Consider the following 54,640-nt stretch of genomic DNA (forward strand, 5'->3'; position numbering starts at 1 on the left):
CCGCCGCGAAGCCGCTGTTCGCGCCGCAATACGGCGCGTCGAGACTGCCCGCGAAAATGCGTACTTCCTCGCCGACGTGACGCGCGAAGTCGGCCTGGCGATACGCTTCATCGACATCCCACATGCGCAGCGCGGCGTGCGGCACGTCGAAGACTTCGCACAGCCCTTTGCTGATCGTCGGCGGCAGCGCGTAGGGGTCGCGCTGGCCGGTCACGCGCACGGTCCAGCGGTTGAATTTCGTGGCGATGCTGTCGTTTTCGTGACCGTAGCGCAGCAGTTCGGCGAGCCGCCGTTCGAGCTGCTTGTTCTTGTCGCGCAGCATTTCCATCTGGCGTTCCTGCAACGACACAGCCGACTTGCCGTGCGGATTGGATAGCCGGATGGTGCCGAGGAGTTCGGCGTGCTCGACGAAGAAATCGGGGTTGTCGAGCAGATAGTCGGCGACTTCGCGTGGATTCATGTTTGCCTGATACGTTTGAATGCGTGGCCCGAGTCAGCCAATGTCCGATAGCTCGATCTCGCCTTCGAAGACCGTGGCGGCGGGCCCGGCCATGAAGAGCGCGGCGGATTCGTCGCGCGTGCCGTCCCAGCTAATGGTGAGCGTGCCGCCGTGCGTCTCGACGCGCACGGGCGAATCCACCAAGCCGCGCCGGATGCCCGCGGCCACCGCCGCGCACGCGCCCGTGCCGCACGCGAGCGTTTCGCCCGCGCCTCGCTCGTAGACGCGCAGCTTGATCGAATGACGGTCGACGATCTGCATGAAGCCCGCGTTGACGCGCTCCGGAAAGCGCGCATGGCGCTCGATGAGCGGCCCTTCGGCGAGCACCGGATGCGCCTCCACGTCGTCGACGACCTGCACCGCGTGCGGATTGCCCATCGACACGACGGACACCCAGCGCGCCGGCCCGCCGATATCGAGCGGCCAGATCGTGTCGTTGCCCTCGCGGCGGCCTTCCAGACCGCTGGCGTCGAACGGCACGCGCGGCGGATCGAACACGGGCGCGCCCATGTCGACGGTCACTTCGCCGTTGTCCTGCATCGTCAGCGTGATGACGCCTTTTTGCACCTGCACGCGCACCGTCGACGCAGCAGTCAGCCCGCGATCGCGCACGAACTTCACGAAACAGCGCGCGCCGTTGCCACAATGCTCGACTTCGCCGCCATCGCAATTGAAGATGCGATATTTGAAATCGACGCCATCGACGGTGGGCTTTTCGACCAGCAGCAGTTGATCCGCGCCCACGCCGAAATGACGGTCGGCGAGCGCGCGAACCTGCGCGGCGCTTAGGTTGAGCGCCTGCGTGTAGCCGTCGAGCACGACGAAGTCGTTGCCCGCGCCCTGCATCTTGGTGAACTTGAGTTTCATGGCCGCTATTGTATGTGAGCCTCGGTGCGGCGTTTCGCGCCGCTCGCGGCTCAATAAAAACCTGGCTCGCCCGGCGGCCGCGTCTTGAAGCGTTTGTGGACCCAGTAATACTGCTCGGGCATGCGCGGAATCTGCTCTTCGAGAAAGGCGTTCATGCGGCGGGCGTCGGCTTCGTCGTCGCCGGTCGGATAGTTCTGCCACGGCTCGAAAATCTTCAGCCGATAACCCTTGTAGTTCGGCAGCACTTCGCCGATGAATGGCACCACTTGCGCCTTGCCCGTCTTCGCCAGCCGGCCGACGGCGGTAAGCGTGCAAGTCGGAATGCCGAAAAACGGCACGAAGGTGGAGTTGCGCATACCGTAATCCATGTCAGCGCCGAGCATGACGGGTTTGCGGTCGCGCAGCCAGCGCAGCACGATGCGCGCGCTGTCCGCCCGGCTCGCCATGTCTGCGCCGAAACGGCCGCGCTGCGTCTTCGCGATTTCCTCGACTTGCGGATTCGAAAACGGTTGATACAGCGATCCGCATCGCCGGTGCAGCGAGTAGTTCAGGAAGATCGATCCCGCCTCGATGCCGACGAAGTGAAGGCCGAGAAAGAGCGTGGGCGGCAGATCGGGGTCGGTGAGATCGACGGCGCTGTCCACTTCGATCAGCTTTTCCAGCTTCTTCGCCGATCCGAACCACTGCACGCTTCGCTCCACATAACTGCGGATGGCGTGCCGGAAATGCCTCTGCGCGACTTCCTCGCGGCGCTCGGGCGGCCATTCGGGAAAGCAGAGCTTGAGATTCGTATGCACGATGCGCTTACGGCGGCTCGGAATCTGATAAAGCAGCCAGCCGAGGCCATCGCCGAAACGCGCGGTAATGCCGTAAGGAATAATCGCGAGAAACTTCAGAAAGCCGATGGCGAGCGTGACGCCGATGCGCCCTAACATGAGGTGCTCCCGCGAACATACGGGCGGCCGCTGCGAGCGGAAGATAAGCGCGGGACGAATGACAGCAAGCGTTCGACTCTGAAATAACACGGGAAACCGGTATAATAAGACCTTCGCCGAGTTAATGGACAACTTGCGGGGCGAAGCCGGCCTTAAGCCCGATGCGTGCATCACGTGCATCGGGGTTCTGGACGGAGAAAGGACATCCGCTAAAGCGTCGCCGCTTCAGACTCCAAACGAAGTCGGCTACGTGAATCTCAACCGTACTCAATTGGAGTCTGAAGCGTGTCGAACGACTACCTGTTTACCTCCGAATCCGTTTCCGAAGGCCACCCGGACAAGGTTGCCGACCAAATCTCCGACGCTATCCTCGACGCCATCCTGTCGCAGGACAAATACTCGCGCGTCGCAGCGGAAACCCTCTGCAATACCGGTCTCGTCGTCCTCGCGGGCGAAATCACGACCACCGCGAATGTCGATTACATCCAGATCGCGCGGGACACCATCAAGCGCATCGGTTACGACAACACGGACTACGGCATCGACTATCGCGGCTGCGCGGTGCTCGTCGCGTATGACAAGCAATCGCCGGATATCGCGCAAGGCGTGAACAAGGCGCACGACGACAATCTCGATCAAGGCGCGGGCGATCAGGGCCTCATGTTCGGTTACGCGTGCGACGAAACGCCCGAGTTGATGCCGCTGCCCATCCACCTGTCGCACCGTCTCGTCGAGCGTCAGGCGAACCTGCGCCGCGACGGCCGTCTGCCGTGGCTGCGTCCGGACGCGAAGTCGCAAGTCACCGTGCGCTACGTGGACGGCAAGCCGCACTCCATCGACACCGTCGTGCTTTCGACGCAGCACGCGCCGGACATCGACTTGCCGCAACTGCGCGAAGCCGTGATCGAAGAAGTCATCAAGCCGACGCTGCCGAAGGAACTCATCAAGGGCGACATCAAGTTCCTGGTGAACCCGACGGGCCGGTTCGTGATCGGCGGTCCGCAAGGCGATTGCGGTCTGACGGGCCGCAAGATCATCGTCGATACGTACGGCGGCGCGGCTCCGCACGGCGGCGGCGCGTTTTCGGGCAAGGATCCGTCGAAGGTGGACCGCTCGGCGGCGTACGCGGGCCGTTACGTCGCGAAGAACGTGGTCGCGGCCGGCCTGGCATCGCGCTGCCTGATTCAGGTGTCGTATGCCATCGGCGTCGCGCGCCCGACTTCCGTGATGGTGAACACGTTCGGCACGGGCCGTGTGTCGGATGCGGAAATCACGAACCTCGTGCTCGAACACTTCGATCTGCGTCCGAAGGGCATCATTCAGATGCTGGACCTGCTGCGCCCGATCTACGAAAAGTCGGCGGCGTACGGTCACTTCGGCCGTGAAGAGCCGGAATTCTCGTGGGAAGCTGCGGATAAGGCGCTGTTGCTCGCCGAAGCCGCTGGCACGGAACCGGTGGTGCGCGTCGCGTAAGCGTCGGCGCATCGCAAAAGAAAAACCGGCAGGCTTCGCGTCTGCCGGTTTTTTTTCGTCCGTTCGCGGCGATAACGCCTTTTTAGCGCACGGCGAACGCGTACCAGCCCGCGCTCGTCGCCGACGTGCGGCGCGGCCGGCGGCTCGTGAGCGCAGCCGCTCGCGGCTTCGGCGACGGCGCGCGCAGTTGCATCGGACGGCGCAGCAGTGTCCGCAGCGACAAGTCGCGCGAAGCCGCGCGCGCACGGAGATTCAGGAAGAATCCGCGAAACCAGGAGCGGATGCCATCGACGGGATGCGTGTCCGTGACGTGCGGCGCGAGCGCCTGCGTGCGGGCGGAATGGTGCCGCAGCGCGCGGATCATGCCGCGCCGTGCGGGCCGCGCGGCGCTGGATGCGACGCGTCGAAGGCCCTTAGCGATTCGGTGGTTCATGTCGGCGATAGGTTCGTCTGCTTGGTGCCAAACTCGACGATAGTCGTCTCGAAAATTGCGTTCAAGGCTTCGATTCAACCTCGACTGCGAAGTTGCACCGAGCGATGCGGCCAATGTACCGGACGTGCGTGACTGTCGTAAGTCGGCGTTTTCCCTGCCGGATCGTGAAGCAGGCGCTTCATACCGCGCCGCGCGGCATAGGCGGCAAGCGCCTTTGCGACACGCGCGACTTACAATGACCGTTTTCGCCCCAATTTCGGGTATTGCGCTGGCTGTATGAGGCGATATCGAGACCGCGCCGAGGCTGAACGAACATGTCTGAACAAACGTCGCTGAAATCGAAGAATGATCAGGTGCAGGAGCTGCGCCAAATGGGCTTCGTCATCGTGAAGGGGCTCGTGTCCGATGCGCGCTGCGACGCGTGGCGCGAAGTCGCCCAGCGGCAACTGGCCGAAGCCGCCGCGCCAGTCGAATACGAAGCGGACCTGAAGTATCCCGGCGCGCCGGAATCGAAGCACGCGCCCGGCGGACACACGGTGCGGCGGCTTCTGGATGCGTACGGGCGCCATCCGCTGTTCGCGGAGTTCGCGACATCGCCCGAAGTGCGCGGCTGGATGGAGCTGTATTTCGGCGAGACGCCGTATCTATCGCGCGCGCATCACAACTGCGTGATGACCAAGCACCCGGCGTACGGCAGCCTGACCGGGTGGCATCGCGATGTACGTTACTGGGCGTTCGAGCGCGACGATCTGGTTTCCGCGTGGGTGGCGCTCGGCGACGAAACCGTCGGGAACGGTGCGCTGTGGTTCGTGCCGCGATCGCACAAGCTGGCGTTCACGTCGGATCGGTTCGACGAAGCGAAGTTCTTCCGCGCCGATTTGCCGGAAAACACGGCGCTCATTCACACGGCGGTCTCGCCTGCGCTCACGAAAGGCGATGTCGTGTTCTTCCACTGCAACACGCTGCATTCCGCAGGCAAGAATCTCACGGATCAGGTGAAATTTTCGCTGGTCTACACGTATCGCGGCGCGAGCAACGCGGCGTTGCCGGGCACGCGTTCGGCGTCGAAGCCGGAAGTCGCGCTCGTCTAAGCCTTCAGCGTTTGGAAGGCAGCGCGAGCCCGATCAGTCCGGCAAGCGACGCGACGATACCGCCCGCGATCAGCCAGATCGTCTTGTTCGTCGGCGAGCCCGTGAAAAAGCGCGAGACGTCGTTGCTGAGCGAGTGAAACGACTGTCCGCCGAAGTACAAGAGCACGATGCCGCCGACGAGCAGGGCAAGGGAAACCGCTCGGGTCATGAAGTGTCCTCGCTGATTCTGAGATAGGGCGCGCCAGCTTACAAGGCACGCGGCGGGGCGTCCAGTCAGGCCGGATTCGCAGCGACGGGCACGCGCGTGAGCGGCTGAATCTGACGCAGCAAGTCGGCTTGCACGCCCGGATGGTCGCTCGCGCGCGTCCACACGCCCACGTTGAATTTCACGCCGGTATCGGTGTAATCGGTGACGGCGATCCACGGCGCCGACGCGCCGTCCTGAACGATGCGCGCATCGCCCGTGACGAGCTTGCGCAGTTCGCCGAGCACGCGCTCGACGTCCTGACCATGCTGCACGAGGAAGTTCAGCACCACGCGCCGCTGTTCGTTGGCGCTGAAATTCGTTACCGGATTCGCCCAGATGATGCTGTTCGGCACGTACATGACGACGCCGTCGGCCTTCGTGAGACGCGTCGTGAAGAGTCCGATCTCGTTGACCGTGCCCGCCGTCACGCCGATTCCCTCGATGTAATCGCCCACGCGAAACGGCCGCAGCAGCAGCAACATCAACCCGGCCGCGATGTTCTGAAGCGTGCCTTGCAGCGCCAGTCCGATGGCGAGGCCCGCCGCGCCCAGTACGGTGAGGATGCTCGCCGCCGCGATGCCGAACTTGCCGAGCGCGGCGACGATGGCGACCACGCGGATCGCCCACATCGCGAGACTGGCGAGCACCGGCGTCAGCGTGGCATCGACGTTGGTGCGGTTGAGCGCACGCCGCAGCGCGTTCGCGACGATGTTCGAAATCCACCAGCCGACGGCGAGAATCAGAATGGCCATCAGAATATTGACGCCGTACGTCAGCCCGAGCGTGAGCATGAAGTCGTAAGCGGGGCGCAATTTGTCGATTGAATTCATGGGCGTGCTCCTTTTGCGAAATGTGCGTTGACCAGGCGGCGCGCTCCGTGCTCCCGCATATCGGGACGCGCATGCACCGCGCTCGCGCCGTCGCCGATTGGCTTACCATTGTCGGCTTTGGTCGATTCGCGAGCTTAATGCAGCGGCGCGCATCCACCGGCTTCACGCTTGTCAAAGTTAGTCCAAAACCGCCACTCGCAAAGGAAAACCGTCATGGCTTACGAAGCAGCATCCGAGCGTTACTCCTCGCAGATGCAATACCGCACGTGCGGCAAGAGCGGGCTCAAACTGCCGGCGTTGTCGCTCGGCCTCTGGCATAACTTCGGCGATACGACGCCCATTTCGACGCAGCGCGACATTCTGCGCACCGCGTTCGATCTCGGCGTCACGCACTTCGATCTGGCGAACAACTACGGGCCGCCGTACGGCAGCGCGGAGACCAACTTCGGCCGTCTCTTCAAGGACGACTTCAAGCCGTATCGCGACGAACTGCTGATCTCGACGAAAGCCGGCTGGGACATGTGGCCGGGTCCGTACGGGCAGGGCGGCGGTTCGCGCAAGTACGTGCTGGCGAGCCTGGATCAGAGCCTGAAGCGGATGGGGCTGGATTACGTCGATATTTTCTACTCGCATCGCTTCGATGCCGATACGCCGCTCGAAGAGACCGCCGGCGCGCTCGCGACCGCCGTGCATTCGGGCAAGGCGCTGTATGTCGGCATCTCCTCGTATTCGGCGGCCAAGACGCGCGAAATGGCGAAGCTGCTCGCCGAGCACAAGGTGCCGCTCTTAATCCATCAGCCGTCGTACAACATGCTGAATCGCTGGATCGAAGAAGAACTGCTGGATACGCTCGACGACATCGGCGCGGGCAGCATTGCGTTCACGCCGCTCGCGCAAGGCTTGCTCACGAGCAAGTACCTGAACGGCGTGCCGCAGGATGCGCGCGTCAACAAGCCGGGCGGCGGATCGCTCAAGCAGGAGCACTTGAGCCAGGAGAATCTGGACCACGTGCGCAAGCTGAACGAACTGGCCCAGCGGCGCGGCCAGAGCCTCGCGCAGATGGCGCTGTCATGGGCGCTGCGCGGCGGGCGCGTGACTTCCGTGCTAATCGGCGCGAGCCGCGCGGAGCAAGTCACCGAAAACGTCGGCGCGTTGAGCAATCTGGAGTTCAGTGCCGACGAGCTCGCCGAAATCGACAAGTTCGCGCAGGAAGGCGGCATCAACCTGTGGGAGAAGCCGTCGACGGATCAGCGCATCTGAAGCGCCACGCGCGCGCTGCGCCGCCTTCCGGCAGAAGGGTAATTCGGAAGGCGCGCGGCTTCGGTTGCTATCATGCAGGCGCGCGGTTCATTCGCTGCTCACCGGCAGCGAACTCGATTTTGCGGCGCGTGGCGGATCGTCACGCGCTGCTGGCGATCCGGCCCGACGACGCCCGGCGGCTATCGAGTTAGAATAGCCGATTGCGCCCATGCAACGCCCGGCTCCATGAATGCCGACGCGGGACTGCCGCATACACGCCGCATCTGGCCGAAAACTCGGAAAAACGCAGTTCACCGATCCTTTCGCGCGGCGTCGAGCGGTCCGCGTTGCGGCGTCGAGCCCGTGAGCGTCACCGTTTTCGCATAGTCCAAGAAGCCATGAGCAACCTCAACTCTCAAACCGTTCTGAGCGTCCACCACTGGACCGACACGCTTTTCAGTTTCACCTGCACTCGCGACGCCTCGTTCCGCTTTGAGAACGGCCAGTTCACGATGGTGGGCCTCGAAGTCGACGGCAAGCCGCTCCTGCGCGCCTACAGCCTCGCGAGCGCGAACTACGAAGAGCATCTCGAATTCCTGAGCATCAAGGTGCCGGACGGCCCGCTCACCTCGCGCCTCCAGCATTTGAAAGTGGGCGATTCCGTGCTGATCGGCAAGAAGCCGACCGGCACGCTCGTCGCGGACAACCTGCTGCCGGGCAAGACGCTGTGGCTGCTCTCCACGGGCACGGGCCTCGCGCCGTTCATGTCGATCATCAAAGATCCGGACGTCTACGACCGCTACGAGAAGATCGTGCTGACGCACACGTGCCGTTTCGTCGATGAACTCGCGTACAAGGACTTCATCACCGAACATCTGCCGGCGCACGAGCACATCGGCGAAATCGTGTCGGAGAAGCTCGTCTATTACCCGACCGTCACGCGCGAAGAATTCGCAAACCGCGGCCGCATTACGGATCTGATCGAAACGAAGAAGCTGTTCGCGGACCTGTCCGTGGAGCCGTTTTCGATCGAAAACGACCGCGTGATGCTGTGCGGCAGCCCGCACATGCTGCGCGACACGCGTCAGTTGCTCGATTCCCTGGGGTTCCAGGAAGGCAGCAACAACCATCCGGGACATTACGTCGTGGAGAAGGCGTTCGTCGGCTGATTGTCGGCCACGCGTCGTCGCAAGAAAAGCCGGGGCATTCGCTCCGGTTTTTTTTCGCCTGCGCGCGGGCCGCTTGTTACATTCGGCGGAGGCGTTCTGCTTGCGCACTTGGCGCGCTACTGTTGTCAACCCACATGAAGTTCGCGCGCCGAAGCCTTGCCAGCCATGGATTTATCATATTTTTGAGATATGATGCGATCACCCCGAGGCGATGCGCGAAACGTGCATCGTCCGTCTTCGATGTTACAGAGTGTAAATTGAGTTACGCCGACTCGTGATGCCGTCGAGGACGTAGCTCGACTTGCGCTCAAAGCGAGGAAAGAATGAACCCGTCGGCTGTGATCGCGCTGGATGAGCGCGCACCGTCCCGCGCCACGCTGCGCGGCGTTTCGTCACCGACGCCGGACGCATCCGGCTCACCGTTCTCCGCTCTGATCGACGCGAAGCTGGAAGGCGACCGCGAAACTCACCGCCTGCGTGCCCGACTTCGCGATCTCGCCGCGCAAGTCTGCCAGGCCGATGAACGCGCCCGCCGCAGCCTCGCTGGCGATCTGCACGACGAAGCCGGCGCTATCCTTACTGCCGCCAACCTCACGATAGCACGCGCAGAATTCCTGCTTCCCGCCAATGCTTCCGCCGCCTGCGCCGACGCACTGCGTCAGGCGCGCGAGTGTCTGGCCGAAGTCGCCGAGACGAGTCACCGCATCGTGGAAGGGCTGCACGCGCCCGCCCTCGACGACGGATTGGCCGCCGCGCTCGCCGAATGGCTCGCGAGCTTCGGCGCACGCGCTGGGCTCGCCATCAATTTATCTTGTTCGGTTGAAATTTACGCGCAACGGCTGCCGCAGGGCATCGCGGTGGCGCTCTTTCGCATCGCGCAGGAATCGCTCGGCAACGTCGCGCGGCACGCGCACGCGACGCGCGCAAATGTGACACTGGCAGCGGACGACGATGCGCTGACGCTTGTCGTGGAAGACGATGGCATCGGCATCACGCCGGCTGCTCGCCGCAAAGCCGGGCGCTTCGGGCTCGCCAGCATGCGGTCGCGCTGCGAGGCGTTCGGCGGCACGTTGCGCGTGGCCGCGTCGAAAACGGGCGGCACCTGCGTGCGCGCCCGCCTGCCGTGGACAGCCGCGCCGCGCCCCGCGCTGCGCGCGGTCAACGCTTGAGCGCGTCATGACGCTCAAGATTCTTCTCGCCGACGATCACGCCATCGTGCGCCGTGGCGTCGCGCAATTGCTGCTGGAGCGCGGCGTCGCGTCGGAACTCAGCGAAGCGGACACGGGCGCGCAGGCTTTGGCGCTCGCCGGGCGAGCCGCATTCGACGCCGTGCTGCTCGATATCTCGCTACCGGACATCAACGGACTCGACGTGCTCAAGCGCCTGAAGCGCGACACGCCGCGTCTGCCGGTTCTGATGTTCTCGATGTATCGCGAGGATCAATACGCGGTGCGGGCGCTGAAGGCGGGCGCGTCGGGGTATCTGTCCAAAACGGCCGACCCGGCAGTGATGATCCGCGCGGTTCAGCAGGTCGCCGCCGGCCGCAAATACGTCAGCCCGGAAATGGCGGAGGCGCTCGCGACGTACGTCTCGCTGGACAGCGAACGCAAGCCGCACGAGAACCTGTCCGACCGCGAATTCCAGACGCTCTGCATGCTCGCGTCCGGCAAGCGGCTGACCGACATCGCCAATGCGCTGTCGTTGTCGGTCAAGACGGTCAGCGTGTATCGCACGCGCCTGCTCGACAAAATGAAGCTCGCCAACAACGCGGAACTGACGTTCTACGTCCTCAGCAACCGCCTCGTCGACATGAATCCGGCGATCGCGAGCTGACATGTATTTATCTCACACAAGATAAAATTTCGCCGATTGCCCAATCTGTGGGCATTCCCGAAGTCTCCGATACAATCGCGGGTTTTCCCGCAGCAGGGCGCGCGAGCGCCGCATGGAGACTTATCGCAATGTCGTTGTTCCGCAAGAAAAACATCGAGCACATGCTGGCCGGCGCGCACAGCACGTCGCTTAAGAAAACGCTTGGCGCGCTGGATCTGACGTTCCTCGGCATCGGCGCGATCATCGGCACGGGTATTTTCGTGCTGACCGGCACGGGCGCCGTGCAGGCCGGGCCGGCGCTCATGGTGGCGTTCATCGTCGCGGCCATCGCCTGCTGCTTCGCGGCGCTCGCCTACGCGGAGTTTTCATCGACGATTCCGGTCGCCGGTTCCATCTACACCTATTCGTACGCGACGCTCGGCGAGCTGGCCGCGTGGATCATCGGCTGGGATCTGATGCTCGAATACGGGCTCGCGACGTCCGCCGTTTCCGTCGGATGGTCGGGGTATCTGCAATCGCTGCTATCGGGCTTCGGCATCGGCCTGCCGACGGTGCTCACCGCCGCGCCCGGCGCACTGCCTGGCCACGTGACGTACTTCAACCTGCCCGCATTCCTCGTGATGATGGTCATCACGTGGCTGCTGTCGATCGGCGTGAAGGAATCCACGCGCATCAACAACGTCATGGTCGCGATCAAAGTCACGGTCGTGCTGCTGGTGATCGCGGTCGGCGTGTTCCACGTCAAGCCGGCGAACTGGCACCCGTTCATGCCGCAAGGCTGGTCCGGCGTGTTCGGCGCGGCGGCGGTGATGTTCTTCGCGTTCATCGGCTTCGATTCGGTGTCGTCGGCGGCCGAAGAAGTGAAGAATCCGAAGCGCGATCTGCCCATCGGGATCATTTCGTCGCTCGCGGTGTGCGCGGTGCTGTACGTGGCGGTGGCGGCGGTCGTGACGGGCATCGTGCCGGCGGCGCAGTTCGCGAACATCTCGCATCCGGTGTCGTATGCGCTGCAAGTGGCGGGTCAGAACTGGGTGGCCGGTTTCATCGACCTGGGCGCGGTGCTCGGCATGCTGACCGTGATTCTCGTCATGAGCTACGGCCAGACGCGCATCATCTACGCGATGTCGCGTGACGGACTGCTGCCCGCGAAGCTGTCGAGCGTGCATCCGCGTTACGCGACGCCGTTCTTCACGACGTGGCTCGTCGGCATTTTCTTCGGCCTGATCGGCGCGCTGGTGCCGCTCAACGTGCTGGCCGAACTGATCAACATCGGCACGCTCGCAGCGTTCTCGATGGTCTCCATCGCCGTGCTGATCCTGCGCCGCACGCATCCCGAACTGCCGCGCGCGTTCCGCTGCCCCGGCGTGCCGGTCGTGCCGATTCTCGCGGTGGCGTCGTGCCTCTTCCTGATGTTGAATCTGACGAAGACGACGTGGATCGCTTTCATCGTATGGCTCGTGATCGGGCTCGTGATTTACTTCGTCTACTCGCGCCGTCATTCCGCGCTGGGCCGCGTCGAGGCGCAGCCGGCGATCGCGAAGCCCGTCAAGCGCGAAACCGTGACGCACTGACCGTTCGTATGATCGTTCGGCGAAAGCGCCGTCCCTCGGGGCGGCGCTTTTTTTTTTCGCCCGGCGGCGCGCGCGGCACGGGCGTGCGCCTAATAGCGACGCCCGCTGATTTGTGCTTTACTCGCCGTACACATAACACGAATTCCCAGCCGGACGCGACGCGCGGGCAGGTAGAGACGTGGTGACATGCGTGGCCCGCGTGGTCGGAGTGACGTTAAGGCTGGTCCATCCCCTTGCAATCATGCAAGGACCGCGGTGAGGCGAGAAGCCCGCCCGCGGTCGACAAGGAGACAGTAATGACGCTCAGCATCAGCCTGACGGTCAACGGCAAACCCGTGACCGCGAAGGTCGAACCGCATGTCCTGCTCGTCCAGTTTCTCCGCGAAAACCTCGCGCTCACCGGCACGCACGTCGGCTGCGATACCGCGCAGTGCGGCGCGTGCACCGTTCATCTCGATGGCCGCGCGATCAAGTCGTGCAACATCCTCGCCGCGCAGGCCGACGGCATGAGCGTGACGACCATCGAAGGCGTGTCGAAAGACGGCCAGCTTCATCCGATGCAGGCGGCGTTCAAGGAATGCCACGGCCTGCAATGCGGCTTCTGCACGCCGGGCATGGTCATGAGCGCGAGCGCGCTCGCCGCCGAATCGCCCGATCTCACCGAAGAAGAAGTCCGCGATCAACTCGACGGCAATCTGTGCCGCTGCACGGGCTATCACAACATCGTGAAAGCGGTCCTCGAAGGCGCGCGGAACATGAAAGCGGACGCCTGACTTCCCATTTCCCTCTTCGACACCCCGAATCGCGCCTATCACGGAGACCGCGATGAATGCCCCTGAGCAACAGAAACTGATCGGCGCTGGCGTCAAGCGCAAAGAAGACTATCGCTTCCTGACGGGCGCGGGCCAGTACACCGACGACGTCGTGCTGCCGCGCCAGAGCTTCGGCGTGTTCCTGCGCTCGCCGCACGCCCACGCGCGGATTCGCAGCATCGATATCGGGCAGGCGCTGGCGTCGCCCGGCGTGATCGGCGTGTTCACCGGCAAGGATCTCGCGGGCGAAAACGTCGGCGGCTTGCCTTGCGGATGGCTGATCCACAGCACGGACGGCTCGCCGATGCACGAGCCGCCGCATCCCGTCATCGCGCACGAGAAGGTCTTGCATGTGGGCGATCAGGTGGCGCTCGTCGTCGCGGAATCGGTCAAGGAAGCAAAGGACGCGCTCGAACTGATCGAGGTCGATTACGAAGAACTGCCCGCTATCGTCGATACGGGCAGCGCGTCCGACGCCGGCCAGCCGCTCGTGCACGACAGCGTGCCGAACAACGTCTGCTACAACTGGGGCCACGGCGACAAGGCCCGCACCGACGCCGCGTTCGCGCAGGCCGCGCACGTGACGACGCTCGATATCGTGAACCAGCGGCTCGTGCCGAACGCCATCGAGCCGCGCGCCGTCAACGCGAGCTATTCGAAGCACGACGATAGCTACACGGTCTACGTCGCGAATCAGAATCCGCACGTCGAGCGCCTGCTGATGGCGGCGTTCGTGCTGTCGCTGCCGGAATCGAAGCTGCGCGTGATCGCTCCGGACGTGGGCGGCGGCTTCGGCTCGAAGATCTTTCTGTATGCGGAAGATGTCGCGCTGACGTGGGCGTCGAAGAAAGTCGGGCGTCCGATCAAATGGACCGCCGAGCGTTCCGAAGCCTTTCTCTCCGACGCCCACGGCCGCGACCACGTGACGAAAGCCGAACTCGCGCTCGATAACGACGGCAAGTTCCTCGCGATGCGCGTCCACACGACGGCGAACATGGGCGCGTATTTGTCGACGTTTGCCTCGTCGGTGCCGACCGTGCTCTACGCGACGCTGCTCGCCGGCCAGTACGCCACGCCCGCCATCTACGCCGAAGTGAAGGCGGTGTTCACGAACACCGTTCCGGTCGATGCCTATCGCGGCGCGGGCCGCCCGGAAGCCACGTACGTCGTGGAACGGCTCGTGGAGACGGCGGCGCGCGAACTGAACATCGATCCGGTCGAACTGCGCCGCCGCAACTTCATCCGCGAGTTTCCGTATGCGACGCCGGTCGGCCTCACCTACGACACCGGCGACTACGACGCGTGCCTGAACCGCGCGCTGGAACTCGCGGACGTCGCGGGATTCGCCGCGCGTCGCGTGCAGTCGGAGAAGGAAGGCAAGCTGCGCGGCATCGGCTATTCGTGCTACATCGAGGCGTGCGGGCTTGCGCCGTCGAACGTGGCGGGCGCGCTCGGCGCGCGGGCCGGGCTTTTCGAAGCGGGCGAAGTGCGCGTGCATCCGACCGGCTCCGTCACCGTGTTCACCGGCTCGCACAGCCACGGTCAGGGCCACGAGACGACCTTCGCGCAAGTGGTCGCGGACCGGCTCGGCGTCGCGATCGAAAACGTCGAGGTCATTCACGGCGACACCGGGCGCATTCCGTTCGGCATGGGCACGTATGGATCGCGTTCGATTTCGGTCGGCGGCTCCGCGATCATGAAGGCGCTGGACAAGATCGAAGCGAAGGCGAAGAAGATCGCCGCGCATCTGCTGGAAGCATCGGCCGAAGACATCGAGTTTTCGAACGGCGTGTTCCGCGTCGCGGGCACGGACCGCACGAAGGGCTTCGCGGAGGTCTCGCTCGCCGCCTACGTGCCGCACAACTTCCCGCTCGAGACCATGGAGCCGGGCCTAAACGAAAACGCGTTCTACGATCCGACGAACTTCACGTATCCGTCCGGCGCGTACGTGTGCGAGGTGGAAGTGGATCGCGATACCGGCGAAACGCGCATCCAGAAGTTCACCGCCGTCGACGATTTCGGCAACGTCATCAATCCGATGATCGTGGAAGGGCAAGTGCACGGCGGGCTGGGGCAGGGCATCGGCCAGGCCATGCTGGAACGCTGCGTGTACGACAAGGAGAGCGGCCAGTTGCTTTCCGGCTCGTTCATGGATTACGCGATGCCGCACGCCATCGACTTGCCGAGCTTCACCGTCGAGACCGCGAAGGGCACGCCGTGCACGCACAATCCGCTCGGCGTCAAGGGCTGCGGCGAGGCGGGCGCGATCGGCTCGCCGCCCGCCGTCATCAACGCGATTCTCGATGCCCTCGCGCCGCTCGGCGTCAAGGACTTGCAGATGCCCGCGACGCCGCATCGCGTCTGGACCGCGATGCACGACGCCCAAACCGCCTGACGGAGACCGACATGTACGCATTCGACTATCAACGGCCGGACGAGGCGCAAGCGGCGGTGGCGGCGCTTTCCGGGAACGGCGACGCCAAATATCTCGCAGGCGGGCAAAGCCTTCTGCCGACCATGCGTTTGCGGCTCGCGCAGCCGTCCGCGCTCGTGGATGTGACGCGCATCGCGTCGATGAAGACCATCACGCTCGACGCAGACAAGCTGACCATCGGCGGCGCGATGTGCCACGCGCATGTCGGCGCGAACGCCGACGTCAAGAAGGCGCTGCCGGGCCTGGCCGATCTCGCGAGCCGCATCGGCGACCGGCAGGTGCGCGAGCGCGGGACCATCGGCGGCTCGCTCGCCAACGACGATCCCGCCGCGTGCTATCCGTCCGCCGTGCTCGCGCTGAACGCGACCATCGTGACGGACCGCCGCCGCATCGCCGCCGACGACTTTTTCCTCGGCATGTACGAGACCGCGCTGGAACCCGACGAACTGATCACCGCAGTCGAGTTTCCGCTGGCCGAGCGCGCGGGCTACGAGAAGTTTCGCAATCCCGCGTCGCACTTCGCGCTCGTCGGCGTGTTCGTCGCGAAACATGCGGACGGCGTGCGCGTCGGCGTGACCGGCGCGGCGCCTTCCGCGTTCCGGCCGAAGGAACTGGAAGCGGCGCTGTCGAAGGACTTCTCGGTGGCGTCGGCGCGCAGCGTGACAATTCCCGCCGACGGACTCAACGACGACATGCACGCGAGCGCCGCCTATCGGGCGCATCTGATTCCGGTGCTCGCGGGCCGCGCGATCGAGCGCGCGCTGTCGTTTCCGGCGTGATGTTCGACGAACCGGCTTCCATCGACGAGACGCTCGCGCGGCTGCGCGAGCAGCAGTACTTCGCGAGCCGCGAACTTGCGACGGCGCTTTTCCTCTCGCTGAAGATGCAGCGCCCGCTCTTTCTGGAAGGCGAGCCGGGCGTCGGCAAGACGGAACTGGCGAAGGCGGCGGCTGGCTTGTGCGGCACGACGCTTCTGCGTCTGCAATGCTACGAAGGGCTCGATACGGCGAGCGCGCTTTACGAATGGGACTATCCGCGTCAGATCATGGCGCTGCGGCTCGCGGAGGCAGCGGGCGAAACGCCGTCGAACGATTCGCTGTATCGCGGCGAATTCCTGCTGAAGCGGCCGCTCTTGCAGGCGCTCATGCCCGATCCCGCGAACGCCGACGCGCGGCGCGTGCTGCTGATCGATGAAATCGACCGCGCCGACGAACCGTTCGAAGCGTTTCTGCTCGAGCTTCTGTCGGACTTTCAGGTGTCGATTCCCGAGTACGGCACGGTGCGCGCGGCGCGGCCGCCGCTCGTCGTGATGACGTCGAACCGCACGCGCGAAGTACATGATGCGTTGAAGCGCCGCTGTCTGTATCAGTGGATCGGCTATCCGGCGCGCGATGTCGAGCTGGACATCGTCGCGGCGCGTGCGCCGGAGGCGGGCAGCGCGTTGCAGGCGCGGGCCGTCGCGTTTGTTCATCAGCTGCGCACGATGGACCTGTTCAAGGCGCCGGGCGTCGCGGAAACGATCGACTGGTGCCGCGCGCTCGCGGCGCTCTCGGTGTCGGAACTCGATCCGCAATCCGTGCAGGACACGCTCGGCGTGCTGCTGAAATATCAGGACGATCTCGCGCGCATGGACGCCGCGACGCTCGCGCACTGTCTCTCGGCGGCGCGGGCATGACCCTGCCACCGTTCGCGCGCAACGTCGTCCACTTCGTGCGCTTGCTGCGCGGCGCGGGGCTCGGCATGTCGCCGGCGCAGGCGGTCGATGCGCTCGACGCGCTGCGCTTCATCGATCTCGGCCGCCGCGACGACGTGCGCGCCGCGCTCGCGTGCCTGCTCGTCCATGCGAGCGACGAGCGCGATATCTTCGATTCCGCGTTCGATCTCTTCTGGCGCGATCCCGACTGGGAAAGCAAGCTGCGCGCGCTTTTGCTGCCGAAAATCCAAAGCGCGGCGCCGCCGCCGAAGCGCAACAATCGTCTCGCCGATGCGCTCGCCACGCGCGCCGACGCACCCGAGACGCCGGCGCGCGAAACAGAGCCCGAAGAGACGCACGCGCGCCTGTCGTTCAGCGCGCAGGAACGCCTGAGTCAGCGGGATTTCGACACGCTCACCGCCGACGAATGGCGCGCGCTGCGGCATCAGATTCGCGCGCACCGCCTGCCGCTCGCCACCGAGCCGACGCGCCGGCTGAAGGCGGCGTCGCGCGGCACGCACGCGGACTTGCGCGCGAGCGCGCGGCAAGCGGTCCGCGCGGGCGGCGACTGGACCGTGTGGAAGTATCGCGCGGTGGTGGAGCGCAGGCCGCCGCTCGTCCTGCTGCTCGACATCTCCGGTTCGATGAGCGCGTATTCGCGCGCCGTGCTGTACTACTGCCACGCGCTTTTGCAATCGCGCGAACGCTTGCAGGTCTTTTTGTTCGGCACGCGCCTCACGAACGCGACGCGCGCGTTGCGCGAGCGCGATCCGGATATCGCCGTGAGCGCGCTCGGCGCGCAGGTGGCGGACTGGTCGGGCGGCACGCGCATCGGCGCGGCGCTCGCGGAATTCAACCGGCGCTGGGCGCGTCGCGTGCTGGCGGGCCGCGCGACCGTGTTGCTCGTCACCGACGGGCTGGATCACGAGGCCATCGACGTGCTCGATGCGGAAATGGCGCGGCTCAGGCGCTTCGCACATCGGCTGGTGTGGCTCAATCCGCTGCTGCGATTTGCCGGCTTCACGCCGCGTGCGCGAGGCGTGCGCGCGATCCTGCCGCACGTCGATGCGATGCTCGCGGCTCACAACCTCGACAGCCTGGCCGCTGTCGGACGGGAAATGGCCGCGCTTTCGGCGCGCGGCGTGCCCCGAATGCCAGGAGGACACACGCAATGGAACTGACCGAAACGCATACCTTGCCGGTGCCGCAGGCGCGCGCGTGGGAGGCGCTCAACGACACGGCCATCCTGAAAGCCTGCATTCCCGGCTGCGACAGCATCGAAGCGGACGGCGAAAATGCCTATGCCGTCGGGATGACTGCCGCCGTCGGCCCGGTCAAGGCACGCTTCAAGGGACGCATGGAACTGACGCAGATCGACGCGCCGCATACCTATACGATCGTCTTCGAAGGTCAGGGCGGCGCGGCGGGCTTCAGCAAGGGCAGCGCGAAGGTGAATCTCGAACCGGGCGAGGACGCGGACACCACGACGCTCACGTACAGCGCGCACGCGCAGGTGGGCGGCAAACTCGCGCAGATCGGCTCGCGGCTCGTGGACGGCGCAGCGCGTAAGATCGCGGGTGAGTTTTTCAAGCGATTCGGCGCGCAGTTGCAGGGCGCGGGCGAAGTCGAGCAAGCGCAGCAGGCGCAGGATGGCGCCGCGGACGGATCGGACGGATCGGACGGATCGGACGAACCCGACGACTCGGCCGGCGGCGAGAAGGAAGAGAAAGGAAAGAAATCATGGACAGCGTGGATCTCGAAGTCCTGAAGAACAGCGCGCGATGGCTCGAAGAAGGGCATCGGGCGTTGCTGGTCACGGTGGTCAAGACGTGGGGCTCGTCGCCCCGGCCCGAGGGCGCGATGCTCGCCGTGCGCGACGACGGCCACGTGGTCGGCTCGGTGTCGGGCGGCTGCATCGAAGACGATCTGATCGACCGTGTGCGGCAGCGGGGCATCGAGCAGACGAAGCCGGAAGCAGTGAAATACGGCATCAGCGCGGAGGAGGCGCATCGCTTCGGCCTGCCGTGCGGCGGCACCATCCAGCTCGTGCTGGAGCCGCTCACGCGCGAAAGCGGCATCGCGGAACTGTGCGCGGCGGTGGAGAGCGGGCAGCTCGTCGCGCGCACGCTCGACATGGCGACGGGCGCGGCGCGCCTCGAACCCGCGCAGGCCACCGACGGCGTGCTCTTCGATGACGCGAAGCTTCTGACCATCCACGGTCCGCGCTATCGGATGCTCGTGATCGGCGCGGGACAGTTGTCGCGCTATCTATGCAGCATCGCGGTCGGCCTCGATTATCAGGTGACTGTCTGCGATCCGCGCGAGGAATACACGGACGAGTGGGACGTGCCTGGCACCACCGTCGTGCGAACCATGCCCGACGACACCGTGATGGACATGAAGCTCGACGAGCGTTGCGCGGTGATCGCACTCACGCACGATCCGAAGCTCGACGATCTCGCGCTCATGGAGGCGCTGAAAACGCCAGCGTTCTATGTGGGCGCGCTCGGTTCGCGTCGCAATAACGCGGCGCGGCGCGAGCGTCTCAAAGAGTTCGATTTGAGCGATGCCGAGCTTGCGCGGTTGCATGGCCCGGTCGGCATCTATATCGGCAGCCGGACGCCGCCGGAGATTGCCGTATCGATCCTGGCGGAAGTGACGGCGGCGAAGAACGGCGTGTCGCTGCCCGAACTGCTGCAAGTGGAAGGCGCGAAGGCGGCGCGCGAAGTGGCCGGGAAGAGCGAAGTGTGCGGCGTGTGACGTCTGCGCCGCCGTTGCCGCTTACATCAGCCCGCACACGATCATCGCGACGAGCGACACCGTCACGATTGCCGCGCCGGCCGTGCGCCGCTTGTTCAGCTCGGTCCACAGCAGCACGCCCGTCAACGACAGCAGGATGAGGCTGCCGGCGAGCGTATCGATGAGCAGCACCCAGCCGACGCTCAAGCCGACGCCCTTGTGCAGGTTCGTCAGCATCGCGAGGAACGTGTTCTCGGTGCGCTTGACGGAGACGAAGTTGTTGCCGACCCAGTACTCCGCCATCACGCTGCTGCCCGGCGACGCGATCATGGTCGACCACTGTTCCGGCTGCATCGCGCGCTTGTCGCCCCAGCCGACCGGATGCGCCGGCTCGCGCCGCGTGCGGCCCAGCTTGCCGTCGAGTTTCAGTTCCTGTTTGAGCCACACGCCCATGTCGCGCGGCGATTTGAAACCGGCCGCAGGCAGCGGAAGTTGCATCTGCGAGACCTGCGGCTCGCCGGTCGAGACGCGCAGCGGCGGCGCGCGGTGATTCAGCAGAAAGCCCGTCACGCCGAACAGCAGCCCGAGCAGCGCGCCCCACAAGCCGACCCAGCCGTGCACCTTGCGTAGCCACTTGAGGAACGTCGAGCGGCGCGAGCGGTTCTTGCGCACGGCTTGCTCGGCGTCGTCCATCAGGCGTCCATGCGGACGGTATCGAGCGGCGTCGCTCGTCGGCTGGGGATTGAAAGTGTCAGGCGCGTTCAAGCGTCTCTCCGGGATCGGCAGGTTCGTCGGCAACGCCGCGCCCCAATTGACCTGTCGAGAGCCATCGGTTAAGGCGGGCAAATGAGAATCGTTATCATTGCACGCCGAAACGCCTGACACAATGCTTTCTGGCGGCGCGGTGACGCCGCTTCATCACGAAAAATTTCAGACCGCCCAGAGCGGCCCCTCCTGCATCGCGCCGATCTGTTCGCGCAATTCGAGAATGCGGTCTTCCCAATAACGCTGCGTGTTGAACCACGGGAACGCGGCGGGGAATGCCGGGTCGTCCCAGCGGCGCGCGAGCCACGCGGCGTAATGGATCAGCCGCAGCGTTCGGAGCGCCTCGATCAGATGCAGTTCGCGCTCGTCGAAGTCGCAGAAATCTTCGTAGCCCGAAAGCAGGTCGGCGAGCGCACGCGACGCTTCCGCGCGGCCGCCCGGAAGCAAGAGCCACAGATCCTGAATGGCCGGCCCCATGCGGCTGTCGTCGAAATCGACGAAATGCGGCCCCGCGTCCGTCCACAGCACGTTGCTCGGATGACAGTCGCCGTGCATGCGCAGATGCCGCACGTCGCCGGCGCGCTCGAAGCATTGTGCGACGCCGTCGAGCGCCATGGATACGGCGCGCTCGTAGGCTTCGCGCACGTCGTCGGGCACGAAGCGATGCGTCAGCAGAAACTCGCGTGGCTCGTAGCCGAACGTGTGGATGTCGAGCGTCGGGCGCTCACGATACGGCTCGATGCCGCCGACCGCATGAAGGCGCCCGATGAAGCGGCCAAGCCATTCGAGCGTCTCGCGGTTGTCGAGATCCGGCGCGCGGCCGCCGCGCCGCTCGAAGATGGCGAGGCGAAAGCCTTCGAATTCGTGGAGCGTCGCGCCTTCCAGCACGCGCGCGGGAACCGCCGGAATCTCGCGCGCGGCGAGGTTCGCGACGAACGCGTGCTCTTCGAGAATCGCTTCGTTGGACCAGCGCCCCGGCCGATAGAACTTCGCGATGACTGGCGGCCCGTCTTCGACGCCCACCTGATACACGCGGTTCTCGTAGCTGTTGAGCGACAGCAGGCGGCCGTCGGTGCGAGCGTCGGCGGACAACAGCACGCGGTCGACGGCGTCGAGCACGCGTTCGGGCGTGAGGCCCGCGAAAGGCGGCGCGGCGTCGGATGCCGGCACGCCGGCGGAGTCGGAATGATGTGAGTTCATTCCGGCATTGTGCGCCTTCGCGCGGCGGGCATCAGCGCGGCCTCAACTGGCCGCGCATCGTCGCGCATCGCCGCGTTCCCGAAACCGCTCAATGAACGACCGAATTCGCCGGACGCACGATATCGCCCGTATCGATCAGGTCTTCGAGAAAGAACGGCTCCGTGTTAAGCAGCTGGGTGACGCCGGGCTCGCCCGCGTACCACGCGACCATGGCCATGTCGCCGAGAATGCGCATGACGATGCCGCGCGCGCCCTGAGGCACGGCAATATGCACGGAGCGGACAATCGAACCGATTTGCATGATGAAACCCCGTTTCCATGCCGGCTCAATGGGACGCCGGTCATATGTTCCAACAGCACAGGCTTTTGACGGCGAGTGCACCAGACAATCGCCGCGTCATTGTTGCGCGAAGCGCGACCAGCGCGGCTTTCATGAACGATTGTGCGCTTACTTTAGCCTATGCCGACGCGCAAACGCGATGCCCAATGCAGCCATATGTTGCCCAACGCAGACGTTTGCCGCATGAGTGCTGTCTGCGGCACATGGAATGCACCGCTGCATCAGGCAAAACCCTGAGGAACGGCGTATCGTTACGCGTTTGTCGTATTAAGCGGAGACTTCATTCGTGAACGCATCACCCGCGCCGAAGGGCACCGAGCGTCCGGACGCCGCGCCCGCCGATACATATCTGGAGCGCGGTTCGCGTGCGTACTGGCGCGCGTCGCTCGCATTGCTGTTCGCGGGCTACGCGACGTTTTCCCTGCTGTACTGCGTGCAGCCGCTGCTTCCGGAGTTCACCAAAAGCTTCGGCGTGAGCCCGGCGGTGAGCGCGCTGGCGGTGTCCGTGAGCACGGCGGCGCTCGCCGTCGCCATTTTCGTCGCAGGACTCGTCTCCGAGAGCTGGAGCCGGCATCGGCTGATGACGCTTTCGCTGCTGGCGTCGTCCGTGCTGACGGTCATCGCGGCGCTGCTGCCGAACTGGCATGCGCTGCTCGTCGTGCGGGCGCTGGAGGGCTTCGCGCTCGGCGGCGTGCCGGCTGTCGCGATGGCGTATCTCGCGGAGGAAGTGCATCCCGAAGGACTCGGCCTCGCGATGGGTCTCTACGTCGGCGGAACGGCGATCGGCGGCATGGCCGGGCGCGTGATCAGCGGCGTGCTCGCGGACTTTTTCGGATGGCGCGTGGCGATTGGCGGAATCGGCGTGCTGGGACTGCTCGCGACGCTCGCGTTCCGGTCGCTGCTGCCGCCCTCGCGACGCTTCGAGCCGCGGCGCGGCGTCGGGTTCGCGCATCACCGGCGCTCGCTCGCCGGACATTTGCGGCATGGCGGATTGCCGTTCCTCTTTCTGATCGGCTTCGTGCTGATGGGCAGTTTCGTCACCGTGTACAACTACGTCGGCTATCGGCTGCTGGGTGCGCCGTTCGGGCTGAACCAGACGCAGATCGGCGCGATCTTCACCGTCTATCTGGCGGGCGTGGTCGCGTCGCCGTGGTCCGGCAAGATGGCGGACGCCTTCGGACGCGGCCGCGTGCTGATCGCGGCGTTTCTGCTGATGATGACCGGCATCGCGCTGACGCTTTCGATGTCGCTGCCGGTCATCATCGGCGGAATCGCTTGCCTCACGTTCGGCTTCTTCGCGGGGCATTCGGTGGCGAGCGGCTGGGTCGGGCGGCTCGCGACGCAGGCGAAAGGGCAGGCCGCCGCGCTCTATCTGCTGGCGTATTACCTGGGATCGAGCCTGATCGGTTCGTATGGCGGCCACTTCTGGACCGCGTTCGGCTGGCCGGGCGTGGTCGGCTTGATCGCCGGGCTGCTTCTGATCGGGGTCGCGGGCGCGGCGTATCTGAATAGCCGCGAACGGGCGCTCGTCCGTCCGTAGAAAGCGAAATGAAATCGGACGAAACTTAGGGTTTTACCGCGTTCGCTTAATAACGTGCGGCGCAAAGCCTTGTGTCCCAAGGCTTCGCGCACTGTCGACGCGCAGTGTTTCGCGACGACGGCGCAACACGCTCCTTCCCGCCGCCTATACTCGAATCGTCGATGCGCGGTTTCGCACCGGCACCATTCGAGCAAGAAAAGCAGGACGATGGGAGACGCACCATGACGTATTTCACGATCAGCGACTTCATTCTGATCATCCCGATGGCGCTTGCTGGCGCGCTGTTTCTCGGCGCTATTCCGTGCGCATCGCACTTCAGGAACAACGTGCTTCGAGCGTGCGGCGCACTCGTGGGCGTGCTCGTCGCGTTTCTGCTCGTGGAGGGCTTGCCCGCGCTGATATGACGGCGCGCGACATTCGCCGCGCGCCTTCCGCTACTTACAGGTGCTGGCCGAGGAACGTCAGCGTGCGGCCGTGCGCGAGCGCCGACGCCTTCGCGTTGTACGACGCGCGATCGCCGCAGTTGAAGCCGTGGTCCGCGGCCGGATAGACATATAGCTCCGAATCCGCGCGGCCCGCGAAACGCTGGCGCACCGCGTCGACGGCGTCGGCGGGAATGTGCGCGTCGAGTTCGCCGTAGTGGAACTGGATCGGCGCGTTCACCTGATCGGCCTTGTCCAGCTGATTCTGGATGCCGCCGCCGTAATACGCCACGGCCGCATCCACCGAACCTTGCGCAGCCGCGAGATACGCGAGCCGGCCGCCGAAGCAATAGCCGATCGCCGCGACCTTGCCGCTCACCTCCGGCAACGCGCGCAGGGCTTTTGCCGCTGCGCCGACATCCGCGACGGCGGCATCCACGTTGGTCTTTTGCAGCAGCTCCATCGCTTTTTCACGATCCGCGCCTTCGTAACCCAGTTCGACGCGCGGCTGCGTGCGCCAGAAGACGTCCGGCGCCAGCGCGACATAACCATCGGCGGCGTATTGATCGGCGACGCTGCGGATATGCGCGTTCACGCCGAAGATCTCCTGGAGGATGATGACGGCGGGGCCCGTCCCCGACTTGGGCAGCGCGAGATAGCCCTGGAAGCTGCCGCCGTCGGCGGGAATGTCGATCCATCGGGAAGTCACGGTTACGGTCACGTCGAAGCTCCTTGCTTGGTTGACTGATGAGAACGCAGGCGAGTGAGTGTGCCAGCTTTCCCTTTCAGTCGCCTGAGCGCGGTCCGTCGTTGCCGGTTTGCAGGCACGGCGATTGACGAGGCAGGCGATTTTTAGAGTCCACTGCCTAAAAACACGCGTTAAACGGCTTTTGAAACCGGCTAATGGCGAAGGAGGGCGCGGGATTATCGGCGGACTTGCGAAAGAACTAGAAGGCCGGCCAAAGCCGGGCTTCTCGGCGCGATCGCCACCACAAACGCGCGGCGTTCTCAACTGGCCGTTAATCGGTAGTCGCACCAGTATCTTAAAAAACTTCCCTAAATTAATTTGACAACTCTACACTTCTCGCGCGGTGCGGATGGCGGCTGCCACAAACAGCCGGCCGGAAGGACTTGCCAAGTGCAATACGATGCATCCGGCGTGGTCGTCCACGGGACTGAGCGATCGTGATGAAAGACGGGGCACAGGGCGATTACGTTGTTTTTGGGACCGAAACTGGAGACTTACATGAATACCAAGCTTCACAAAGTGTTGCCGATCAGCGCCGCAGCCGTGCTGTTCGCTACGTTGGCAACGTCCGCAGCAGCCGACCAGGTCGTGAAGATCGGTCACGTCGCTCCGCTGACCGGCGGGATCGCTCACTTGGGTAAGGACAACGAAAACGGCGCGCGGCTCGCAGTCGAAGAGATCAACGCCAAGGGTCTCACCATCGGCGGCCAGAAGATCACGCTGCAACTGGACCCGCAAGACGATGCAGCCGACCCGCGTACCGCCACGCAAGTTGCGCAGAAGCTCGTCGACGACAAGGTTGTCGCAGTCGTCGGCCACCTGAACTCCGGCACGTCCATCCCGGCATCGAAGATTTATAGCGACGCGGGCATCGTCCAGATCTCGCCGTCCGCGACCAACCCGACCTACACGCAGCAAGGCTTCAAGACGACGTACCGCGTCGTCGCGACCGACGCGCAGCAAGGCCCGGCGCTCGCGAACTACGCGGCCAAGAACCTGAAAGTGAAGAGCGTCGCAGTCGTCGACGATTCGACCGCCTACGGCCAGGGTCTCGCGAACGAGTTCGAGAAGACCGCGAAGTCGCTGGGTCTGAAGGTCGTTTCGCACGACGCGACCAACGACAAGGCTGTCGACTTCCGCGCGATTCTGACGAAGATCAAGGGCGAGAACCCCGACGCCGTGATGTACGGCGGCATGGACGCGACCGGCGGCCCGTTCGCGAAGCAGGCGAAGCAGCTCGGCCTGCGCGCCAAGGTGCTCGCGGGCGACGGCGTCTGCACGGAAAAGCTGGCCGACCTGGCCGGCGACGCGACCGACAACGTCGTGTGCTCGGAAGCAGGCATGGCGCTGGAGAAGATGGAAGGCGGTCAGGCGTTCGCCGCGAAGTATCAGAAGCGTTTCGGCCAGCCGATCCAGATCTACGCGCCGTTCACGTATGACGCGGTGTACATCATCGTCGACGCGATGAAGCGCGCGAACTCGGTCGATCCGGCCAAGATTCTCGCCGCGATGCCGAACACGGACTACAAGGGCGTGATCGGCCAGACGACCTTCGATTCGAAGGGCGATCTGAAGCACGGCGTGATCTCGCTGTATGACTACAAGGCAGGCAAGAAGACGCTGCTCGACGTCGTCAAGATGTAATCGCAGTCGGGCGCGAGCCCACAAAAACGCGCGGACTTCGACGGTCCGCGCGTTTTTTTATATCCTCAGCCGCCTGAGAAGGCGCGGGCCGATCAGCGCGATCGCCGCGCAGCACGCCGCCACGACGCACAAGCCGATGGGCAGCGTGCTCACCTGCGCGACGCCGCCGATCAGCACCGGCCCGAGCAGCAACCCAAAGTAGGCCAGCCCCGCAACCTGCGCGAGCCCTTCGGCAGCGGTGACGCCTTCCACGCGCGCCGCCGCCGCGAAGAGCACCGGCATCATGTTCGCGAGGCCGAGGCCCATCAGCGTGAAGCCGGTCATCGTGACGATGGCGTTCGGGAGCACCAGCGCCATCACCATGCCGACGAACGCCAGTCCCGCGCTGCCGAACACGAGCTGCGGCGCGCCGAAGCGCGCACGCACCGCATCGCCGCCGAAACGCCCGGCCGCCATGCCGCCGGAGAACGCGGCGTAGGCGGCGCTTGAGAGCGACGGCGACGCCTCGACCACGTCGCGCATATAGACGGTGGCCCAGTCGTACATCGCGCCTTCCGCGATCAGCGCGACGAGCGCCATGCCGCCCAGCGCCCAGAGCGCGGCCGACCGCCAGCGATTCGACGACGAAGCCTTCGCGTGTGCCTCGTGATGCGGCACGTGCGGCAGGACCGAGGGCATCGACACGAGCAGCACGACGAGACTCGCGCCCGCCGCGAGCGCCAGATGCGCGGCTGGCGCAAGCCCGTGCGCGATGAGCGCGCCGCCGGTCGCCGCGCCCGCCATCCCGCCGATGCTGAACGTGCCGTGCAGCGACGACATGATCGGCCGCGCGAGCGCCTCTTCGACCGCGCTCGCCTCGGCGTTCATCGCGACATCGAGCGTGGCCATGCCGGCGCCGAACGCCGCGAGCACGATCAGCAGCAACCAGAACGACGGCACCACGAGAATCAGCGCGCCACACACGGTCATCGCGATGCCGCCCGCCATGCACGCTGTGCGCGTGCCGGCGCGTGCGATCCACGATCCGGTGGTGAGCATCGCAAAGATGGAGCCGCCGGCCACCGCGAACAGCGCGAGCGACAACATGCCGGGGCTGAGCGCGAACTTGTCGCGCACGGTCGGAACGTGGACGCCCCACGACGCGTACATCATGCCGGCGATGAAGAACACGGCCATCGTCGCGTAGCGGGCGCGCTGGCGTGTGGCGTGAGGCAGGCTGCGGTGCACCGCGAGCGATGGATTGGACTCGCGGGCGGAAGAAGCGGAAGTCGAGTCGGACACGGTTGAGCCGTTAGAAGGAGTGGCGCGTGGCGGCATTGACGCGGGACAACCGCCTAGCATGCCGCCTTTCGCGAGAGCTTACGATTCTATCGAACGGCCAGGAGACACGCTCGCCGCGCTGATTTACCATTTTCGGCAGTTCATCCGACCGTCGAGTTTTCATGAATATTCCGCCGCAAGCGCCGCTTCATCTGCTGCACCGAGTTTCGGAAGGGACACTCGCGACTCATTCGCGCGATCCGGCCGGCTTTCCGTATCCGACCGCGTTGCCGTTCGCGCTGACCGCGCGCCATTCGCCGATGCTGCTCATCAGTTCTCTCGCGGAACACACGCGCAATCTGCAAGCCGATTCGCGCGCCGGTTTTCTCGTGGCGCATGCGAATAACGCGGGCGTGCTGGAAGGTCAGCGGCTGACTTTGCTCGGCACCTTCGAGCCTGCCTTGAAAACGGACCACGAAGCACTGTCACGCCGATATCTGCGCTATCACCCGGATGCAGCGCGCTATCTGGAATTGGGTGACTTCGCTTTCTGGATAATGTCGCCGCAGCGGATGCGCTTTATCGGGGGCTTCGGCGCAATGGGCTGGCTCGACGGCAGTGAGATTGATCCACTCGAACCGTTGAATGGCGACGAAGAATCTGCGCTTTGCGCCTTTTCCGACACTTATTCGGGCCGGCCAGCCGACATCCGGATATTGGGGATAGACCGTTATGGTTGCGATTTCGTCGAGTCCGGCACGCGCAATCGTTTTACGTTCGATAAACCGAAGCTCGGCGTGGAAGACTTGAAAGCCGCACTCATAGACTGTTTCGAACGCCACGCGTAACGCGTGTGGAACGAAGCGCCCGGCTTGCGCGCGGGAAACTGTGCGCAAGCGAAGAAAGCGGGCAGAAAGTTGCCATGAGATGAGAATTTCTCCCGGACGCGGAAGTCCTGTTTCCATTTCATGCGAATCTCACGTCTATCGGACATCGAAATGCATTTTACGCCAGTACGTCAGATTTCTTAGCAGCAGAGGAAGTCGGCAAATGTTACGAGTAATTAGCGAATAGGCGTTAATCACATTTCTTCTATCGGTCGATTAACGGAAATGTGTTAATCTGCTATCCAGTCCGAGGCTATACTGATAACCAAAGAGCGAGCACCCGACTCGCAAGCCAATACACAACTTAGGGATTTGCCATGCCTTCATACAAGGAATTGCTCGCACAGCGCGAGTCGCTCGAGCGTCAGATCGAAGAAGCAAAGTCGCGCGAATACGCCGAAGTACTTAATGAGATCAAGCAGAAAATGGCCGACTACGGCATCACGCTTCAGGAATTGGCCGGTGGCCGTGGTGCGAAGGCCGCTAAGGCATCGCGCAGCCGCACGGGTGTAGCGCCTAAATATCGCGATCCTGAGAGCGGCAGCACGTGGTCCGGTCGCGGCAAACCGCCGAAGTGGATTGCAGGTCAGGACCGTGATAGTTTCCTGATCGGCAAATAAGCCACGCGCCAGTCAGGAATCGAAAAGGCCGCGCCAAAGGCGCGGCCTTTTTCTTGCCGGTGTGCCATTGTTCCATCACGTTGCGTTAATCGCTCGATGCGCATCCGCCGCGTTATTAAGTCGTTGATTTAAAAGCGGAAGCTTTCCTGGACTGATAAACTGCCGTCAGTTGGGTTTCCGGGCACATTACATGACACTTTCAGCGGCGCACGCATCTGAGAAGCACGACGTTGCGGTCCGAACGACATGGACGAGTATCGCGCTTAACAGCGGACTGACTACTGCACAGCTCGCGGTCGGTCTGATTGCGCATTCGCAGGCGTTGATTGCAGACGGTGTCCATTCGCTTGCCGATATCGTTTCCGATCTCGTCGTTTTGATTGCGAACCGAAAGGCGGTCGCTGTGCCCGACGTCGATCACAACTACGGCCATAGCCGTTACGAAACGGTCGCTTCCCTATTTCTCGGGGGATTGCTGCTTGCAGTCGGCGTGGGAATGTTATGGCGTGCGGGCACACGGATCATGAATCTGGCCGATATACCGCCTGTCCATGCGAGTGCCCTCGTCGTCGCCATGATCGTCCTCGTCTCGAAAGAGGTGCTGTTTCGCTATATGCTGCGCGCGGCTGAACGCGTGCGGTCTGCCATGCTCGTCGCCAATGCGTGGCATGCGCGCTCGGATGCCGCTTCTTCGCTTGTCGTCGCGCTCGGCATCGTCGGCAGTATTGCGGGCTTTCGAATTCTCGATCCTATTGCCGCCGCGCTCGTCGGGTTCCTGGTCGGGAGAATGGGATGGACTTTTGCCTGGGATGCGCTGCAAGACTTGTCGGACCGCGCGCTCGACGAGACGACCACCGCCGATTTTCGCGGCATTTTACTGGGCACGCCCGGCGTGCGCGACGTGCACGATTTGCGCACGCGCAAAATGGGCGATCTCGCCATCGTCGATGCCCATATTCTCGTGGACCCGCTGATCTCCGTTTCGGAAGGGCATTACATCGCCGAGTCGGCGCGCGCCCATATCCTGGCCGATTCCCGCGTCATCGATGCGCTCATTCATGTCGATCCGGAAAGCGATGCCGTGAATCCGTTGCCCGGCAATTTTCCGCTCCGTTCCACCGTGATGAAAACAGTGAGTGCCGCGTTGTCGGAGCAAGGCTTATCCGTCGATACGCTGAACCTTCACTATCTGAAGCGCGGTTTCGACGTGGAAATCGTTCTGCCGGTCGCGACTGGAAACGAGACCGCGCCGCGACTCGCCAATCTGAATCTGGAGGCGCTCAGGCAACGGCTCGGCGCGCGTCAGGTTCGCGTGACGCAAGCGGTGAAACTGGCCGCGCCTCAGCCCGCGAAAAACGCGTCCGAGTGAGTGGCGCGTCCGCTTTCAGAGCGGCAATTGCGTATCGAATTTGATTTCCCGGAGCACGACACTCGTGCGGACCTGCGCGACCGCCGGAATCTTGAAGATGCGATCGTGAAGAAACGCGTCGTACGCCTTGATATCCGGCGCGACGATTTTGAGTATGTAATCGGATTCGCCCGTCGTGCTATAGCACTCGGTCACTTCGGGACAAGTCGCAATCTCGCGCTCGAACTGCTCGACGCCGCCTTCCGTATGGCGCGTCAAATGAATATGCGCGAGCGCGCAGACATGCAGGCCGAGCTTTTCGCGGTCGAGCAGTGCCGTGTATCGCTGAATGACGCCGGACTGCTCCATGTCCTTAATGCGGCGCCAGCACGGCGTACTCGACAGCCCGACCTGATCGGAGATTTCCTGAACGGAGCGCCGCGCATCCAGTTGCAGAAGACGCAGGATTTTTTGTGAGAATGTATCGAGAGTCAACTGCGCCTCCATTCGGTCGCGATCTGACTCCAATGGTAGAGGCCCCCGAAAGGATGCGCAATGCAACGCGGGCGCTATGAGGGAGATTCCCTAACTCACGCGCCTGCGAGCGGGGTTTTACCTTCCGGAAGACTTTCCGTCGGCTCGTCGGCGCTGGCCGCTTCCTGCTGCGATGCCGCTGCCGCCTGCGAGGCGCGCAGATCGGCGAGCATGTTGCAGAAGAGCGCGCCTTGCTCGATGGCGTCGTCGAGCGCAATGTGCGTGTGCGGCAGGTCGTCGAACCAGTGCTTCGGCAGGCGCGGCTTGATCGCCTTGCGATACGGCAGGCCGGTGATGGCGAACGCGAGCGTCTTCATGTCCAGCGCGGACCACGAGAACGGGCAGCGTTGGGCGAAGCGCATCATGTACCAGAACATATGGGTGAAATCGAAGCCCGCCGGATACGCGACGAACACCGGCTTGCCCGGCAGCGCCTCGACCCATTCGACGTACTTCACCAGCGCGACCTCCGGCTTCTGCAAATCGGTCCGGCACGCGGCCCACGCCTCGGGCTGCGTCTTCCACCACGCGGCCTGCACCGGATGCGGCGCCGCGCCTTCCAGCGTTTCGAGATTGGCGGAGAACGTCGCGATGAGCTGCTTGTCCGCCGTGTACGCCGCCGATGCGAAACTCAGCATCGAATGCGGGCCGGGAATGGGGCCATCTGCTTCGACGTCGGTGCTGACGTATATTTCCGGAATCGCGTTCATGCGGCGACTCCATCGCGCACGAACGGATTGGTGCGGCGTTCCTCGCCGAATGTCGATGCGGGACCGTGACCGGGAACGAACGTGACATCGTCGCCGAGCGGCCACAGTTTCTCGCGTATCGAACGGAGCAGTTCTGCGTGATTGCCGCGCGGAAAATCCGTTCGGCCGATGGAGCCGGCGAACAGCACGTCGCCGACGAACGCCACACGATGCGCCCGGCTAAAGAACACCACATGCCCCGGCGTATGACCGGGACAGAAAAACACCTCCAGCGTCTCGTTGCCGAACCGGACGTTCTCGCCGTCTTCGAGCCATCGGTTGGGCGTGAAGACCTGCGCGTTCGCAAAGCCAAACCGCTGCGATTGCGCCACCAATTGGTCGATCCAAAAAGCGTCTTCCTTCTGCGGACCTTCTATTTGCACGCCGTAATGAACCGCCAGCGCCTTCGCTCCGCCGCAATGGTCGAGATGACCATGCGTCAACAGGATTTTCTCGACCGTCACGCCCTGCCGATCCACCTCCGCGATGATCCGCTCGATATCGCCACCCGGATCGACGACCGCCGCGCGCCGCGTCGCCTCGCAGACGACGATGGAGCAGTTTTGCTGAAACGGCGTGACGGGAACAAGAGTGACTTTCATAGGTCTGTCCGGGATGCGGGCGCCTGTAAAAACGTTCATTGTACCGGCGGCTCCCGACTCGCGATGCGCACGCATGAGGGCGCGGCAAGGGCGGTTGGAATCGGAAATTCTTGCGCTCATAGGCAGAATCAATGACGATTTCCGCAGTCGGCGCGGCCAGACCCCGCTTTTTTTGTATAATGGGCTCACTAGTGCATGGGTTTGGCCATGCCGTCAATGGGCGACTGCCGAAACGCCAGTGCGTTTTTACAATCGCCATCAGTAAGCTGTTAGGGGCCAAAAGCCTCGCAACTGCAACTCAACGCACCTTCTTGTAGGTGCACACGTCTTGTCCAGCCGGGCGCTGCGCGTCCGTTCGATGGCCTTTGCCGCCGTCACGCTGGATGGGGCCTACGCCGCCGTTCCTGCGCCGTCTCGTAGTCGAGGCGGGCACGAGCGTGATGCCACGTTCGATGGCGGCATGTGGGGTCTGGTCAGGCTGCCGGGGACAGGTTGCGCCAGACGTGAACGATAACCGGGCGTTTGCGGCACGAGTACGCCGCATCCGAGCATCAGTCTGCCGTTCGCAAGTCGAACGGCGCGCTGCTTTGCGCGGACAAGCCTTTGGCTGCCTGACGCGCGCTCACGAGCGCGGCGCGGCGGCCCATCTACCGTTGGTAACCGCCTATGAATGCTCGATTCATTCGACATATCGCAAGCCTGTTCGCTGTCGGCGTCCTGGCAGGGTGCGCCGCGCCCGGTTCGGGCGACGTCGCGTCATATCATCAGACCACGCCTGCTGTCAGCATGGCAAGTGCCCGCTCGAACGCGCCGCTCGCATTCGACACGAATCTGAGCACGGTCCCGGCCGACAACGCGGACAAGAGCCAGTCGCTCTCCGACGCGCAGCCGATCACCGACGGCCCGAACGTCGGCAGTTTCGAACAGAAGGGCAAAGCCTCGTGGTACGGCCGCTGGTTTCATGGCCGCAAGACGGCGAGCGGAGAGAAGTTCGACATGAACGCGATGACCGCGGCGCACCGCACGCTGCCGCTCGCATCGTGGGTGCGCGTGACGAACGAGGCCAATCACAAGACCGTGGTGGTGAAGATCAACGATCGCGGTCCTTACGTGCGCGGCCGGGTGATCGACCTGTCGTATGCGGCCGCCGCCGCGCTCGGCATGCGGGGCGCGGGCACGCAGAAAGTGAAGATCGAGGGCCTCACGCAGCAGGAAGCGCGTGCGGCGCGCGAGCAGTCTCAGTCGCTCGCGGACGACAGCGTGAACTGAGCGTTTTCGCGTCTCTGCGACTTGCAACGGGCCGTCTTTCGACGGCCCGTTTTCATTCCTGCGCCGGCTTGCTCAGGCGCAGCGCCCGCTCGTACAACGCATTGCGCGACGCGCCCGTCAGCGTGGCCGCGATCCGGGCCGCGCTTTTCACCGACAACTCCTCCAGCAGCGTGAGAAGCAGCGCGTCGTGCGCGTCTTCCGCTGCCTGCGCTTCGGGCGCGCCTTCCACCACGAGCACGAACTCGCCGCGCTGACGGTTCGCATCGCCTTCGAGCCACGTTGGCCCTTCGGCCAGGGTGCAGCGATGCAGGCTCTCGTGTAACTTCGTCAACTCGCGCGCAATCAGAAGCTGCCGTTCGCCGCCGAACGCATCGGCGAGCGCGCGCGTGGTGTCGACAATTCGATGCGGCGCTTCGTAGAAGACGAGCGCCATCGGATGATTCGCGAGCGTGCGCAATTGCGAGGCGCGCTGCCTGGCCTTGGCCGGCAGAAAGCCGACGAACGTGAAGCCGTTGACCCACGCGCCCGCCGCGCTCAATGCGGTGACGACCGCGCTCGGACCCGGCACGGGAACGACGGGCAGTCCGGCTTCGCGCACGGCATCGACGAGACGCGCGCCGGGGTCCGAGATGCCGGGCGTGCCCGCATCCGACACGCACGCGACACGCTCGCCGCTGCGCAAATGTTCGATCACGCGCTCGGCTGCGCTGCGCTCGTTGTGCTCGTGCACTGCGATGGACGGCTTCGAGATGCCGTAGCGCGCGAGCAGCTGCGCGGTGTTGCGCGTGTCCTCGGCGGCGATGCGATCGACGAGACCGAGCACATGCAGCGCGCGCACGGTGATATCCGCGGCATTGCCGATCGGCGTCGCGACGACGTAAAGCGCGCCTGCCGGATACTGCTGTCCGGCGGCCAGGTCGGAGATTTGAAGCATGGGCGCGGGCGGGCGTGGCGCGAAGAGGAAAGGACGTCATTTTGCCACGCGCGCTTCGGCCTGCCCGCCGACAACTTTCATGAGGCACGTATGTCCAAATCGCTCGGCGACGCTTTCGAGGCGCACGCGCTCCACTATCTCGAGCGGCAGCGCATGCGCCTTGTCGCGCGAAACGTGCGCTGTCGCGGCGGCGAGATCGATCTCGTGATGATGGATGAACGCGGCGCGCTCGTTTTCGTCGAAGTGCGTGCGCGCAAGGGCCGCGGCTTCGCGGATGCGGCGACGAGCATCGGCGTGACCAAGCGTGAGCGCCTCGTGCGCGCGGCGCAGCACTATCTGGCGACATGGCGCGGCGCGCTTCCGGCGTGCCGCTTCGATGTGATCGCGTTCGACGCTGGCCGTATTCGCTGGCTGCCGGATGCGTTTCGCGCGGACGAGTCGTAACGTGCGGTTCGGCGCAGGGTGCATGCGGTAAACTGCGCAGACTCAACGCCGGAACGCTCGCCCGCGCTTTGCGCGCGCCTCGCGTCTCACGTCACACGCAACGAACGCCGCACCGCGGCCGAACACCGAGAGTCGATGTCAGTCGAACGCATCCAACAGCATTTCCGCGACAGCGCCGCGCTCACGCTCGAAGCACTCGATACGCTCGCGGTTCCCATTGCGGCTGCCGTCGATACGCTGTTCAGCGCGCTCGCCAACGGCTCGAAGATTCTCGTATGCGGCAACGGCGGCTCGGCAGCGGACGCGCAACGCTTCGCGGCGGCGCTGATCGGCCGCTTCGAGCGCGAGCGCCCCGGCTTGCCGGCCATCGCGCTGACCACGGATTTCTCGATTCTCACGGCCATCGGCAACGACTACGCGTTCGAACAGATCTTCTCGAATCAGGTCCGCGCGCTCGGGCAGGCGGGCGATGTGTTGCTCGCAATCAGTTCATCGGGTAATTCGGTGAACGTGCTCGCCGCCGTGCAGGAAGCGCATGAACGCGAGATGGTCGTGATCGCGCTGACCGGCGACGGCGGCGGCGCCATGACCGACGTGCTCGCCGATACCGACATCCACATGTGCGTGTCGTCCGGGCGGACTGCGCGCATCCACGAAATCCATCTGCTGACCATCCATTGCCTGTGCGACGGCATCGACGCGATGCTGCTGGGCGAAGACTGAATCCAAAAAGGGGGAACGGAGTTGATGAAGAAGACACGCGTCAAGGCGGCGCTGGCCCAGGCCACGCTGACGGTCAGCCTGTTGTCCGGCGTCGCGCTGACGCTGCAAGGCTGCGCGCTCGCCGTGGTGGGCGCGGCGGCGGGCGGCACGCTGATCGCCACGGATCGCCGCACGCTCGGCGCGCAGACCGAGGACCGCGAGATTCAGGTCAAGGCGCTTTCGCGAATCAAGGACAACGTGTCCGATCAGGCGCACATCAACGTGACGGTGTTCAACCGGCGCGTGCTGCTGACGGGCGAAGTGCCCGACGACGCGTCGAAGCAGAAAGCCGAAGCCGTCGTGCGCGATATCAATAACGTGGGCGGCATCGTGAACGAACTGTCGGTGCAGCCGGCGAGCTCGCTTTCGTCGCGCGCCAACGATTCGTATCTCGAGGGCCGCGTGAAGACCGCGATGGTCGGCGAGAAGGATCTCTCGACGAACTACTACAAGGTCGTGTGCGAGCGAAGCAGCGTCTATCTGATGGGGCTCGTCACGCAGGACGAAGGCGCGCATGGCGCGGACGTGGCGGCGCGCGTGCCGGGCGTCGAGCAGCTCGTGAAGGTCTATCAGTACATCAAGCCGGAAGAAGCGAAGGCGCTGGAAGCGGCGGCGGCGTCTGGCGCGAGCGCATCGTCGGCGCCCGCCCCGGCGGAAGCGACGGTGGGCACCGTGCCGGATTCGTCGGTGACGTCGCGACCGCTCGATCAGCAGTCGCCCGCGCCCGTCAAGAATTCGGATGTGCGTCCGGGTAGTTCCAGTTCGGCAAAGTGATGGTGCTTGGGAATGGTTGAAGCAAGATTGTTTGTGGCTGCGTTGGTGGTGGTGTCTGGTTATGCGTTCGCGGGGGGGCAGCCGGTTGCTTCGTCGGTGGCGCCGGTTGCGTCGGGGAATGCGATCGCCATCGCGCGCAGTAATGCGTGCATGGGCTGCCATGCGGTGGATCGCAAGCTGGTAGGACCGTCGTTTCAGCAAATCGCGCAGAAGTACAAAGGCGATGCGCAGGCGAGCGCAAAGCTCACGAAGAAAGTGAAGGACGGCGGAGCCGGCGTGTGGGGCTCCATTCCGATGCCCTCGCACCCCGCGATGAACGATGGCGACATCAGGACCGTCGTCGCATGGGTGCTGGCGGGCGCGCCGCAGAAGTGACGCGTTGTGCCGTGGCAGAGGGGCTTGCTTGCAGGTCGCTCGGCTGTGGTAGAATCGCGGTTCGTTGGGGGGGTAGCTCAGCTGGGAGAGCGTCGCGTTCGCAATGCGAAGGTCGGGAGTTCGATCCTCCTCCTCTCCACCAACAAGATTCCTAGCAACACCAAAGTTTGACCAGAAAACCCCGCCGGCCTTGGCTCCGCGGGGTTTTTTGTTGCACACTACCACTAGGTTCTCCCAGGGAGTGCAACCCCCATCTTGGGGTAATACTGGGGGTCGCTCGCAGGTCTCCCGAAGGTGTTACCCCACCGTGTCCAAAACTACCGGCATCCGTCTGACAGACGCGGCTATCCGCGCTGCAGAACCGCGCGCAAAGAATTGGCGGCTTTACGACAGCCTCGGCTTGATCTTGGAAGTCCATCCATCGGGCGGGAAGTACTGGCGGCTCAAGTATCGAGTGGGCGGCAGAGAAAAACGCCTGTCCCTTGGTGTGTTTCCCGATGTAAATGCCAATGAGGCCCGTGAGCGACGCAATCAAGCGCGCGAGATGCTTGCCGCTGGCGTCGATCCATCGGAGCTAAGAAAGAAGGAGCGTGTCGCTCAGCGCGCCGAGCAAACTCGAACGGAGTCGGCGATACGCTTCAGATTGGATAAGGACGGAGACCTATCGTTTCAGTTGGGAAAACGCTGCGTAAGGCTGATTGGCTCTGAAACCGCCGAGCTTCGCGCTTTTCTAGAGGCGACGCGCGCCGTCCTCCTACGACACTGACTATGCCGCTTACTGATCTGAAGATACGCAACACTAAAGCCACTGACAAGCAGCAGAAGCTGTTTGATGAGCGCGGACTATATCTGCTCATTACGCCCGCTGGCGGAAAGTGGTGGCGACTCAAATACCGGTTTGGGGGAAAGGAAAAGAGCCTGTCTATGGGCGTATTTCCCGACGTCACCCTGAAAGAAGCGCGCGAGCGCCGAGACGCCGCGCGCAAGCTGCTGGCCAACGGCGTTGATCCTGGCATCGAGCGCAAGGTGCAGCGGGCCGGGGCGGCGCAGCGAGCGGCCAACAGCTTTGAGGCTGTCGCTCGCGAGTGGTTTGCGAAGTACGAGCCCGGATGGGCGAAATCCCACGCCGAAAAGGTCATGGGGCGTCTCGAGAAGGACGTGTTTCCGTGGATCGGAGGCCGGCCCATTGCCGAGCTCACTGCCCCGGACGTCTTGGCTGTGCTGCGCCGTGTCGAGGCTCGTGGGGCGCTTGATACCGCACACCGCGTTCATCAAAATTGCGGCCAGGTTTTTCGCTACGCAATCGCGACCGGGCGTGCGGAGCGCGACGTCTCCGCAGATCTTCGCGGCGCATTACCAGCGGCGCGTCACACTCATTTTCCATCAGTGACCGAACCGTCGGACGTTGCCGGGCTGTTGCGCGCACTCGATGCATTTCAAGGAACGTTCGTCGTCCAATGCGCATTGCGGTTGGCACCGTTGTTATTTGTCCGACCCGGGGAACTGCGCAATGCGGAATGGGCGCAATTCGACCTCGACCGGGCACAATGGCGCTACACGGTGTCGAAGACTAAGACTGAACATCTGGTGCCGCTTGCCAAGCAGGCAGTTGTGATCCTGCGCGAGCTTTACGCGCTTAGCGGTCAACGAACCTATGTTTTTCCCGGGAGGGATGTGAAAAAGCCGATGAGTGGCGCAGCGGTTAATGCGGCATTGAGGCGAATGGGTTTTGACACGAAGACTGAAATCACTGGTCACGGATTCCGGGCGATGGCACGAACTATCTTGCACGAGCAGCTCCGTTTCCCGAGCGAGGTGATCGAGCATCAGCTTGCACACAGAGTGCCGGACGCGCTCGGAGCGGCCTATAACAGAACAAGATTCATTGATGATCGGATCAAGATGATGCAGGCTTGGGCGGACTATTTGGAGCAGCTCAAAGCCAATGCGCAGGTGGCGGTCTAAATACGGAGCATCGATAGGTTTCTCAAATGAGATGTGCACTTGCATCGCCGTCGCATCCTCGCCGATGCTCTGCATCCTCCCCCATACGGGAAGGGATCACACCGCACTGCCGGTTCGACTGTGTTCTCATTTCTAGACGAATATCCGGTTTGTCCACGGCCCCGAAACGGCCCGATCGGGCGCACGTCGCACGATATGCCACTGCAGGCTTAGAATCCTGCGCCCGCGTTTGACGTCCTTTGCTCACGGCCTATGGAAAGCGTTTCGATTGCCAAAGTGTTACGACTCGATGCCTCACGGCTGCCGCCGCCCAGCTTGGACGAGGCGGTTGAGATCGTCCGTGAGGCCTGGGCGCGCTTTGCCGTTCACTGGGAAGGCGAGCCGACCGAATCCGACCTGCTGACCAATGCGCGGGTTGCCTTGTACTTATATGACCGTTATCGGAATGCCTCGTTAGCATGGGACGATATTCCCGGGGATGTCAGCCAGTTCGGGCTGATGGCGTTCGGCGCGATAATAGAGTCCATCGCGCGCCGGCAGGCAGCGAACTCGCTTAAGAAGGCCACCAAGGTCGTTGCGGCATGGACGGCCACGGAACGCGCGTATCAACGTCACGAAAATGACCCCAAACAGCAGGCGAAGCGCGAGGTATATGGCTGCTGGGAAGATTGGAAGCGCCGGCGGTCCGGTGGCTCCGATCCATACAAATCTAAGGCGGCCTTCGCTCGAGACATGCTCGGCAAATTTCCCGCACTTGCAAGCCAGAAGGTGATCGAGGACTGGTGTCGAGAGTGGGAGCGTGGCGAGATTCCCGCGTCGGATGTCGCTCACCAGCTCTTGATCCACATAGGCAAGTAGTCACCGAATCTGGGTCGCGGGAGGCTCATCCTTCTCGGAATCGGAATTCTGCGGCGCAGACTGAGCATTCTGCGGCGCACGGAGGTTTTGGTAATAGTCTTATTCGCCTATCGTTACTTCCCTCGTACAACGATTTGCAAGGGCGTAGGGATGCCAAGGAAACCAGAAGCCGATCAACTGAATACCGCGGTGGCGATTGCCATGCCGCAGTTATTGCCGCCGGAGGGGTACACGCGCTGGAGTGACCTGAAGCGCTTAGTTCCACTGTCCCACGAATCAGTCCGTAAGCGCGAACTGGCGGGCCGCTTTCCAAAGCGCGTGCAACTCGGCTCGGCGCGATGCGTCGCGTGGAAAAACCAAGAAATTTTGTGCTGGCTGGCTGATCCGTCGGGCTATCGCGCCGAGGGGGCCGCACCGTCACTTGCATACGTTCCGTGAGTACGCCAACATGCGGACGCCCTCACGCCCGACCCGCGGGAACGGGGGAGCGGCAGAAACGGACGGTGGCACGCCCGCCCTGCCTAACCACGAAAACGACCTTTAACGGAGGCCGCTGATGGCTAACGCCTATTCTACCGAGCGCGATCGCGCTCCCCCTCGAAATTGTTCGAAGCGCACTGTGCGATGCCGCATTAGCGCCGTCACCCCGATGACCAAACACTGTCGCTAGGATATCGGGTTTCTATATAACGGAAAATTCTATAGATCAGTTTCCGTTGATAACGCCCCGAATCTGACCGAATCCACTTGCTCCGACGGTTTTGTTGGGTTCCGAGCCGGTTGAAGCAGAGCTAACATTAGACCGTCCGCGAGCGATGGGCAAAAAAAATGCCCGCACAAGGCGGGCTTTGTCATTCGAACCAGCAGCTGCAGTAGATTTGCTTGGATCCGATCGCGTTGCCACACGACGATCCCCCGCTGACCGGCGCATTCTAGCATTCGCCTCGTTCGCGTCTCAAGCAGGAATCGCAAATTCTCTGCTACTGCTCCCTAAGAGGAGTTAGTAGTACAAATGATTGATAAGGAAAGCGCTCTTGAACGGATGTGCGCCACGTTCGGCGATGACATTCTGCAACTTTTCAGCCAGTTGAATTCCCCGAAGCGCCGGTATGTGGGGATCGGCTCCGAGCGATTGGCGCTGGCCTATAACGAGGGTCATGTGCCGCGTTCGGCCGAAGATTGCCTATCCGCGATCAAACAGGCGCTATGCCGTGCGACACGCACAGTCGCTATTCCCAACGGTTGGGAAGAGGAGAATGTTCTCTGCTCGGTCGTCATCGCATTGGTTGGAGCAGCGTCGATGGATGGAGAAGAGCGCGATGCGTACATTGTCAAGGCCAAATCCGATCTCCAGCAATTGCGTGTGAATTATCGCGACGAATATTTGGAATTGCTGGCGCGCATCGGCGTCGCGGAGGTTGTGTGATGGATTGGTTCCGCTGGTGGCACGGCACCGTAACTGATCCAAAATTCAAGTGGGTCGCGCGGCGCAGCAAGCAAACGGTGGCGAATGTCGTTTCCGTTTGGGCATGCCTTCTTGAATGCGCCAGCACTGCAACGCACTGCAACGCAGATGCAACGCGAGGCAACGTTGCAGCGTTCGATTGCAACGATATTGATGTTTTGCTCGAGCTCAATGATGGGACCGTGCAGCAGATTTACGATGCGATGGTCGAGAAAAAGTTGATCGTTGATGGTCGCCTCGCGAGTTGGGATGGCCGTCAGCCAAAGCGTGAAGATTCCGGCAATCCCACTACCGGCGCGCTTTCCAGCACGGAACGCAGTCGCCTTCGACGGGAAAGATTGAAATGCGAGGCAACGCATGCAACGGCAATGCAACGGGAAGAAACGCACGGCAACGACAGAGAAGATGAGAGGAGAGTAGAAGATAAAAACGAAACTACGACATCCCAGTCGCCTATTGGCAACGGCGACTCACTAGCGGTGCCTACCGCGGGTAACGATCCTGTCGCGGCAGACGCCCATTGCGATCCGCTGTCCGCGCTGACAGAGCTCACTGAGGCGACGTCCATGACGATTAAGTTGCCTCCGTGTCCGATCGACGAGATCGTCGCTCTGTACCACGAGTGCATGCCCAAGAACCCTCCCGTGCGTACGCTCAACAAATCGCGCAGGCGTATCGCCGAGGCCCGCTGGCGCGAAGCCGCGGTGATGAAGTGCGGGCCGTTCGGTTACGTGACGAAGGAGGATGGCTTGGCCGCATGGCGCGATTACTTCTCCATTTGCAACGAATCGGCCTTCCTCACGAACCAGGTCCCGCCGCGCCCCGGCCATGAGCACTGGAAGGCCGGTTTTGATTTCTTGATCAGCGAGAAGGGCTTCACCAACGCGCTCGAGGACAAATATCACGGAGAGGCAGCATGAACACCATTCCTGAAGCCCCGGCGGCCGACGTCACCACCGAAGCTGAGCAGTCAATCTTGGGTGCTTTGCTCGTCGATTCGCGCGCCATTGACAAGGTCGACTTTCTTCGTGAAGAGCACTTCCTGCTGCAAGGGCATCGACGCATCTTTGCTGCTGTCCGCAAACTGGCCGCGAAGGGTGACGTACCGGATACGGTTCTGGTGTGGTCCGCGATGAAGGACTCGGGCCATGCCGATGGCGATACGCTTTCCTACCTCAATCAGCTTGCGCAAGGCGCGCCAGGTGGCGCCAACGCAAGGCGATACGCGCAGATGGTGGTCGACCGATGGACACTGCGCAACATCGTCGCGGTCGGGCTCGATCTGGCCGCGAAGGCGCGGAATCCACGAGGCACGGAGCCGCGCAAGATCCTTGACGGCGCATTCGCCTCGCTGGAGGCGTTGATGCCGAAGGCGCCTCAGGGCCGGCGTTTCCTGAGCGGTTGGTTGACCGGCATCGTTGAGCGTATCGACGCCGAATACAGCGGCAGCGACGAGCACACGAAGCTGGCGTCGACAGGCCTGCGTGCGCTGGACGCGAAGCTCGACGGTGGCATGCGCACCGGGGAGGTCGTCATCGTCGCCGGCCGCCCGGGCATTGGCAAAACGGCCGCGGCGCTTGGCATTGCCGATGCTGCAAGTGCACAGGATGCGCCTGCGCTTATCTTTTCCCAGGAGATGACGGGCGAACAGTTGACGCTACGCGCGCTATCGCGTTCGTCGGGCATTCCGATAAACCGGCTGAAAGATGGCCGCAAGATGGCGGACGCCGATTTTGCGCTCCTCACGAAGGGAGTCACCGAACTCATGGACGACAAAATCATCATCGATGAACGTCCTGCGCTGTCGATCACCGAGGTTCGGAGCGCCGCGCGAGATGTGAAACGCGAACACGGGAAGCTAGGCGTCATCGTGATCGACTATCTGCAATTGATGGCCGAATCCGGGGGTGACAACCGGACGCAATCCGTCGGCGCGAATAGTCGCGGGCTCAAGGCTCTGGCGAAGGAACTCGACGTCCCTGTCGTCGTGCTTGCGCAGCTCTCGCGAAAGGTCGAAGAGCGTCCTAACAAGCGCCCGCTGATGTCAGACCTGCGTGACTCTGGCGAAATCGAGCAGGATGCCGACGTCGTGTTGCTGCTGTACCGTGACGAGTACTATAACCCGGACTCCATGGACAAAGGGATCGTTGAGATCAACGTCGCGAAGCAGCGCAACGGCTCGATCGGCGTTGTACCCGCGATGTATGTCGGTGAGCGCACAGCGTTCTACGACGCGGCGGAGGGGGTGAACTTCGGTTCTTCGCTTGAGAAGAAATCGGCTGGCTTTGCCGCGAGGGCGCGGAGCTCCGCGTGGTGGCAGTCGTGAAAGCGCCCCGCATGAGGAACCTGTTGATTTTGTGGAACTGACGCGGCCGCTCGGAGCGGTGACTTCAATCTAACCATGACCTTTGGGTCGTCCAACCCGCATCATCCAGCCCCGACCGATCTTTGGCCGGGGCTTGTCATTTCGGGCGACGGTTCGCGCGCTCTATCGTTCGTTTTTTGGCCGATTCGGGTGCGGCAGGATGCCGTCGTAGCCCGCGTGCGGCGGATTTTCGACGGCGAGGTCCCAATCCGTCGAAAGAGGCATGTCTGCGTCCTCGAGCAGGTGCGCGTCCGTCGCGCCGGCGGGCAGCGGTGAGAGGCCATCCCACTCGGTGATGTACTTAGGATTTTCGTTTTGCCTCACGTCTAACTCCGTAGGCGAGTCGTTGGACTTCCGATTATGGCTCCGGAAGGCGCGGAAAAGTTCGTTGCGATGGTCTGCGCACGCAGGAGTCGTGACGCGACAGTGTGAGTAGACAAACAGACCCCCCGTGGGTCACTGGAGCTACTCATGCGCAACGAGAATCACCCACTCTTGACGTCGAAGGAGGCCTCCGCGGCGCTCCGGCTCGCGTACGCAACCCTTCGGGACTGGAGTGCCAATGGTCGCGGGCCGATCAGGCCGGTCAAGATCGGGGCCCGCGTGTTCTGGCGCCGCTCGGACGTTGAGCGTCTGGTTGCAGGAGCCGCGGAATGACTTCGCCCTCCCGTTGGACGTCGGACGACGTCGCCCGTCGCGCGGCCGAGCACTTGATGGCTCAGACCTTGCGGCGCACGGCCCGCCATGGCTACGCGGAAGCTCGCGAGCGCTTCAAAGCGTGACACCGCCTCGAGCGCGTCGATACCGCCGCCCCTGCTTTCCGCCGAGCCACGAAATCGGCATATACAGCATACCAACGTGCGCGTCAGCTCGAGCACAACGCCGCTCGCCGTCTTAAGACTGCTGTTCTCGGCAGCCACGTGTTTCACGAGGTGTGCAATGACCGTCGTCGTTAACATTGCGGCCGCCCTGGAGGCGGATGAAGACCTCGTGCACATGCGTGACGGCCTGCCGGTGATCGACAGCCTAGTGATCGCGCGCGAGTTTGGTCGGCGGCATGACAACGTGCTTCAAACGCTGGATTCGCTGATCGCGGACGGCACGATGCGATCACGTCTGCATCAGCGACGTCTAAATGCTGGACTCCTTGCGAATGCTGGGAACCCAGACTTTTTCGTCGGGATGTAGACGACCGTCCACACGGATCGTCTACAAAAGCGCTCGTGACGCGATCGTCTCTCCATCGAATTGCTTGCATCAGGTCCGCATGGTCTCCCACCGCATGAACACCGAGGATTGGCAACGCGCCCGCATCCAGTGGGAGAGTGAGCCGACGGCCAGCTTCGCAAAAATCGCTGATTACTTTGGCGTTTCGAAGGCGCTCATCGGTCGGAAAGCGAAAGAACAGGGCTGGCAAAAGCGTCTCTCTGCCGACATTGCTGCCGATCGTGCACATGAAATAGCAGCTTCTAAATTTACACATTCGGCTGTTGAGCAGCCCAGGCAGATGCCAGTTGTAGACGCGAATCGCGCCGAAATTCGGCCTGGCCTGCCCGCGGTGAACAGTGGCGTTCCGGTCGAGCAGGCCCGTGCTGCTGCCGAAGCATCAGCTATCGATCGCCGCGCCGAAGTCGAAACCCGGCATGGTCAGGAACATGCTGCGGCTCGCAGTCTTCTCTACGGGGCGATGAAGTCTCGGGACGTCGAATCCACGAAACAGGCAAAGCTCGCTCTCGAGAGCTTGAAAATTCTGCATGATCTCGAACGCCGAGCTTGGCGACTTGATGCTCCGGCGAAAGCTCCGCCGGCGGTGTCGATCACAATCAATCGGCGCTCGCGCGCGAAGGACAACACGTGAAGAAGACCATCACACTCGAAGGCCTCGAAGCCATTGAGATTTCGACGCAACCGAGAACCGATTCGGCGCCAAATTTGTGTTCCATTGCCGCGCGTGCGCACATGGCTGCTGATGCGCTCATGAGCGACGAACCGCTGCGACAGGCTCTCGATCAGGAACTGGAGGTGATGCTGTCATCGGCGGAGAGGGCCGGGGAACAAGGGCGGGACGCCGCATTGCTCCAGCGGCAGCGAGACGATTGGGAGATCGTGCGCACGCTTGCGCTCAACGCCGCCCGAACCCGTGACGTCGATGGCGCTCGATCCGCACGCGATGCAGCCGAGGCCTTGGCTTTCGCTTACTCGGGACTGGGCAGTGCGCTCGGCGTATGACTCCGGTTGGGCGGCCCAGAAACCGGGAGCCTCGCAGATTTCCCGGCGAAGGCGACTGCCGGACCCTGATCTGCCGTTCCACCAGAACCGGCGGACGTCCGCTTCACTGCGAGGGCCGGCGTGTTCGATGGGCGACAGCGCATGGGGAGGTGTCGGGACCGCTCCGACTCTCAAACCATCACTTGATTGCGCGTCGCGCCACTGAAACCAAGGCCTGTCAAATAAGCGCCGAATTGAGTTCTGAGCTCCGCATGGCAACGATTCACGAGGAACTCAACGTCTTCTATCTTCTTCTGCACCGCTGATAGATTGATGGTTTGGATGGCGGACTTTGGCCGATCACAACAGTGAATGCAGTCGTGGCGTCGCTGAAAGACAGTAGAAAGCTTCGTCTCGAAGTGCTCCAGGGCCTTTTGTTTCGCCGCTTCCAAGTTCGCGGCTGGGACCGCCGCCAATTGGGATGCGCTCAGGCCGAAGTGACGGTGCTTGGCTTGCGGGTCTGTGATCCAAGCCAAAACACGATCACGACTTAGTAGGCCGCGCTTTGGGGGGAAGAACTGATTGAACAAACTTTTAATCTGGTAGAAAGAGAGAACGTTTTCCTTCTCGACGAGCTCTCTTGCCGCCATGCGCCAGCGCCATCCCGGGATGTTCGTTGTTCGAAGGATCGCAGTCACGGGCATTCGAAGATTGTTTAGCCGGTCGGGAAACGCGATTGCTGGTTCTAGTTCCTTCGCCCGCAGCGCTCGCGATATCAGATCGGCGTACGCATCAGCGAAGTAGGCGTCGCAAGCCCCTACCGCAAACATAAGCGCTGAGCGCAAGATGTCGTGTTCACATACCGGAACAGCTGCTGAGTTGTTCATAAGCGCTCGCGCTCGCGCCAAGTCGGTATCAAAGTGGTCCTTCGCGGTCTGCAGAACTGGCATATCTCTTCCTCGTCATTTCGGAGCTGGCAGCATACACCCTCGAATCCGGGGTCCGCTCCCATCATAGAGGGGCCGCTTAGCCGGTATCTTTCAATGACGGCTCCTGGCCCGACCTCGGACCGCCGGACGAATCCTCCCGGAAAATCACGAAGAGCCAGAAGTTGGAGGAGGCTCCGATCGTTTTGCCGCTGCCCGTGCGCGTAGAAGCGCCACCATTACGGCTGTCGCTGCAGCTCGTTGCTCTGCTGGGAGCGTCTCGACGCGCGCTCGCCAGTCCGTGACTGCAGGTGCAATCGGCCGCGATTTCATGCGGCCGCCTGACGGGCGTCATCGCGAATTCGCGTGACGGTTGGACGACTGATTTTGAAGTCTCGAGCGATGCTGGCCACGCTATGGCCGGCGGCTAAGCGGTCGAGAACCGCGTCCCGCTTTTGGTCGTCGAGGGCTCGTGGGCGTCCCATGACCTTTCCTTCCGCACGGGCGCGCGCCAATCCCGCGTGCGTGCGCTCGATGAGCAGGTCGCGTTCGAACTCTGCGACCGCGCCGAGAACGCCCATCGTCATCTTTCCTGCCGCGCTGGTCAGGTCCACGCCTCCGAGCGCCATGCAATGCACGCGCACGCCGATGCTCGCGAGGTGCTCGACGGTCGAGCGCACGTCCATCGCGTTGCGGCCGAGCCGGTCCAGCTTCGTGACGATCAGCACGTCGCCGTCCTCCAGGCGATCGAGAAGCCGGGAAAAGCCAGGGCGTTCTCTCGCGGCGACGCTGCCGCTGATGTTCTCGGCCACGATGCGGCGTGGCTCGATCGCGAAACCGGCGGCGGCGACTTCCGCCAGCTGGTTAGCGGTGGTCTGGTCTGCGGTGCTTACACGAGCGTAAAGAAAGGTGCGGCTCATTTTTCCCTTCGTTATCAACGTTGCTGGTGGTGTTCAAAAACGCTGTAACGATCATCGAGGGTGCTCAAAAGTAGTCAAGCTGATTTTTGTGCACCCTTTGGAGCGGTGTACATAACCGCTAGTTTTAGTGCAGTGCTTGCGCGCCTGCACTAGGGGTGCCATCCACATTCAGACTTTTATTTCCTTCGTATCGAAACTGTCAAGACAGTACCTAGAGCGTCGGAAAAAATGCGTTAGCTGATTTGACGGAACTAGCTCTAGCGTGACGCGTCTCCACGCAGGGCCGTAGGTGAAGATCGGAATACGCTTTAGCTAAACGACATACAGTCCGAGAAGACGATGGTCGGTCATCAAACGTTGTTCAAATTCGTCGTTGGTCGGGCATTAACGCGTCGGCTCGGCTTGGCGGGTTCAACCGGTCCATGCGGTACGGATGGAATCGTTTGGGACGCGTCTCGCAATCAAGGATGCTGTCTCAGCAGCCATTGGCGTCTTCCTTGGATCTCCGCTGCCTCGAGTGTTGGCTCTTTAAACGCCTGCCGATTGAGCCGCATTCAATTCCTTGAACCGGTCGAACTCAGACGGCAAGAGTCTGACGATTTGATCTCCCGTCATTGCCACGAAGTCATACGTTAGCTCAAACTGGCGCAACACTTTAGTAAGACGCCTTGCACTTCCGCCACCAGCACCTCGTTTCCTCGCCAAGCGCTCCTTGTCCCAGAAAAGGTGATGGACTGCGTCTATCATTGAAGGGTTAGTAATAAGTGTCTGAGTTGCAGCGACTTGGCCCCAAAGTTCCCCCGGCGTATTAACCGGCCCGTTCAAAAGCACGACCAGCTCCTTTCGCTTTTCACGGTGGGCGGCATATACACGCCAGATTGAGGCGAGATAGTGCCTGTAGTAGCGCTGCCAGTTGTCAGGCTCGGCGATCCAAATTGCTGTCTCGCCCGGTGCGTACCGCCCTCCGTACTTCTTGCAAAGGCGGTCGAAAAGATACGCTGCGCACCATGTCCAAAAGCCCCAGTCCCTCTCAGCGGAGGACAGCTCTAGGGAGGCGACAATATCGTTCAGCGCTCTTGCCGTTGCGAGCTTGTCGTCAAGATTCAGACCGTCCAACATAGCGGTGTCGCCGCCGATAACCTCGGACAACTCTGGTGTTAACAGCTCGTGCGGAAAGGGCTGCGGCTGCCCAGTCGTCTTCAGGCTGTCAAGAAACGCCATAAAGCGAAGCTTGCCCCGCTCCGTCATGCGCATGATCTTCATCTCCATGCCCCTTCGACGGATGCCATAATGGCTTCTTGTCGAACACCAATCCTGCTTGCAAGAATCCTTACTGCGTTATCTATCCATTCGACCTTGTCTGTCTCCTTTTCGGGGACTCCTGCGCCAATCTGACGGGCAAATAGCAGCCATCGAGTGGACAATTCATGCGGGTCGGAAAATTCAGAATCCCATGCGTCGTCGGATAGCAACTGAACCAGAATCTGACGCATGGCAGCCGGCAATACGAATGCCCTGAACATCAGCGAGCGGACGACCTGATCACGGCTGCCTAGCTCGCGCTCTATCTCCAGAACCGCCTTCACATCATCTTGCACGACGCGCCATAAAACACCATGTGACGATAGGTCAACGCTTGAAACTGGAAGGATGCTCTTTTGGTTATCGTTGAGCTGATCATCTTTGCTGTACGCCCTGACGTTCTCCGCGATTCCCAACAATAGGCCTTTCGACGTATCGACGACTTTGACCCGAAAATCTAGATCTATGGCATCGTCAAATTCTGTCAACTCGATACCGTTGCGCCTGACACTGCTTGCAACCTCGCCCAGTTCTATACGCATGAAGCGGGTTTTGCTCTGGGGCTCTAGGAAGATACAGGATTTCGGCGGAAACTCATAATCACTAAGGTTAAGCGCGGCATCAACCATGGGTGTCTGGTTGAAGCTGCCCTGCAGGCGAATCTTTACGTCATCACGAAGGATCTTTTTCCGACCGGTGTAGTTAAACCGCTTCATCGCGCGCCACCTCAGAAATTATGTCTACGATTACGTCCCTGCGACGATCAAACCCGTGGACGGAAAGCATAAAATCGTTTGTGCAGGCTTCAAACTCCACGGTGTTGCCACCAGTTACCATCTTGGTTACATTCTTTGCGGCGGGAGCACAGACATTTTTTGCATCACGAAGGTGGAAATCCTTCTTGTCCCACTGCTTCAATGCGCGAGCTTTCGATGCGCCGGAAAAGTCATATGCGACTCTTATAACGTATCTGCGTCTTTGCTGAAGCGGCTCCGGAGGTCCTTTGACAACGAACCCGTCCTTTGACCGCGTCAACCGATAGCTTAACGGGCGGGGCGGCGGTGGCGGCTCGATGGACGGCTCCGGCTCGGGCCCCGGCTTTGCTCGCCGCGAACGCTTGCGGGATTCAGGAACGTCGTCATCATTCTCGGGCAAATCGAGATAGAAAATATCCGACAAAATCGCGAGATCCTCTTTCTCGTCACCTTGGCTCATCAGGTTCAGAAACTTGCTTACAGACAGGCGCACAAAATCAATAGTAGTTGGCCCCCAGCGATACTTACCCTTGAACTTGGTCGCATTCTTCTCCCACTCTGTGTGGGCAGGGTTCTCCGAATCTCCGAGCAGTGTTGCGAGAGCGCCTGCTTCTATGACGACCATGCTCGTATAGCCGCGCACCTTTGGGACTCGATCCTCGGGAATGAGGATGCCTTCCCGCAGGAATCGAGGCTTATGCGAAACGTCTGTCAAATCCTTCGCCAGATATATTTCAAAATAAGAGGCCTCCGCTTCTTGCGACCCATTCTCCTGCACATGAAGATGACATCGAACACGTACGAATCCGTTATTTCTCAGCAGCACTTCGTGAATCTGGGTCGCAGTCTGTTTGGGCAGATATTCCTTCTCCCACTTCGGCAAGGACGGCGAATCAGGAGCGCTCAGTTCGAACGTAGGGTAGTCGCGTTCGATGATTGCCTTGGAGGCGAGCGCTATGAACGGAGCGATTTGGCCCATCTGTTCGAAAGGTATAAGGTCCTCCAAATTCTCCCGAATACTGGTGCTATTGATCACGCGCGACTGTCCATCTTCAACTACCTCGACTACCAGTTGGCCGTTCATGATTGGCCAGAAGTATTCGCATATCACGTGCTCGGAAAGCTTGTTGGCCGTCACCTCTGACTGAACGTAAGGCATGATGAGTGACAACCCCGTCCGGTCAAGCGTTCTGGCAAGATTGAAGTCGGCAGCAAGCTGCGCAAATAGAGCTGGATCTTCAACCGGCAGCGGAAAAGCGTCCCCCTCAAGGTCTTCTTCGAAGCGCCCCCACCAACCGTCTGGCGTATAACGCTTATCACCCACATGATGGGATTTCAACACACTCTGACCAGCGATTAGGCACCGACGATCCGAGCTTCGTACGGTGACTGCAATGAACATGCGGATACCGCTCGTATACGGAAAAACGTACTTCCCTATGCCATGGCGCCCTCGTTCGCCATCTTGCTTCGCTGACTGACCCTCGGCACGCATGAAGAAATAGAACGAGTTTTTGGGTTGCGCCTCGCAAGCTGCTTCATTGCCCACGAGGCCATCCGTGTTGAAATCCTCGCAAACCAAATATCGGCAGTTATCGGACGCCGTTGGCGGAGACGACAGTCCATTGTCCGCCGCGTTGAAATGCAACCATGCCTCGCGCGGTACGTAGCGCTCCATAACGCCCGACGCCGCAGCGTGAGACCCTACGGAAAAACGTACCGCTACGGGTTCTGACGAAGAGCGATCCGATTCTGCGTCTAGCGAATTCTGGATTGCTTCGCGGACCAGAGCGTGGGTGTCGTCGTCGATGCTCGAGTTAGTAAAAAAACTCGCCTGCATCGGATCACGCGACTTTTGGCTGCGTCGCTGAGCTTCGAATTGCCATTCAGCTGCCATAAACATGTTCCCTCACGTCAGATTCGATGACAGCCGGCTCGATCAGAGCTTGAAGGCCTCATCTGCGGCGGCCCCTTTTGCGTCAAACCGTGCTTTCACCTCGGCCACTGCCTTGTTCAACGCGAGCATGATTTTCTTCACATCCTGTTCCGTGTAGGAGTAATTCGTCCGATTGGAAAGATTGCCGATCAACTTAATGTCTTTGAGAGTGCGAGACACTCTTTTCTCCGCCAATTCAACGAATTTCTCTCTATTTTTGTTCGCAGCCATGCTGACCTCTTTGGGGCTTAAAAGCGATGCATAGAGCGGCGAACAGACGAGAATGTAGTTTTCATATCTACTGTGGCTCCGGACGTTGGTTTCCACCATAGTACATGATCGCCGTGTGCGGATCAATATACGAGTACATGTCGGATATGTACTAGCGTCTGCTGGCGATCAGGCTGCGCAAGTCGGCAAACCGGCGCCGGTCTACCATACATACTCGGACCTCTCGGATGTTGCGCTGATGGACTCGTGGAACCTTGTAACGAAGAAGGGCGCGATGTTCTGGCCGACCGCGCGCTAAGCCGCCGGCGCGACGATGCGGAGGACTTCAAGTCGCTGTGTACAGGTGCTGATCCGTAAGTTGTGCGTAATGGGATGGAAGGACCGCATGGACGCATGTTCCGCTCGCGAGTCGCGGCAAGGGGAATCGTGACTGCGAAGCCTTTTGGAACAGCAGGCCGAGGCGTGGTTCACGCTTAGCGAGCGGGGTGGTCGTGAGGGGCTGCTTGGGCTCGGATGGCAACCGATTTCGCCCTATCCGTGCGACTGAGCTCGGTTTCGGTCGTCGGACTCAGTACGCACAACGGTTCTGCTCAACTCTGATCAGACGCGCCTCGTTTCGACCACGGTTCGCAAGCCCAGCAATTGCGGTCGCCTCTGCTCACCAACGCGTGCTAGCACATCTGCATGCCCCTAAAGCGAGGTTTTACGCCGCCTGCGCTCCACACCGGTCACAGGGTGCGCCGCAGGACCGATGCAGGCAACGGCTCGGCTCCAAGGTGGACCGCGATGTCGATTTGCCCGCGTGTCTCGCACGAGCCCTGCTTGCGGCCGCGCTAGATGCGTCATTGACCCAAGCGGATGGCATCTTGCTTATTTCGGACGAAGCGGACGAAGGTGACCGGCCGTTACGGGATCGTGACCGGCGATTTCGGCAACGTGACCGGCCGTTTCGGGAACGTCACCGAAGGAACCGGACGGCAGGACTGGCCAGCCATGCCCGCGACGATCGCGTGGGAGGCTACACAACCGTCGTCGAGCACACGCCGGCGACACACCGCGCCCATCTCGAATGGACTCCGCAGCGGCTTATATCCACTGGGGTCAGCAGATTGGCGGCGCCACCGGCGCGCTCGTCGCGCGGCTTCTGCAGGAACAGCGCCATCCCGAGCACGGCTATCGGGCGTGCCTTGGCTTGCTCTCGCTCACAAGTCGCTATCGTCGCGACCTTCTCGAAGCGGCGTGTGCGTTGGCGCCCGAATTGGTGTGTGCAACGTTACCGCCACGTGCCCGACATCTTGGTCAGCAATCGCGACCGCGCGGCAGCGACTACGCCTGTCGAATAGGTCAGTCCGAGTCACGCGCATGTACGTGGCCCCAGCTATTACCAATAAAAAGAACCCGCCATGATGATGCACCAAACCTTCACGCAACTACGCACCCTGAAGTTGGATGGATTCGCCGACGGGTTTAAAGAGTAACTAACGCAGCCCGGCACCGCGACGCTGAGCTTCGAGGAACGCCTGTCGTTGCTGGTCGACCGCGAAGCAAGTTGACCCGGTGATCGTCGTCATACCCGACTGCTCAAGCAAGCGCCCCTGAAGTACGCAGGCTGCCATCGAAGCTCTCGACACTCGCGCTGTTCGAGGCGTGGACCCACGTTCGCTCACAAGCCTGGCTTTCGGCGACTGGGTCGAATCTGGATACAGCCTGCTCATTAGCGGCCCAACCGGCGCAGGTAAATCATGGCTCGCTTGCGCCCTCGCGCAGTATGCCTGCCAACGCGAAACGGTGAATTAATATCGTCGGCCGCGATTGCGTAGATGCCGCTTTCGGCCGCTAGTCGTCCAGCGGCGTCACTTCAATGGGGCACTCTGGCGCTCTTGGAGTATTCTTCATTCAGTAGGCAGTTCTCTCCATCCTTTTTCGTCTGGTAGATAGTAGCCTTTGAGCGACAGGACCTGCTCCACGGTCCACGGACAGGTCGTGGGCATAAGCTCGAAATTAAGGCCCATCGCTTTGTGGACCTCAAGGACCGCGCTTCCCCACGAATGATCGATCAGCTTGGCGACATCGACGTTCGGGTCATCATCAAGTGCGGTTTCGATCCATGTGCGGTGCTCGCCGATCTTCTCCTGCCAGTTCATGCATCGCAGTCCTTCGAAGCAGTACCACCTGATCATGGCGGCTAACAGCAGCCTCAGATGCCGCTCGACCTCATTCTCGATCTGGCGCGAGATGCTTTCGACCTCTTCGATCAGGTTCTCCAAGTCAAGTTCGTGGAACCGTTTCTCGCGCAGCAATTTCGCCTGATGTAAAGCCCACCTCGACAAGTCTTCTTCGTACCCGGCCATTGTCTCCAGTCCCCTTAACATAAGTCCATTCTACGCCGGGGCGGGGCGAATCGACGCGGAGGTGCGTGTACGACATCATACTGTCGAGCGAGAAACCGCTGTTCATCCCTTCGCGGCGCTGCGATGCGATACCATTTACATGCCAAAGCGGGGGACCGACAAGGGCGCCGAACTTAGACACCTAGCCGACGAGATGCGCGAGCGAACAAGCCGTCGGAGAACGCTGTTAGTCCTCACTTTTCTCCTGTTCATGTACGCGATGGTGCCCCTGCTCAT

59 protein-coding genes, 1 tRNA gene and 2 pseudogenes (1 of these 62 running past the window's edge) are annotated in these 54,640 nt (G+C 62.4%); 39 read left to right on the forward strand and 23 right to left on the reverse strand.

The features are described 5' to 3' along the window. The 3 genes in view from GV035_RS24035 to GV035_RS24045 are tightly spaced (at most 50 nt apart) and all read right to left on the reverse strand, a layout consistent with a single transcriptional unit that may run on beyond the window. Positions 1 to 460 carry the 5' portion of a DUF484 family protein gene (locus GV035_RS24035; protein WP_159837396.1) on the reverse strand. Its footprint begins 263 nt before the window's first position, so 460 of the gene's 723 nt are visible here — the first part of the coding sequence; the start codon lies at positions 458 to 460; the stop codon falls past the left edge of the window. Between the two features lie 33 nt (positions 461 to 493). Beyond that, the gene (dapF, locus tag GV035_RS24040) at positions 494 to 1,366 is read right to left on the reverse strand and encodes a diaminopimelate epimerase (RefSeq protein ID WP_159837397.1); all 873 of its coding nucleotides are present in this window, start codon (positions 1,364 to 1,366) and stop codon (positions 494 to 496) included. Between the two features lie 50 nt (positions 1,367 to 1,416). Further along, complete coding sequence (locus GV035_RS24045) at positions 1,417 to 2,481, reverse strand: lipid A biosynthesis lauroyl acyltransferase (protein ID WP_442859585.1); 1,065 nt, start codon at positions 2,479 to 2,481, stop codon at positions 1,417 to 1,419. Between the two features lie 105 nt (positions 2,482 to 2,586). Here GV035_RS24045 and metK point away from each other — a divergent pair, with 105 nt between their 5' ends. Next, on the forward strand, positions 2,587 to 3,774 hold the full coding sequence (metK, locus tag GV035_RS24050; RefSeq protein ID WP_159837399.1) for a methionine adenosyltransferase: 1,188 nt from the start codon (positions 2,587 to 2,589) through the stop codon (positions 3,772 to 3,774). An 82-nt stretch (positions 3,775 to 3,856) separates the two neighbouring features. Here metK and GV035_RS24055 read toward each other — a convergent pair whose 3' ends face one another. Further along, positions 3,857 to 4,207 carry a hypothetical protein gene (locus GV035_RS24055; protein ID WP_201304022.1) on the reverse strand — a complete coding sequence of 117 codons (351 nt, stop codon included), beginning with the start codon at positions 4,205 to 4,207 and terminating at the stop codon, positions 3,857 to 3,859. 314 nt (positions 4,208 to 4,521) lie between these two features. Here GV035_RS24055 and GV035_RS24060 point away from each other — a divergent pair, with 314 nt between their 5' ends. Beyond that, complete coding sequence (locus tag GV035_RS24060; protein WP_159837400.1) at positions 4,522 to 5,298, forward strand: phytanoyl-CoA dioxygenase family protein; 777 nt, start codon at positions 4,522 to 4,524, stop codon at positions 5,296 to 5,298. Between the two features lie 4 nt (positions 5,299 to 5,302). Here the strand turns inward: GV035_RS24060 and GV035_RS24065 are convergent, their stop codons facing one another. Continuing rightward, positions 5,303 to 5,506: a DUF3185 family protein gene (locus GV035_RS24065; RefSeq protein WP_159837401.1), complete on the reverse strand. Its 204-nt coding sequence runs from the start codon at positions 5,504 to 5,506 to the stop codon at positions 5,303 to 5,305. Positions 5,507 to 5,571: 65 nt separating this feature from the next. After that, on the reverse strand, positions 5,572 to 6,375 hold the full coding sequence (locus GV035_RS24070) for a mechanosensitive ion channel family protein (protein ID WP_159837402.1): 804 nt from the start codon (positions 6,373 to 6,375) through the stop codon (positions 5,572 to 5,574). Positions 6,376 to 6,588: 213 nt separating this feature from the next. Here GV035_RS24070 and mgrA point away from each other — a divergent pair, with 213 nt between their 5' ends. The 12 genes from mgrA to GV035_RS24130 all read left to right on the forward strand — a co-directional run bounded on the left by mgrA (position 6,589) and on the right by GV035_RS24130 (position 19,886). Next, positions 6,589 to 7,635, forward strand: coding sequence for an L-glyceraldehyde 3-phosphate reductase (gene mgrA / locus GV035_RS24075; protein ID WP_159837403.1), 1,047 nt, complete (start codon positions 6,589 to 6,591; stop codon positions 7,633 to 7,635). A gap of 377 nt (positions 7,636 to 8,012) precedes the next feature. Further along, positions 8,013 to 8,783: a ferredoxin--NADP reductase gene (locus tag GV035_RS24080; protein WP_159837404.1), complete on the forward strand. Its 771-nt coding sequence runs from the start codon at positions 8,013 to 8,015 to the stop codon at positions 8,781 to 8,783. Positions 8,784 to 9,106: 323 nt separating this feature from the next. After that, positions 9,107 to 9,952: a sensor histidine kinase gene (locus GV035_RS24085; RefSeq protein WP_159837405.1), complete on the forward strand. Its 846-nt coding sequence runs from the start codon at positions 9,107 to 9,109 to the stop codon at positions 9,950 to 9,952. Between the two features lie 7 nt (positions 9,953 to 9,959). Then, positions 9,960 to 10,616, forward strand: a complete 657-nt coding sequence (rqpR, locus tag GV035_RS24090) for a response regulator transcription factor RqpR (protein ID WP_159837406.1) — start codon at positions 9,960 to 9,962, stop codon at positions 10,614 to 10,616. Between the two features lie 128 nt (positions 10,617 to 10,744). Then, entirely contained in the window at positions 10,745 to 12,187 is a 1,443-nt protein-coding gene (locus GV035_RS24095; RefSeq protein WP_159837407.1) for an amino acid permease, read from the forward strand. Between the two features lie 296 nt (positions 12,188 to 12,483). Continuing rightward, entirely contained in the window at positions 12,484 to 12,960 is a 477-nt protein-coding gene (locus tag GV035_RS24100; protein ID WP_159837408.1) for a (2Fe-2S)-binding protein, read from the forward strand. A 52-nt stretch (positions 12,961 to 13,012) separates the two neighbouring features. Then, complete coding sequence (locus GV035_RS24105; RefSeq protein WP_159837409.1) at positions 13,013 to 15,394, forward strand: xanthine dehydrogenase family protein molybdopterin-binding subunit; 2,382 nt, start codon at positions 13,013 to 13,015, stop codon at positions 15,392 to 15,394. A gap of 11 nt (positions 15,395 to 15,405) precedes the next feature. Then, on the forward strand, positions 15,406 to 16,212 hold the full coding sequence (locus tag GV035_RS24110) for an FAD binding domain-containing protein (protein WP_159837410.1): 807 nt from the start codon (positions 15,406 to 15,408) through the stop codon (positions 16,210 to 16,212). Continuing rightward, positions 16,212 to 17,108 (forward strand): AAA family ATPase, encoded by an 897-nt coding sequence (locus tag GV035_RS24115; RefSeq protein WP_159837411.1) that lies wholly within the window; start codon positions 16,212 to 16,214, stop codon positions 17,106 to 17,108. Before GV035_RS24110 ends, GV035_RS24115 begins: the two co-directional genes overlap by 1 nt. After that, positions 17,105 to 18,307, forward strand: coding sequence for a vWA domain-containing protein (locus tag GV035_RS24120; protein WP_159837412.1), 1,203 nt, complete (start codon positions 17,105 to 17,107; stop codon positions 18,305 to 18,307). The genes GV035_RS24115 and GV035_RS24120 overlap by 4 nt, the downstream gene beginning before the upstream one ends. Beyond that, a complete protein-coding gene (locus GV035_RS24125; protein WP_159837413.1) occupies positions 18,298 to 18,894 on the forward strand; it encodes a CoxG family protein in 597 nt (198 codons plus the stop codon). Before GV035_RS24120 ends, GV035_RS24125 begins: the two co-directional genes overlap by 10 nt. Further along, on the forward strand, positions 18,867 to 19,886 hold the full coding sequence (locus GV035_RS24130; RefSeq protein ID WP_159837414.1) for an XdhC family protein: 1,020 nt from the start codon (positions 18,867 to 18,869) through the stop codon (positions 19,884 to 19,886). The genes GV035_RS24125 and GV035_RS24130 overlap by 28 nt, the downstream gene beginning before the upstream one ends. Before the next feature lie 21 nt (positions 19,887 to 19,907). On the opposite strand, the gene GV035_RS24135 is transcribed toward GV035_RS24130, so the two are convergent. From GV035_RS24135 to GV035_RS24145, 3 genes are all read right to left on the reverse strand, one after another. After that, positions 19,908 to 20,630, reverse strand: coding sequence for a PepSY-associated TM helix domain-containing protein (locus tag GV035_RS24135; protein WP_201304023.1), 723 nt, complete (start codon positions 20,628 to 20,630; stop codon positions 19,908 to 19,910). A gap of 165 nt (positions 20,631 to 20,795) precedes the next feature. Continuing rightward, positions 20,796 to 21,830 carry a serine/threonine protein kinase gene (locus GV035_RS24140; RefSeq protein WP_159837415.1) on the reverse strand — a complete coding sequence of 345 codons (1,035 nt, stop codon included), beginning with the start codon at positions 21,828 to 21,830 and terminating at the stop codon, positions 20,796 to 20,798. 88 nt (positions 21,831 to 21,918) lie between these two features. Continuing rightward, positions 21,919 to 22,131, reverse strand: coding sequence for a hypothetical protein (locus tag GV035_RS24145; protein WP_159837416.1), 213 nt, complete (start codon positions 22,129 to 22,131; stop codon positions 21,919 to 21,921). Positions 22,132 to 22,456: 325 nt separating this feature from the next. Here GV035_RS24145 and GV035_RS24150 point away from each other — a divergent pair, with 325 nt between their 5' ends. After that, on the forward strand, positions 22,457 to 23,710 hold the full coding sequence (locus GV035_RS24150) for an MFS transporter (RefSeq protein WP_159837417.1): 1,254 nt from the start codon (positions 22,457 to 22,459) through the stop codon (positions 23,708 to 23,710). Positions 23,711 to 23,931: 221 nt separating this feature from the next. After that, the gene (locus GV035_RS24155) at positions 23,932 to 24,114 is read left to right on the forward strand and encodes a hypothetical protein (protein WP_159837418.1); all 183 of its coding nucleotides are present in this window, start codon (positions 23,932 to 23,934) and stop codon (positions 24,112 to 24,114) included. A 34-nt stretch (positions 24,115 to 24,148) separates the two neighbouring features. Here the strand turns inward: GV035_RS24155 and GV035_RS24160 are convergent, their stop codons facing one another. Further along, a complete protein-coding gene (locus tag GV035_RS24160; RefSeq protein WP_159837419.1) occupies positions 24,149 to 24,853 on the reverse strand; it encodes a dienelactone hydrolase family protein in 705 nt (234 codons plus the stop codon). A gap of 525 nt (positions 24,854 to 25,378) precedes the next feature. Between GV035_RS24160 and GV035_RS24165 the strand changes: the two genes are divergently transcribed. After that, positions 25,379 to 26,524, forward strand: a complete 1,146-nt coding sequence (locus GV035_RS24165; protein WP_159837420.1) for a branched-chain amino acid ABC transporter substrate-binding protein — start codon at positions 25,379 to 25,381, stop codon at positions 26,522 to 26,524. 57 nt (positions 26,525 to 26,581) lie between these two features. Here GV035_RS24165 and GV035_RS24170 read toward each other — a convergent pair whose 3' ends face one another. Then, positions 26,582 to 27,805, reverse strand: coding sequence for an MFS transporter (locus GV035_RS24170; protein ID WP_442859586.1), 1,224 nt, complete (start codon positions 27,803 to 27,805; stop codon positions 26,582 to 26,584). Between the two features lie 161 nt (positions 27,806 to 27,966). On the opposite strand from GV035_RS24170, the gene GV035_RS24175 reads away from it, so the two are divergent. The 3 genes from GV035_RS24175 to GV035_RS24185 all read left to right on the forward strand — a co-directional run bounded on the left by GV035_RS24175 (position 27,967) and on the right by GV035_RS24185 (position 30,660). Then, the gene (locus GV035_RS24175; RefSeq protein ID WP_159837422.1) at positions 27,967 to 28,632 is read left to right on the forward strand and encodes a HugZ family pyridoxamine 5'-phosphate oxidase; all 666 of its coding nucleotides are present in this window, start codon (positions 27,967 to 27,969) and stop codon (positions 28,630 to 28,632) included. 356 nt (positions 28,633 to 28,988) lie between these two features. After that, positions 28,989 to 29,291 carry an H-NS histone family protein gene (locus GV035_RS24180; RefSeq protein WP_159837423.1) on the forward strand — a complete coding sequence of 101 codons (303 nt, stop codon included), beginning with the start codon at positions 28,989 to 28,991 and terminating at the stop codon, positions 29,289 to 29,291. A 190-nt stretch (positions 29,292 to 29,481) separates the two neighbouring features. Continuing rightward, the gene (locus GV035_RS24185) at positions 29,482 to 30,660 is read left to right on the forward strand and encodes a cation diffusion facilitator family transporter (RefSeq protein ID WP_159837424.1); all 1,179 of its coding nucleotides are present in this window, start codon (positions 29,482 to 29,484) and stop codon (positions 30,658 to 30,660) included. 15 nt (positions 30,661 to 30,675) lie between these two features. Here GV035_RS24185 and GV035_RS24190 read toward each other — a convergent pair whose 3' ends face one another. The 3 genes from GV035_RS24190 to GV035_RS24200 all read right to left on the reverse strand — a co-directional run bounded on the left by GV035_RS24190 (position 30,676) and on the right by GV035_RS24200 (position 32,524). Then, complete coding sequence (locus tag GV035_RS24190; RefSeq protein WP_016346759.1) at positions 30,676 to 31,146, reverse strand: Lrp/AsnC family transcriptional regulator; 471 nt, start codon at positions 31,144 to 31,146, stop codon at positions 30,676 to 30,678. A gap of 83 nt (positions 31,147 to 31,229) precedes the next feature. Next, positions 31,230 to 31,883: an exonuclease gene (locus GV035_RS24195; protein WP_159837425.1), complete on the reverse strand. Its 654-nt coding sequence runs from the start codon at positions 31,881 to 31,883 to the stop codon at positions 31,230 to 31,232. Beyond that, a complete protein-coding gene (locus GV035_RS24200) occupies positions 31,880 to 32,524 on the reverse strand; it encodes an MBL fold metallo-hydrolase (protein WP_159837426.1) in 645 nt (214 codons plus the stop codon). The genes GV035_RS24195 and GV035_RS24200 overlap by 4 nt, the downstream gene beginning before the upstream one ends. A 666-nt stretch (positions 32,525 to 33,190) precedes the next feature. On the opposite strand from GV035_RS24200, the gene GV035_RS24205 reads away from it, so the two are divergent. Further along, positions 33,191 to 33,793 carry a septal ring lytic transglycosylase RlpA family protein gene (locus tag GV035_RS24205; protein WP_159837427.1) on the forward strand — a complete coding sequence of 201 codons (603 nt, stop codon included), beginning with the start codon at positions 33,191 to 33,193 and terminating at the stop codon, positions 33,791 to 33,793. 52 nt (positions 33,794 to 33,845) lie between these two features. Here the strand turns inward: GV035_RS24205 and rsmI are convergent, their stop codons facing one another. Beyond that, positions 33,846 to 34,727 carry a 16S rRNA (cytidine(1402)-2'-O)-methyltransferase gene (gene rsmI / locus GV035_RS24210; protein WP_159837428.1) on the reverse strand — a complete coding sequence of 294 codons (882 nt, stop codon included), beginning with the start codon at positions 34,725 to 34,727 and terminating at the stop codon, positions 33,846 to 33,848. Between the two features lie 90 nt (positions 34,728 to 34,817). Here rsmI and GV035_RS24215 point away from each other — a divergent pair, with 90 nt between their 5' ends. The 12 genes from GV035_RS24215 (at position 34,818) to dnaB (ending at position 43,696) form a co-directional block, all read left to right on the forward strand. Continuing rightward, positions 34,818 to 35,171 carry a YraN family protein gene (locus tag GV035_RS24215; protein ID WP_159837429.1) on the forward strand — a complete coding sequence of 118 codons (354 nt, stop codon included), beginning with the start codon at positions 34,818 to 34,820 and terminating at the stop codon, positions 35,169 to 35,171. Positions 35,172 to 35,306: 135 nt separating this feature from the next. Then, positions 35,307 to 35,894, forward strand: a complete 588-nt coding sequence (locus GV035_RS24220) for a phosphoheptose isomerase (RefSeq protein ID WP_159837430.1) — start codon at positions 35,307 to 35,309, stop codon at positions 35,892 to 35,894. A 24-nt stretch (positions 35,895 to 35,918) separates the two neighbouring features. After that, positions 35,919 to 36,707 (forward strand): BON domain-containing protein, encoded by a 789-nt coding sequence (locus GV035_RS24225; protein WP_159837431.1) that lies wholly within the window; start codon positions 35,919 to 35,921, stop codon positions 36,705 to 36,707. Between the two features lie 12 nt (positions 36,708 to 36,719). Next, entirely contained in the window at positions 36,720 to 37,082 is a 363-nt protein-coding gene (locus GV035_RS24230) for a c-type cytochrome (protein WP_159837432.1), read from the forward strand. A gap of 66 nt (positions 37,083 to 37,148) precedes the next feature. After that, positions 37,149 to 37,224, forward strand: a tRNA-Ala gene (locus GV035_RS24235). 165 nt (positions 37,225 to 37,389) lie between these two features. After that, the gene (locus GV035_RS29865; RefSeq protein ID WP_328699454.1) at positions 37,390 to 37,848 is read left to right on the forward strand and encodes an Arm DNA-binding domain-containing protein; all 459 of its coding nucleotides are present in this window, start codon (positions 37,390 to 37,392) and stop codon (positions 37,846 to 37,848) included. Positions 37,849 to 37,850: 2 nt separating this feature from the next. Continuing rightward, entirely contained in the window at positions 37,851 to 39,047 is a 1,197-nt protein-coding gene (locus tag GV035_RS24245; protein ID WP_159837433.1) for a tyrosine-type recombinase/integrase, read from the forward strand. Positions 39,048 to 39,299: 252 nt separating this feature from the next. Further along, entirely contained in the window at positions 39,300 to 39,905 is a 606-nt protein-coding gene (locus tag GV035_RS24250; RefSeq protein ID WP_159837434.1) for a hypothetical protein, read from the forward strand. A 150-nt stretch (positions 39,906 to 40,055) separates the two neighbouring features. Continuing rightward, a complete protein-coding gene (locus tag GV035_RS24255) occupies positions 40,056 to 40,343 on the forward strand; it encodes a helix-turn-helix transcriptional regulator (protein ID WP_159837435.1) in 288 nt (95 codons plus the stop codon). Between the two features lie 574 nt (positions 40,344 to 40,917). Continuing rightward, positions 40,918 to 41,331, forward strand: a complete 414-nt coding sequence (locus GV035_RS24260) for a hypothetical protein (protein ID WP_159837436.1) — start codon at positions 40,918 to 40,920, stop codon at positions 41,329 to 41,331. After that, on the forward strand, positions 41,331 to 42,290 hold the full coding sequence (locus GV035_RS24265; RefSeq protein ID WP_159837437.1) for a hypothetical protein: 960 nt from the start codon (positions 41,331 to 41,333) through the stop codon (positions 42,288 to 42,290). The genes GV035_RS24260 and GV035_RS24265 overlap by 1 nt, the downstream gene beginning before the upstream one ends. Beyond that, positions 42,287 to 43,696 (forward strand): replicative DNA helicase, encoded by a 1,410-nt coding sequence (dnaB, locus tag GV035_RS24270; RefSeq protein WP_159837438.1) that lies wholly within the window; start codon positions 42,287 to 42,289, stop codon positions 43,694 to 43,696. The genes GV035_RS24265 and dnaB overlap by 4 nt, the downstream gene beginning before the upstream one ends. 162 nt (positions 43,697 to 43,858) lie before the next feature. On the opposite strand, the gene GV035_RS24275 is transcribed toward dnaB, so the two are convergent. Continuing rightward, positions 43,859 to 44,059, reverse strand: coding sequence for a hypothetical protein (locus GV035_RS24275; protein WP_159837439.1), 201 nt, complete (start codon positions 44,057 to 44,059; stop codon positions 43,859 to 43,861). A 147-nt stretch (positions 44,060 to 44,206) separates the two neighbouring features. Between GV035_RS24275 and GV035_RS24280 the strand changes: the two genes are divergently transcribed. The 4 genes from GV035_RS24280 to GV035_RS24295 all read left to right on the forward strand — a co-directional run bounded on the left by GV035_RS24280 (position 44,207) and on the right by GV035_RS24295 (position 45,964). Further along, positions 44,207 to 44,392 (forward strand): helix-turn-helix transcriptional regulator, encoded by a 186-nt coding sequence (locus GV035_RS24280; protein WP_159837440.1) that lies wholly within the window; start codon positions 44,207 to 44,209, stop codon positions 44,390 to 44,392. A 282-nt stretch (positions 44,393 to 44,674) separates the two neighbouring features. After that, positions 44,675 to 44,923, forward strand: coding sequence for a hypothetical protein (locus tag GV035_RS24285; RefSeq protein ID WP_159837441.1), 249 nt, complete (start codon positions 44,675 to 44,677; stop codon positions 44,921 to 44,923). Positions 44,924 to 45,017: 94 nt separating this feature from the next. After that, complete coding sequence (locus GV035_RS24290) at positions 45,018 to 45,593, forward strand: hypothetical protein (protein WP_159837443.1); 576 nt, start codon at positions 45,018 to 45,020, stop codon at positions 45,591 to 45,593. Continuing rightward, entirely contained in the window at positions 45,590 to 45,964 is a 375-nt protein-coding gene (locus GV035_RS24295; RefSeq protein WP_159837445.1) for a hypothetical protein, read from the forward strand. The genes GV035_RS24290 and GV035_RS24295 overlap by 4 nt, the downstream gene beginning before the upstream one ends. Before the next feature lie 170 nt (positions 45,965 to 46,134). Here the strand turns inward: GV035_RS24295 and GV035_RS24300 are convergent, their stop codons facing one another. The 6 genes from GV035_RS24300 to GV035_RS24325 form a co-directional block, all read right to left on the reverse strand. Next, positions 46,135 to 46,893 (reverse strand): hypothetical protein, encoded by a 759-nt coding sequence (locus GV035_RS24300; protein ID WP_159837447.1) that lies wholly within the window; start codon positions 46,891 to 46,893, stop codon positions 46,135 to 46,137. A 305-nt stretch (positions 46,894 to 47,198) separates the two neighbouring features. Continuing rightward, positions 47,199 to 47,789: a recombinase family protein gene (locus tag GV035_RS24305; RefSeq protein ID WP_159837449.1), complete on the reverse strand. Its 591-nt coding sequence runs from the start codon at positions 47,787 to 47,789 to the stop codon at positions 47,199 to 47,201. Between the two features lie 528 nt (positions 47,790 to 48,317). Then, positions 48,318 to 49,058, reverse strand: a complete 741-nt coding sequence (locus tag GV035_RS24310) for a hypothetical protein (RefSeq protein ID WP_159837451.1) — start codon at positions 49,056 to 49,058, stop codon at positions 48,318 to 48,320. Beyond that, positions 49,049 to 49,807 (reverse strand): hypothetical protein, encoded by a 759-nt coding sequence (locus tag GV035_RS24315; protein WP_159837453.1) that lies wholly within the window; start codon positions 49,805 to 49,807, stop codon positions 49,049 to 49,051. The genes GV035_RS24310 and GV035_RS24315 overlap by 10 nt, the downstream gene beginning before the upstream one ends. Beyond that, a complete protein-coding gene (locus tag GV035_RS24320) occupies positions 49,794 to 51,743 on the reverse strand; it encodes a hypothetical protein (RefSeq protein WP_159837455.1) in 1,950 nt (649 codons plus the stop codon). The genes GV035_RS24315 and GV035_RS24320 overlap by 14 nt, the downstream gene beginning before the upstream one ends. Before the next feature lie 42 nt (positions 51,744 to 51,785). Further along, positions 51,786 to 52,112, reverse strand: a complete 327-nt coding sequence (locus tag GV035_RS24325) for a hypothetical protein (protein WP_236572705.1) — start codon at positions 52,110 to 52,112, stop codon at positions 51,786 to 51,788. A gap of 860 nt (positions 52,113 to 52,972) precedes the next feature. Here GV035_RS24325 and GV035_RS29570 point away from each other — a divergent pair. Together GV035_RS29570 and GV035_RS29975 are read left to right on the forward strand one after the other, a co-directional pair. Continuing rightward, positions 52,973 to 53,356 (forward strand): annotated as a pseudogene (locus GV035_RS29570) (IS21 family transposase); the annotation flags it as partial. 60 nt (positions 53,357 to 53,416) lie between these two features. Continuing rightward, positions 53,417 to 53,795, forward strand: a pseudogene (locus GV035_RS29975) (ATP-binding protein); the annotation flags it as partial. Positions 53,796 to 53,905: 110 nt separating this feature from the next. On the opposite strand, the gene GV035_RS24340 reads toward GV035_RS29975, so the two are convergent. After that, positions 53,906 to 54,364 (reverse strand): DUF29 domain-containing protein, encoded by a 459-nt coding sequence (locus GV035_RS24340; protein ID WP_159837459.1) that lies wholly within the window; start codon positions 54,362 to 54,364, stop codon positions 53,906 to 53,908. Positions 54,365 to 54,640 lie beyond the last annotated feature (276 nt).

The sequence above is a fragment of the Burkholderia sp. 8Y genome (assembly GCF_902506145.1).
In the GTDB taxonomy this organism is placed as follows: Bacteria; Pseudomonadota; Gammaproteobacteria; order Burkholderiales; family Burkholderiaceae; genus Caballeronia.

What these genes read in the sequence shown, in the direction of transcription:
- dapF (WP_159837397.1), bottom strand. Translation starts at nt 1,366, where the DNA reads ATGAAACTCAAGTTCACCAAGATGCAGGGCGCGGGCAACGACTTCGTC.
- GV035_RS24045 (WP_442859585.1), bottom strand. Translation starts at nt 2,481, where the DNA reads ATGCACGTGATGCACGCATCGGGCTTAAGGCCGGCTTCGCCCCGCAAG.
- GV035_RS24055 (WP_201304022.1), bottom strand. Translation starts at nt 4,207, where the DNA reads ATGAACCACCGAATCGCTAAGGGCCTTCGACGCGTCGCATCCAGCGCC.
- GV035_RS24060 (WP_159837400.1), top strand. Translation starts at nt 4,522, where the DNA reads ATGTCTGAACAAACGTCGCTGAAATCGAAGAATGATCAGGTGCAGGAG.
- GV035_RS24065 (WP_159837401.1), bottom strand. Translation starts at nt 5,506, where the DNA reads ATGACCCGAGCGGTTTCCCTTGCCCTGCTCGTCGGCGGCATCGTGCTC.
- GV035_RS24070 (WP_159837402.1), bottom strand. Translation starts at nt 6,375, where the DNA reads ATGAATTCAATCGACAAATTGCGCCCCGCTTACGACTTCATGCTCACG.
- mgrA (WP_159837403.1), top strand. Translation starts at nt 6,589, where the DNA reads ATGGCTTACGAAGCAGCATCCGAGCGTTACTCCTCGCAGATGCAATAC.
- GV035_RS24080 (WP_159837404.1), top strand. Translation starts at nt 8,013, where the DNA reads ATGAGCAACCTCAACTCTCAAACCGTTCTGAGCGTCCACCACTGGACC.
- GV035_RS24085 (WP_159837405.1), top strand. Translation starts at nt 9,107, where the DNA reads ATGAACCCGTCGGCTGTGATCGCGCTGGATGAGCGCGCACCGTCCCGC.
- rqpR (WP_159837406.1), top strand. Translation starts at nt 9,960, where the DNA reads ATGACGCTCAAGATTCTTCTCGCCGACGATCACGCCATCGTGCGCCGT.
- GV035_RS24095 (WP_159837407.1), top strand. Translation starts at nt 10,745, where the DNA reads ATGTCGTTGTTCCGCAAGAAAAACATCGAGCACATGCTGGCCGGCGCG.
- GV035_RS24100 (WP_159837408.1), top strand. Translation starts at nt 12,484, where the DNA reads ATGACGCTCAGCATCAGCCTGACGGTCAACGGCAAACCCGTGACCGCG.
- GV035_RS24105 (WP_159837409.1), top strand. Translation starts at nt 13,013, where the DNA reads ATGAATGCCCCTGAGCAACAGAAACTGATCGGCGCTGGCGTCAAGCGC.
- GV035_RS24110 (WP_159837410.1), top strand. Translation starts at nt 15,406, where the DNA reads ATGTACGCATTCGACTATCAACGGCCGGACGAGGCGCAAGCGGCGGTG.
- GV035_RS24115 (WP_159837411.1), top strand. Translation starts at nt 16,212, where the DNA reads ATGTTCGACGAACCGGCTTCCATCGACGAGACGCTCGCGCGGCTGCGC.
- GV035_RS24120 (WP_159837412.1), top strand. Translation starts at nt 17,105, where the DNA reads ATGACCCTGCCACCGTTCGCGCGCAACGTCGTCCACTTCGTGCGCTTG.
- GV035_RS24125 (WP_159837413.1), top strand. Translation starts at nt 18,298, where the DNA reads ATGGAACTGACCGAAACGCATACCTTGCCGGTGCCGCAGGCGCGCGCG.
- GV035_RS24130 (WP_159837414.1), top strand. Translation starts at nt 18,867, where the DNA reads ATGGACAGCGTGGATCTCGAAGTCCTGAAGAACAGCGCGCGATGGCTC.
- GV035_RS24140 (WP_159837415.1), bottom strand. Translation starts at nt 21,830, where the DNA reads ATGAACTCACATCATTCCGACTCCGCCGGCGTGCCGGCATCCGACGCC.
- GV035_RS24145 (WP_159837416.1), bottom strand. Translation starts at nt 22,131, where the DNA reads ATGCAAATCGGTTCGATTGTCCGCTCCGTGCATATTGCCGTGCCTCAG.
- GV035_RS24155 (WP_159837418.1), top strand. Translation starts at nt 23,932, where the DNA reads ATGACGTATTTCACGATCAGCGACTTCATTCTGATCATCCCGATGGCG.
- GV035_RS24165 (WP_159837420.1), top strand. Translation starts at nt 25,379, where the DNA reads ATGAATACCAAGCTTCACAAAGTGTTGCCGATCAGCGCCGCAGCCGTG.
- GV035_RS24175 (WP_159837422.1), top strand. Translation starts at nt 27,967, where the DNA reads ATGAATATTCCGCCGCAAGCGCCGCTTCATCTGCTGCACCGAGTTTCG.
- GV035_RS24180 (WP_159837423.1), top strand. Translation starts at nt 28,989, where the DNA reads ATGCCTTCATACAAGGAATTGCTCGCACAGCGCGAGTCGCTCGAGCGT.
- GV035_RS24185 (WP_159837424.1), top strand. Translation starts at nt 29,482, where the DNA reads ATGACACTTTCAGCGGCGCACGCATCTGAGAAGCACGACGTTGCGGTC.
- GV035_RS24190 (WP_016346759.1), bottom strand. Translation starts at nt 31,146, where the DNA reads ATGGAGGCGCAGTTGACTCTCGATACATTCTCACAAAAAATCCTGCGT.
- GV035_RS24195 (WP_159837425.1), bottom strand. Translation starts at nt 31,883, where the DNA reads ATGAACGCGATTCCGGAAATATACGTCAGCACCGACGTCGAAGCAGAT.
- GV035_RS24200 (WP_159837426.1), bottom strand. Translation starts at nt 32,524, where the DNA reads ATGAAAGTCACTCTTGTTCCCGTCACGCCGTTTCAGCAAAACTGCTCC.
- GV035_RS24205 (WP_159837427.1), top strand. Translation starts at nt 33,191, where the DNA reads ATGAATGCTCGATTCATTCGACATATCGCAAGCCTGTTCGCTGTCGGC.
- rsmI (WP_159837428.1), bottom strand. Translation starts at nt 34,727, where the DNA reads ATGCTTCAAATCTCCGACCTGGCCGCCGGACAGCAGTATCCGGCAGGC.
- GV035_RS24215 (WP_159837429.1), top strand. Translation starts at nt 34,818, where the DNA reads ATGTCCAAATCGCTCGGCGACGCTTTCGAGGCGCACGCGCTCCACTAT.
- GV035_RS24220 (WP_159837430.1), top strand. Translation starts at nt 35,307, where the DNA reads ATGTCAGTCGAACGCATCCAACAGCATTTCCGCGACAGCGCCGCGCTC.
- GV035_RS24225 (WP_159837431.1), top strand. Translation starts at nt 35,919, where the DNA reads ATGAAGAAGACACGCGTCAAGGCGGCGCTGGCCCAGGCCACGCTGACG.
- GV035_RS24230 (WP_159837432.1), top strand. Translation starts at nt 36,720, where the DNA reads ATGGTTGAAGCAAGATTGTTTGTGGCTGCGTTGGTGGTGGTGTCTGGT.
- GV035_RS24245 (WP_159837433.1), top strand. Translation starts at nt 37,851, where the DNA reads ATGCCGCTTACTGATCTGAAGATACGCAACACTAAAGCCACTGACAAG.
- GV035_RS24250 (WP_159837434.1), top strand. Translation starts at nt 39,300, where the DNA reads ATGGAAAGCGTTTCGATTGCCAAAGTGTTACGACTCGATGCCTCACGG.
- GV035_RS24255 (WP_159837435.1), top strand. Translation starts at nt 40,056, where the DNA reads ATGCCAAGGAAACCAGAAGCCGATCAACTGAATACCGCGGTGGCGATT.
- GV035_RS24260 (WP_159837436.1), top strand. Translation starts at nt 40,918, where the DNA reads ATGATTGATAAGGAAAGCGCTCTTGAACGGATGTGCGCCACGTTCGGC.
- GV035_RS24265 (WP_159837437.1), top strand. Translation starts at nt 41,331, where the DNA reads ATGGATTGGTTCCGCTGGTGGCACGGCACCGTAACTGATCCAAAATTC.
- dnaB (WP_159837438.1), top strand. Translation starts at nt 42,287, where the DNA reads ATGAACACCATTCCTGAAGCCCCGGCGGCCGACGTCACCACCGAAGCT.
- GV035_RS24280 (WP_159837440.1), top strand. Translation starts at nt 44,207, where the DNA reads ATGCGCAACGAGAATCACCCACTCTTGACGTCGAAGGAGGCCTCCGCG.
- GV035_RS24285 (WP_159837441.1), top strand. Translation starts at nt 44,675, where the DNA reads ATGACCGTCGTCGTTAACATTGCGGCCGCCCTGGAGGCGGATGAAGAC.
- GV035_RS24290 (WP_159837443.1), top strand. Translation starts at nt 45,018, where the DNA reads ATGAACACCGAGGATTGGCAACGCGCCCGCATCCAGTGGGAGAGTGAG.
- GV035_RS24300 (WP_159837447.1), bottom strand. Translation starts at nt 46,893, where the DNA reads ATGCCAGTTCTGCAGACCGCGAAGGACCACTTTGATACCGACTTGGCG.
- GV035_RS24305 (WP_159837449.1), bottom strand. Translation starts at nt 47,789, where the DNA reads ATGAGCCGCACCTTTCTTTACGCTCGTGTAAGCACCGCAGACCAGACC.
- GV035_RS24310 (WP_159837451.1), bottom strand. Translation starts at nt 49,058, where the DNA reads ATGGAGATGAAGATCATGCGCATGACGGAGCGGGGCAAGCTTCGCTTT.
- GV035_RS24315 (WP_159837453.1), bottom strand. Translation starts at nt 49,807, where the DNA reads ATGAAGCGGTTTAACTACACCGGTCGGAAAAAGATCCTTCGTGATGAC.
- GV035_RS24320 (WP_159837455.1), bottom strand. Translation starts at nt 51,743, where the DNA reads ATGGCAGCTGAATGGCAATTCGAAGCTCAGCGACGCAGCCAAAAGTCG.
- GV035_RS24325 (WP_236572705.1), bottom strand. Translation starts at nt 52,112, where the DNA reads ATGGTGGAAACCAACGTCCGGAGCCACAGTAGATATGAAAACTACATT.
- GV035_RS24340 (WP_159837459.1), bottom strand. Translation starts at nt 54,364, where the DNA reads ATGGCCGGGTACGAAGAAGACTTGTCGAGGTGGGCTTTACATCAGGCG.